The organism is Sinorhizobium sp. NG07B (genome assembly GCF_002532005.1).
Classification (GTDB): domain Bacteria; phylum Pseudomonadota; class Alphaproteobacteria; order Rhizobiales; family Rhizobiaceae; genus Sinorhizobium; species Sinorhizobium fredii_C.
In genome coordinates this window covers 1-55,997 of sequence record NZ_NWTD01000008.1, presented here as the reverse complement: position 1 = coordinate 55,997, position 55,997 = coordinate 1, and the positions used below count along the sequence as shown (strand labels likewise).

Annotated in this window: 49 protein-coding genes, 9 pseudogenes and 1 riboswitch (1 of these 59 running past the window's edge); of the genes and pseudogenes, 34 read left to right on the top strand and 24 right to left on the bottom strand. The window is 63.8% G+C overall.

Features of this window, described 5'->3' with window-relative positions:
- A pseudogene (locus CO664_RS22495) lies at positions 1-126 on the bottom strand (LacI family transcriptional regulator); its annotated part reaches 123 nt to the left of the window's first position; the annotation flags it as partial.
- Here CO664_RS22495 and CO664_RS22490 point away from each other — a divergent pair.
- The 5 genes and pseudogenes from CO664_RS22490 to CO664_RS22470 all read left to right on the top strand — a co-directional run.
- Positions 123-833: pseudogene (locus tag CO664_RS22490) on the top strand (FAD-binding oxidoreductase); the annotation flags it as partial. The pseudogenes CO664_RS22495 and CO664_RS22490 overlap by 4 nt on opposite strands.
- Positions 834-863: 30 nt before the next feature.
- Positions 864-2,339: an aldehyde dehydrogenase family protein gene (locus tag CO664_RS22485; RefSeq protein ID WP_176536647.1), complete on the top strand. Its 1,476-nt coding sequence runs from the start codon at positions 864-866 to the stop codon at positions 2,337-2,339.
- Positions 2,339-3,373 carry a proline racemase family protein gene (locus CO664_RS22480; RefSeq protein ID WP_097540024.1) on the top strand — a complete coding sequence of 345 codons (1,035 nt, stop codon included), beginning with the start codon at positions 2,339-2,341 and terminating at the stop codon, positions 3,371-3,373. The genes CO664_RS22485 and CO664_RS22480 overlap by 1 nt, the downstream gene beginning before the upstream one ends.
- Before the next feature lie 9 nt (positions 3,374-3,382).
- The gene (locus tag CO664_RS22475) at positions 3,383-3,805 is read left to right on the top strand and encodes an SDR family oxidoreductase (protein ID WP_097539960.1); all 423 of its coding nucleotides are present in this window, start codon (positions 3,383-3,385) and stop codon (positions 3,803-3,805) included.
- A gap of 17 nt (positions 3,806-3,822) precedes the next feature.
- Positions 3,823-4,578, top strand: a complete 756-nt coding sequence (locus CO664_RS22470) for an SDR family NAD(P)-dependent oxidoreductase (protein WP_097539959.1) — start codon at positions 3,823-3,825, stop codon at positions 4,576-4,578.
- 115 nt (positions 4,579-4,693) lie between these two features.
- Here the strand turns inward: CO664_RS22470 and CO664_RS22465 are convergent, their stop codons facing one another.
- The 5 genes from CO664_RS22465 to CO664_RS22445 form a co-directional block, all read right to left on the bottom strand.
- Positions 4,694-5,479 (bottom strand): SDR family oxidoreductase, encoded by a 786-nt coding sequence (locus CO664_RS22465; protein ID WP_097539958.1) that lies wholly within the window; start codon positions 5,477-5,479, stop codon positions 4,694-4,696.
- 50 nt (positions 5,480-5,529) lie between these two features.
- Positions 5,530-6,480 (bottom strand): sugar-binding transcriptional regulator, encoded by a 951-nt coding sequence (locus CO664_RS22460; RefSeq protein WP_097539957.1) that lies wholly within the window; start codon positions 6,478-6,480, stop codon positions 5,530-5,532.
- 22 nt (positions 6,481-6,502) lie between these two features.
- Complete coding sequence (locus CO664_RS22455) at positions 6,503-7,972, bottom strand: FGGY-family carbohydrate kinase (protein ID WP_097539956.1); 1,470 nt, start codon at positions 7,970-7,972, stop codon at positions 6,503-6,505.
- Between the two features lie 81 nt (positions 7,973-8,053).
- Positions 8,054-9,022 carry a transketolase family protein gene (locus CO664_RS22450; protein ID WP_097539955.1) on the bottom strand — a complete coding sequence of 323 codons (969 nt, stop codon included), beginning with the start codon at positions 9,020-9,022 and terminating at the stop codon, positions 8,054-8,056.
- Entirely contained in the window at positions 9,022-9,831 is an 810-nt protein-coding gene (locus tag CO664_RS22445; protein WP_097539954.1) for a transketolase, read from the bottom strand. Before CO664_RS22445 ends, CO664_RS22450 begins: the two co-directional genes overlap by 1 nt.
- A gap of 198 nt (positions 9,832-10,029) precedes the next feature.
- Between CO664_RS22445 and CO664_RS22440 the strand changes: the two genes are divergently transcribed.
- The 5 genes from CO664_RS22440 (at position 10,030) to ribB (ending at position 15,340) form a co-directional block, all read left to right on the top strand.
- Positions 10,030-11,004 (top strand): ABC transporter permease, encoded by a 975-nt coding sequence (locus tag CO664_RS22440; RefSeq protein WP_097539953.1) that lies wholly within the window; start codon positions 10,030-10,032, stop codon positions 11,002-11,004.
- A gap of 129 nt (positions 11,005-11,133) precedes the next feature.
- A complete protein-coding gene (locus CO664_RS22435; protein WP_097539952.1) occupies positions 11,134-12,072 on the top strand; it encodes a substrate-binding domain-containing protein in 939 nt (312 codons plus the stop codon).
- 28 nt (positions 12,073-12,100) lie between these two features.
- Entirely contained in the window at positions 12,101-13,588 is a 1,488-nt protein-coding gene (locus CO664_RS22430; protein ID WP_097539951.1) for a sugar ABC transporter ATP-binding protein, read from the top strand.
- A 15-nt stretch (positions 13,589-13,603) separates the two neighbouring features.
- Positions 13,604-14,392 carry an SDR family oxidoreductase gene (locus CO664_RS22425; protein WP_097539950.1) on the top strand — a complete coding sequence of 263 codons (789 nt, stop codon included), beginning with the start codon at positions 13,604-13,606 and terminating at the stop codon, positions 14,390-14,392.
- Positions 14,393-14,452: 60 nt separating this feature from the next.
- Positions 14,453-14,599: riboswitch (FMN riboswitch) on the top strand.
- 111 nt (positions 14,600-14,710) lie between these two features.
- Complete coding sequence (gene ribB, locus CO664_RS22420) at positions 14,711-15,340, top strand: 3,4-dihydroxy-2-butanone-4-phosphate synthase (RefSeq protein ID WP_097539949.1); 630 nt, start codon at positions 14,711-14,713, stop codon at positions 15,338-15,340.
- A 51-nt stretch (positions 15,341-15,391) separates the two neighbouring features.
- Here the strand turns inward: ribB and CO664_RS22415 are convergent, their stop codons facing one another.
- Entirely contained in the window at positions 15,392-16,987 is a 1,596-nt protein-coding gene (locus CO664_RS22415; RefSeq protein WP_097540023.1) for a winged helix-turn-helix domain-containing tetratricopeptide repeat protein, read from the bottom strand.
- Between the two features lie 250 nt (positions 16,988-17,237).
- Between CO664_RS22415 and CO664_RS22410 the strand changes: the two genes are divergently transcribed.
- The 7 genes and pseudogenes from CO664_RS22410 to CO664_RS22380 all read left to right on the top strand — a co-directional run bounded on the left by CO664_RS22410 (position 17,238) and on the right by CO664_RS22380 (position 24,273).
- Entirely contained in the window at positions 17,238-17,990 is a 753-nt protein-coding gene (locus tag CO664_RS22410; protein ID WP_097539948.1) for an SDR family oxidoreductase, read from the top strand.
- 78 nt (positions 17,991-18,068) lie between these two features.
- Positions 18,069-18,481 (top strand): annotated as a pseudogene (locus CO664_RS22405) (cupin domain-containing protein).
- 88 nt (positions 18,482-18,569) lie between these two features.
- A complete protein-coding gene (locus CO664_RS22400; RefSeq protein ID WP_097539947.1) occupies positions 18,570-19,667 on the top strand; it encodes an HlyD family secretion protein in 1,098 nt (365 codons plus the stop codon).
- On the top strand, positions 19,664-21,268 hold the full coding sequence (locus tag CO664_RS22395; protein WP_097539946.1) for a DHA2 family efflux MFS transporter permease subunit: 1,605 nt from the start codon (positions 19,664-19,666) through the stop codon (positions 21,266-21,268). The genes CO664_RS22400 and CO664_RS22395 overlap by 4 nt, the downstream gene beginning before the upstream one ends.
- Positions 21,269-21,465: 197 nt before the next feature.
- On the top strand, positions 21,466-22,491 hold the full coding sequence (locus CO664_RS22390) for a helix-turn-helix domain-containing protein (RefSeq protein ID WP_097539945.1): 1,026 nt from the start codon (positions 21,466-21,468) through the stop codon (positions 22,489-22,491).
- A gap of 191 nt (positions 22,492-22,682) precedes the next feature.
- Positions 22,683-23,657 (top strand): AraC family transcriptional regulator, encoded by a 975-nt coding sequence (locus tag CO664_RS22385; RefSeq protein WP_097539944.1) that lies wholly within the window; start codon positions 22,683-22,685, stop codon positions 23,655-23,657.
- A gap of 112 nt (positions 23,658-23,769) precedes the next feature.
- Positions 23,770-24,273: a cupin gene (locus CO664_RS22380; RefSeq protein ID WP_097539943.1), complete on the top strand. Its 504-nt coding sequence runs from the start codon at positions 23,770-23,772 to the stop codon at positions 24,271-24,273.
- Positions 24,274-24,381: 108 nt separating this feature from the next.
- Here the strand turns inward: CO664_RS22380 and CO664_RS22375 are convergent, their stop codons facing one another.
- Entirely contained in the window at positions 24,382-25,440 is a 1,059-nt protein-coding gene (locus tag CO664_RS22375; protein ID WP_097539942.1) for an adenylate/guanylate cyclase domain-containing protein, read from the bottom strand.
- A gap of 211 nt (positions 25,441-25,651) precedes the next feature.
- On the opposite strand from CO664_RS22375, the gene CO664_RS22370 reads away from it, so the two are divergent.
- Entirely contained in the window at positions 25,652-26,098 is a 447-nt protein-coding gene (locus CO664_RS22370) for an SRPBCC family protein (RefSeq protein WP_037382296.1), read from the top strand.
- 33 nt (positions 26,099-26,131) lie between these two features.
- Here CO664_RS22370 and CO664_RS22365 read toward each other — a convergent pair whose 3' ends face one another.
- Positions 26,132-27,223 carry a PHB depolymerase family esterase gene (locus CO664_RS22365; protein WP_097539941.1) on the bottom strand — a complete coding sequence of 364 codons (1,092 nt, stop codon included), beginning with the start codon at positions 27,221-27,223 and terminating at the stop codon, positions 26,132-26,134.
- A 457-nt stretch (positions 27,224-27,680) separates the two neighbouring features.
- Between CO664_RS22365 and CO664_RS22360 the strand changes: the two genes are divergently transcribed.
- Positions 27,681-27,875 carry a hypothetical protein gene (locus CO664_RS22360; RefSeq protein ID WP_064252847.1) on the top strand — a complete coding sequence of 65 codons (195 nt, stop codon included), beginning with the start codon at positions 27,681-27,683 and terminating at the stop codon, positions 27,873-27,875.
- 453 nt (positions 27,876-28,328) lie between these two features.
- Positions 28,329-28,793 (top strand): hypothetical protein, encoded by a 465-nt coding sequence (locus CO664_RS22355; RefSeq protein ID WP_097527512.1) that lies wholly within the window; start codon positions 28,329-28,331, stop codon positions 28,791-28,793.
- Here CO664_RS22355 and CO664_RS22350 read toward each other — a convergent pair.
- Both CO664_RS22350 and CO664_RS22345 read right to left on the bottom strand, forming a co-directional pair.
- The gene (locus tag CO664_RS22350) at positions 28,783-29,436 is read right to left on the bottom strand and encodes a response regulator transcription factor (protein WP_097539940.1); all 654 of its coding nucleotides are present in this window, start codon (positions 29,434-29,436) and stop codon (positions 28,783-28,785) included. The genes CO664_RS22355 and CO664_RS22350 overlap by 11 nt on opposite strands.
- Positions 29,433-30,875 (bottom strand): sensor histidine kinase, encoded by a 1,443-nt coding sequence (locus CO664_RS22345; protein WP_097527513.1) that lies wholly within the window; start codon positions 30,873-30,875, stop codon positions 29,433-29,435. Before CO664_RS22345 ends, CO664_RS22350 begins: the two co-directional genes overlap by 4 nt.
- Positions 30,876-31,900: 1,025 nt before the next feature.
- On the opposite strand from CO664_RS22345, the pseudogene CO664_RS31730 reads away from it, so the two are divergent.
- Together CO664_RS31730 and CO664_RS22335 are read left to right on the top strand one after the other, a co-directional pair.
- A pseudogene (locus tag CO664_RS31730) lies at positions 31,901-32,212 on the top strand (hypothetical protein); the annotation flags it as partial.
- A gap of 67 nt (positions 32,213-32,279) precedes the next feature.
- Positions 32,280-33,071, top strand: coding sequence for an EAL domain-containing protein (locus CO664_RS22335; protein ID WP_097539939.1), 792 nt, complete (start codon positions 32,280-32,282; stop codon positions 33,069-33,071).
- 27 nt (positions 33,072-33,098) lie between these two features.
- Here the strand turns inward: CO664_RS22335 and CO664_RS22330 are convergent, their stop codons facing one another.
- On the bottom strand, positions 33,099-34,046 hold the full coding sequence (locus CO664_RS22330; RefSeq protein WP_097540022.1) for a LysR family transcriptional regulator: 948 nt from the start codon (positions 34,044-34,046) through the stop codon (positions 33,099-33,101).
- Positions 34,047-34,168: 122 nt separating this feature from the next.
- On the opposite strand from CO664_RS22330, the gene CO664_RS22325 reads away from it, so the two are divergent.
- Positions 34,169-35,599: an MFS transporter gene (locus CO664_RS22325; protein ID WP_097539938.1), complete on the top strand. Its 1,431-nt coding sequence runs from the start codon at positions 34,169-34,171 to the stop codon at positions 35,597-35,599.
- A 34-nt stretch (positions 35,600-35,633) separates the two neighbouring features.
- Here CO664_RS22325 and CO664_RS22320 read toward each other — a convergent pair whose 3' ends face one another.
- The 6 genes from CO664_RS22320 to CO664_RS22295 form a co-directional block, all read right to left on the bottom strand.
- Positions 35,634-36,542 carry a homocysteine S-methyltransferase family protein gene (locus CO664_RS22320; protein WP_097539937.1) on the bottom strand — a complete coding sequence of 303 codons (909 nt, stop codon included), beginning with the start codon at positions 36,540-36,542 and terminating at the stop codon, positions 35,634-35,636.
- 112 nt (positions 36,543-36,654) lie between these two features.
- The gene (locus tag CO664_RS22315) at positions 36,655-37,929 is read right to left on the bottom strand and encodes an aminotransferase class V-fold PLP-dependent enzyme (protein WP_097539936.1); all 1,275 of its coding nucleotides are present in this window, start codon (positions 37,927-37,929) and stop codon (positions 36,655-36,657) included.
- A 139-nt stretch (positions 37,930-38,068) separates the two neighbouring features.
- Positions 38,069-38,758 (bottom strand): ABC transporter permease, encoded by a 690-nt coding sequence (locus tag CO664_RS22310; protein WP_097527518.1) that lies wholly within the window; start codon positions 38,756-38,758, stop codon positions 38,069-38,071.
- A 9-nt stretch (positions 38,759-38,767) separates the two neighbouring features.
- On the bottom strand, positions 38,768-39,490 hold the full coding sequence (locus CO664_RS22305; RefSeq protein ID WP_097539935.1) for an ABC transporter permease: 723 nt from the start codon (positions 39,488-39,490) through the stop codon (positions 38,768-38,770).
- 70 nt (positions 39,491-39,560) lie between these two features.
- A complete protein-coding gene (locus tag CO664_RS22300; protein WP_097539934.1) occupies positions 39,561-40,328 on the bottom strand; it encodes a transporter substrate-binding domain-containing protein in 768 nt (255 codons plus the stop codon).
- 38 nt (positions 40,329-40,366) lie between these two features.
- Positions 40,367-41,143, bottom strand: a complete 777-nt coding sequence (locus tag CO664_RS22295; RefSeq protein ID WP_097539933.1) for an ABC transporter ATP-binding protein — start codon at positions 41,141-41,143, stop codon at positions 40,367-40,369.
- Between the two features lie 260 nt (positions 41,144-41,403).
- On the opposite strand from CO664_RS22295, the gene CO664_RS22290 reads away from it, so the two are divergent.
- The 3 genes from CO664_RS22290 (at position 41,404) to CO664_RS22275 (ending at position 44,103) form a co-directional block, all read left to right on the top strand.
- Complete coding sequence (locus CO664_RS22290; RefSeq protein WP_097539932.1) at positions 41,404-41,877, top strand: Lrp/AsnC family transcriptional regulator; 474 nt, start codon at positions 41,404-41,406, stop codon at positions 41,875-41,877.
- A 278-nt stretch (positions 41,878-42,155) separates the two neighbouring features.
- Entirely contained in the window at positions 42,156-42,659 is a 504-nt protein-coding gene (locus tag CO664_RS22285) for a metallophosphoesterase family protein (RefSeq protein ID WP_097539931.1), read from the top strand.
- Positions 42,660-43,218: 559 nt separating this feature from the next.
- Positions 43,219-44,103 carry a GntR family transcriptional regulator gene (locus CO664_RS22275; RefSeq protein ID WP_097527523.1) on the top strand — a complete coding sequence of 295 codons (885 nt, stop codon included), beginning with the start codon at positions 43,219-43,221 and terminating at the stop codon, positions 44,101-44,103.
- 678 nt (positions 44,104-44,781) lie between these two features.
- On the opposite strand, the pseudogene CO664_RS22270 reads toward CO664_RS22275, so the two are convergent.
- Positions 44,782-45,147, bottom strand: a pseudogene (locus CO664_RS22270) (aconitase family protein); the annotation flags it as partial.
- A gap of 15 nt (positions 45,148-45,162) precedes the next feature.
- Between CO664_RS22270 and CO664_RS22265 the strand changes: the two are divergent.
- The 5 genes and pseudogenes from CO664_RS22265 to CO664_RS22240 all read left to right on the top strand — a co-directional run.
- Positions 45,163-45,707 (top strand): annotated as a pseudogene (locus CO664_RS22265) (aconitase family protein); the annotation flags it as partial.
- Between the two features lie 95 nt (positions 45,708-45,802).
- Entirely contained in the window at positions 45,803-46,051 is a 249-nt protein-coding gene (locus tag CO664_RS22260; protein WP_141471749.1) for a hypothetical protein, read from the top strand.
- Positions 46,052-46,476: 425 nt separating this feature from the next.
- Positions 46,477-46,675: pseudogene (locus CO664_RS31280) on the top strand (DUF4334 domain-containing protein); the annotation flags it as partial.
- 5 nt (positions 46,676-46,680) lie between these two features.
- Positions 46,681-46,920: pseudogene (locus tag CO664_RS22245) on the top strand (cysteine hydrolase); the annotation flags it as partial.
- Positions 46,917-47,120 carry a hypothetical protein gene (locus CO664_RS22240; RefSeq protein ID WP_234820303.1) on the top strand — a complete coding sequence of 68 codons (204 nt, stop codon included), beginning with the start codon at positions 46,917-46,919 and terminating at the stop codon, positions 47,118-47,120. The pseudogene CO664_RS22245 and the gene CO664_RS22240, both read left to right, overlap by 4 nt.
- A 151-nt stretch (positions 47,121-47,271) precedes the next feature.
- Here CO664_RS22240 and CO664_RS22235 read toward each other — a convergent pair whose 3' ends face one another.
- The 5 genes from CO664_RS22235 to CO664_RS22215 all read right to left on the bottom strand — a co-directional run bounded on the left by CO664_RS22235 (position 47,272) and on the right by CO664_RS22215 (position 52,647).
- Positions 47,272-48,183 carry an SMP-30/gluconolactonase/LRE family protein gene (locus tag CO664_RS22235; protein WP_037424685.1) on the bottom strand — a complete coding sequence of 304 codons (912 nt, stop codon included), beginning with the start codon at positions 48,181-48,183 and terminating at the stop codon, positions 47,272-47,274.
- Positions 48,184-48,199: 16 nt separating this feature from the next.
- Positions 48,200-49,150 (bottom strand): ABC transporter permease, encoded by a 951-nt coding sequence (locus CO664_RS22230; protein WP_037424687.1) that lies wholly within the window; start codon positions 49,148-49,150, stop codon positions 48,200-48,202.
- Entirely contained in the window at positions 49,147-50,094 is a 948-nt protein-coding gene (locus tag CO664_RS22225; RefSeq protein WP_037424689.1) for an ABC transporter permease, read from the bottom strand. The genes CO664_RS22230 and CO664_RS22225 overlap by 4 nt, the downstream gene beginning before the upstream one ends.
- Positions 50,091-51,533: a sugar ABC transporter ATP-binding protein gene (locus CO664_RS22220; protein WP_234819597.1), complete on the bottom strand. Its 1,443-nt coding sequence runs from the start codon at positions 51,531-51,533 to the stop codon at positions 50,091-50,093. The genes CO664_RS22225 and CO664_RS22220 overlap by 4 nt, the downstream gene beginning before the upstream one ends.
- A gap of 97 nt (positions 51,534-51,630) precedes the next feature.
- Positions 51,631-52,647: an ABC transporter substrate-binding protein gene (locus CO664_RS22215; RefSeq protein ID WP_037424693.1), complete on the bottom strand. Its 1,017-nt coding sequence runs from the start codon at positions 52,645-52,647 to the stop codon at positions 51,631-51,633.
- A 281-nt stretch (positions 52,648-52,928) separates the two neighbouring features.
- Between CO664_RS22215 and CO664_RS22210 the strand changes: the two genes are divergently transcribed.
- The 3 genes and pseudogenes from CO664_RS22210 to CO664_RS22200 form a co-directional block, all read left to right on the top strand.
- Positions 52,929-54,197 (top strand): sensor histidine kinase, encoded by a 1,269-nt coding sequence (locus CO664_RS22210; RefSeq protein WP_097527535.1) that lies wholly within the window; start codon positions 52,929-52,931, stop codon positions 54,195-54,197.
- The gene (locus CO664_RS22205) at positions 54,194-54,919 is read left to right on the top strand and encodes a response regulator transcription factor (RefSeq protein ID WP_037424695.1); all 726 of its coding nucleotides are present in this window, start codon (positions 54,194-54,196) and stop codon (positions 54,917-54,919) included. Before CO664_RS22210 ends, CO664_RS22205 begins: the two co-directional genes overlap by 4 nt.
- Before the next feature lie 156 nt (positions 54,920-55,075).
- Positions 55,076-55,211: pseudogene (locus CO664_RS22200) on the top strand (hydrolase); the annotation flags it as partial.
- Between the last annotated feature and the right edge of the window lie 786 nt (positions 55,212-55,997).

The following is a 55,997-nucleotide window of genomic DNA, read 5'->3' as shown; positions in this document are numbered from 1 at the left end:
ATGGCAGATGGCGGCGGTGATCAGCCCCTCGGTCAATCCCTTGCGGGTCTCGGGGCCGATGTCGCGGCAGACAATCCTGACCTTGCTTCGCTTTTCCTCCGGGGCTTCGCGCAGCGCGCGCAGAACCAGCATTAACGACAAAGATTGGGAAGGCGGTGCTGTTTCCCGACAACCGCTCGATCCGCAACCCCTACAAGCTCCTCCTGAAACTGCGCGAAAAGTTTCTCGCTCTCGGAGGCAGGATCGAGCAGGGCGAGGTCGCGGGTTTTGATAGTGGCGATCGCGTCAAAGCCGTCCGCCTGAAGGATGGCCGTTCGGTTGCTGCCTCTCGAGTCGTGCTCGCAGCCGGCGCCTATACCGGCAAGCTGGCGCGGCTTCTCGGCGAACCGGTCCCGCTCGAGACCGAGCGTGGCTACCACACCCAGATCATGGCGCCGGGAATCTCGATGCGCCACTCGATCATCTGGCCGGCGCGCGCCTTCATGGTGACGCCGACGGCCGGCGGCATTCGCGTCGGCGGCACGGTTGAGATGGCCGGTCTCGAGGCGGCGCCTGACTACCGGCGGGCGAAAGTGCTGGTCAAGCGGGCGCGCGAGGCGCTGCAGGATCTGCGGGCCGAGAAGGCGACGGAGTGGATGGGCCACCGGCCGGCGCTTCCCGATACGGTGCCGATCATCGGCCCTTCCGCGAAACACCGCGGCATCTTCTACGCCACCGGCCATGGGCATCTGGGCCTTACCTATGCGGCGACGACCGGACGGCTGATCGCCGATCTCGTGACGGGCGCTGAGCCGCCGGTCGATCTCAAACCATACCGCGTCGACCGGTTCTGACGGCGAGCGCGGGAAACAATGGAGCGAACAATGCGCAGCGAACTCCATATCGATGGAAAATGGACGCCGGCCGCGAACGGCAGGACGTTCGACGTCGTCAATCCGGCGACGGAAGAAGTGATTCACCAGATCGCGGCTGCAACGGCGGAAGACGTCGATCTCGCCGTGAAGGCGGCACGCCGCGCCTTCGACAAGGACGGCTGGCCGAAGCTTTCGGGCGCACAGAGAGCAAAATACCTGCGCGCCATTGCCGAGGGCATCCGTGCCCGGCAGGCGGAGATCGCCCGTCTCGAGGTGATCGACAACGGCAAGCCGTTTCCCGAAGCCGATTGGGATATCGCCGACGCGGCCGGCTGCTTCGACTTCTATGCGGGCCTTGCCGAGCAGCTCGACAACAATCCCGGGGAGCCGATCGCGCTTCCCGACGCCCGGTTCACCTCCAAGGCGGTCAAGGAGCCGATCGGCGTCACCGGCGCGATCATTCCCTGGAATTATCCGCTGCTGATGGCCGCCTGGAAGGTCGCGCCAGCGCTTGCCGCCGGCTGCACGGTGGTGCTGAAGCCGGCGGAGGTCACCTCACTGACGGCGCTCGAACTGGCCGCGATCGCCGACGAAGTCGGGCTGCCGCCGGGCGTCCTCAACATCGTCACCGGCTCCGGATCGGTCGCCGGCCAGGCGATCATCGACCACAAGCAAGTCGACAAGCTCGCCTTTACCGGCTCCGGCCCGGTCGGTTCGAAGATCATGGCGGCGGCGGCCCGCGACATCAAGCGCGTCAGCCTCGAACTCGGCGGCAAGTCGCCCTTCGTGGTCTTCGACGATGCTGATATCGACGAGGCGGTCGAATGGATCATGTTCGGCATCTTCTGGAACCAAGGGCAGGTCTGCTCCGCGACGTCGCGCGTCCTCGTGCAGGAGGGCATTTACGATCAGCTGCTGGCGCGGCTTGTCGAGGAAACGCAGAAGATCAGGATCGGCGACGGTCTCGAAGACGGCGTGCTGCTCGGGCCGCTGGTCTCCAAGCGCCAGCACGAGCAGGTCGTCGCGGCGATCGAGGCGGCGAAGGCCGCCGGTGCGATGGTCGCCTGCGGCGGCAAGCGGCCGGAAGGTTGCGACACGGGCTATTATCTCGAGCCGACGGTGCTGACCGACGTGCCGCTGGAGAGCGACGCCTGGCGTGAGGAGATTTTTGGGCCGGTCGTCTGCATTAAGCCGTTCGCGACCGAAGAGGAAGCGATCGAGCTTGCCAATGATTCCCGCTTCGGTCTCGCTGCGGCGGTGATGTCGAAGGATGACGTCCGCGCCGAGCGCGTCGCGAGCGCCTTCAGTGCCGGCATCGTCTGGATCAACTGCTCGCAACCGACCTTCACCGAGGCGCCCTGGGGCGGCTACAAGGAGTCGGGCATCGGTCGCGAACTCGGCCGCTGGGGTCTTGAAAACTATCTTGAGACGAAGCAGATCACCCGCTTTGCCGCCGGCGAGAAGTGGGGCTGGTACATCAAATGATGGCCTGGGATCGCTCGCTTGATTTGCTCGAGGTCCATTGCCAGGGCGAGATCGGCAAGGTGATTGTCGGCGACGCGCCGGAAATTCCCGGCGCGACCCTGCTCGACAAGATGAACCACATCAACCGGGTCGACGAGAGCCTCCGCCGATTCGTCACCTTCGAACCGCGCGCCAGCGTCGCCATGTCGGTCAACCTGCTCGTCACACCGACGCGGCCCGATGCGGATGCGGGCTTCATCGTGCTGCAGGCGGACCGCGCCCATCCGATGTCCGGCAGCAACTGCATCTGCGTCGTCACCGCCCTGCTTGAAAGCGGGCAGGTCGCGATGCGGGAGCCGGAAACGATCGTCCGCCTCGACACGCCCGCCGGGCTGATCGTCGCCCGCGCCACCTGCCGCGAAGGTCGCTGCCTGTCGGTCAGCCTTGATAACGTGCCGAGTTTCGCCGAGGCGCTGGATCGGGAGATCGAGGCGCCGCGCTGGGGCCGCATCAACGTCGATATCGCCTTCGGCGGCGTCTATTACGCGATCGCCGATGTCGATCAGGTCGGAAGCGCGATTGCGCCCGCCAATGCGCGCTATCTCGCCGAAGCGGGGATCGAGCTGAAATCGCTGATCTCCGAGCAGGTGGCGTTGAAGCATCCGACGCTCACCGGCGTCGACGAGATTGCCTATGTGATGTTTCGCGGGCGCGAGCCGGACGGTGCGGTGCGCACCTGCACGACGCTGAAGCCCGGCCGCGTCGATCGCTCCCCCTGCGGCACCGGCAGTTCGGCGAACCTTGCGACACTTTACGCGCGCGGCGAGATCGCGGTGGGGGATCGGCGGACTTCACGGTCCATCATCGGCGGCGAGTTCGTGGCGGAAGCAATCGGTGTCACCGAGGTCGGCGGACGTCCCGCCGTGCTGCCGCGGATCACCGGACGCGGCTGGATCTACGGTCGCGAACAGCTCCGCATTTCGGACGAGGATCCGTTCAGGAGCGGCTTTGCGCTCTCCGACAGCTGGGGTCCGCAGGTCGATCAGCTCGGTTGAGGAGGCTACATGTCCATCCAGTCCCTATCGGGCCAGGCCGTCCTCGTCACCGGCGCTTCCGGCGGCATCGGCGCGGCCATCGTCGAGCGCCTGGCGGAAGAGGGCGCCCGTCCGATCATCCACTACGGCCGCGACAGAGCGGGGTATGGGGCGACCAAGGCAGCGCTCGTCAACCTGACGAAGTCGATCGCCCGCAGCTTCGGCGCCGACGGCGTCGTGACACTGGCGATCGCGCCCGGCTGGGTTCGGACGGAGATGGCCGAGGACTTCATCGCGAAATTCGGCAAAAAGGCCGCCGTTGCCGACATACCGATCGGCGAGATGGCTGAGGCCGCCGAAATCGCCGAACTCGTCGCCTTCGCGCTCAGGCCGTCGCAGCGATCGCTGAACGGCGCGACGCTCGACGTCAACGGCGGCAGTTACATTCGATAGGACGTAAGGAGCAAGAGATGCAAAGATTCGAAGGTCAGGTTGCGGTCGCTACCGGCGGGGGCGGCGGCATCGGTTCGGCCATAGCCCGACGGCTGGCGGATGAGGGAGCGCTGGTCGTCGTCTCCGACGTGAATGGCGAAGCGGCAGACGCCGTTGCTGCCGATATCATCTCAGCCGGAGGTTCTGCCATTGCCGTCGCGGCCGACATTTCTCGAAGGGAGCCCTGTTTCTCTCTGATTGCCGAAGCATTTGACCAGAGGAAGCGCATCGACATGCTCGTCAACAATGCGGGCATCAACCGGCGCGGCAACCTCCTGTCGCTGACCGACGACGACTGGCACGCGAGCTTCGCGGTCAACCTCGATTCAATGTTCTATCTTTGCCGCGCTGCGATCCCGCACATGATCGAGGCGGGCGGCGGCGTCATCGTCAACACCGCCTCGCAATGGGGTCTCCATCCGGCGCCGAACCACATCGCCTACAACACCTCCAAGGCTGCGGTCGCCGCCTTCACCCAGAACCTCGCCCGCGACTACGCCCCGCACAAGATCCGCGTCAACGCCGTCTGCCCCGGTGAAATCCACACGCCGATGCTGGAGGCGGGGGTGAAGCGATCGGGACGCACGATTGCCGATCTCGACAAACTTGTTCCCTTCGGCCGGATCGGAAAGCCGGAGGAGGTCGCCGCCCTCGTCGCCTTCCTTGCCTCCGACGAAGCCGCCTTCATGTGCGGTTCGCTCGTCGAGATCACCGGTGCACAGGCGGTCGCTTAGCATTGTGCATTTAGGTGGAGTCACCCGACACAACATTCGGTAAAACGGACAGGTCGACGCCGAGCGAGATCACGCGGCGGCCGCTGATGCCAAATGGGCTTCTCCAAGCCAACCATCACGACATGATCAATCCGCCGTCGACGTTGATCGTCTGTCCGGTGATGTAAGCCGCATCCTCAGAAGCCAGGAAGGCAACGAGGGCGCCGACTTCGGCAGGCGTTCCCGCCCGGCCCATGGGAATGCCCTCGACCCATTCGGCCATGAGTTCGCCCGGGCCGTATTCGCCGAGCATCTGGCCCCAGACCCTGTCATTGTAGTCCCACATCTCCGTGTGGATGATGCCGGGGCAGATGGCGTTCACGGTAATGCCTTCGCGGGCGAGTTCCTTGGCAAGGCTCTGCGTCAGGCCGACGACGCCGAATTTCGAGGCGGCGTAATGCGGGGTGTAGATGAAGCCCTGCCGCGCCTGGCCGGAGGCTGTGTTGATCAGGCGACCCTTGGTGCCGCTGGCGCGGAAGCGGCGGATCGCCTCCTGGCAGCACAGGAAGACGCCCTTGGTGTTTACGTCGAGGTTCAGGTCCCATTCGCGTTCGGTCAGGTCCTCGACCTTGGCGATGGTGATGACGCCCGCATTCTGCACCGATACGGAAATGGCGCCGAGCTTCGCTTCGGCCGCCGCGTAGGCGTCCTGGACGGCGCGGGCGTCGGTCACGTCCAGTACGATGCCGATCACCTCTGCGCCGGTTTCCTCGGCGAGCGCCTCGGCGGCCACGGCCATGTCCTTCTCGATCGCGGCGATGGCGATTTTGGCGCCCTCATCGGCAAAGCGCTTGGCGATGCCGCGGCCGATCCCCTTGTTGCCTCCGGTGACGAAAACCGTCTGGCCCGCAAAACGTCTCATGGTCTTTCCTCCATAATGCGCGAGCTGCCAAAGGCTGATCTCGGATAGGATCAGGCCGTGAGCCGAGCCGCAGTGAACTTGTCGGTTACAAGCACATCGATGACGCCGAGTTTCAGGGCGCCGGCGATGGCCTGCGTTTTCGATTCTCCGCCTGCCAGCGCCATGACGCGGTCGGCTTTCCTGAGGTCTTCAAGCGAAATGCCGATGACGCGGTCATTGAGCGGCGTTTCGACCGGCTTTCCCTCCCTGTCGTAGAACCGGTAGGAGATCTCGCCGACGGCGCCGGCCTCGTGCAGCATCGCCATTTCCTGGCGGGAGAAGGTGTTACCGGAGCGGGCGAGGAGCTCGGACGGCTCCACCGCACCGATGCCGACGATCGCCAGGCTGAGGCGGCCGAAGAGGTCCATCGTCTCGCGCACGACCGGATCGGCGAGCATGACGAGCTTTGCCTCGCGCGAAGAGGTGATGCCTTGGACGAGAAGCAGCCGCGGCTCGCCGCCGGTGAGCCGCGCGAGACGCGCCGTCAGCTGCGTGGCGTGGGTCTGGACCGAGGCGTCCCCCATGCCGCCGAGGATCTGCACGATATATTTGGCCTTGGCGGTCTTCAGCGGGTGGATGTTGTCCACCATGCGCAGGATTGTTTGGCTCCAGCTCGAGACGCCGATGATCTCGTCCTGCTGCAGGGTGACCTCGAAGAAATGGGCGGCCGCCTCGCCGATTCGCGCCATGATCGCCCCGTCGCGGTCCTCGGAACAGTCGATGACGATCGCCTCCGTCAGACCGTAGCGCTCGCGCAGCGCGGTTTCGAGATCGGCGAAGGTGCCAGGCGGCGGAATGACCGTGGTCCGCACGATATCTTCCTGCTCGGCCCGCTTTAGCATGCGCGACACGGTCGCCTGCGACATGCGCATGACCTCGGCGATCTCTGCCTGCCGCTTGCCTTCGATATGATACATCTGAGCAACTCGGGCGATCAGTCGCAGCTCGTTGAGCCGTCCCATGGAATCCTCAAAGCGTGAATTTTTATTCACTCATAGTGGAAGGACCCGGAACGGTCGAGCGGTAGATTGCGTCCTGCCAAACCCGGAGGCGGTCTGTGGCGTCGGAAACACGCGGCGCGATGGGATTGCCGGTGCGGGGCAGGGCGGCAATGGCGGCTAGATCGGGCCAGACGCCCAGCGAAAGCCCCGCCAGATAGGCGGCGCCAAGGGCGGAGGCCTCCGGCGCGTCGCACTGGGTGACGGCGTGGTTCAGCGTGTCGGCCACGCATTGCATCAGGAAGGTGTTCCTGCTCGGCCCACCATCCGCATAGAGGCGGCCGAGCGGCGTCGGCGATTGCGCCGACATGACCTTGAAGACGTCATGGACCTGGAAGGCCATCGAATCGGTCACCGCGCGAGCCAGCTGGGCGCGGGTGGTGTTGAAGGTGATGCCGGAAAACAGCGCCCGCGCATCGGACTGCCAATAGGGCGCGCCGAGGCCGACGAATGCTGGTACGAAGCCAGGCCCGCCGGGCTCGGCCGTCGCGGCAAGATCGGTCAAGGCCTGCACGTCGGGCAGACCGAGCATCTCGGCCATCCATGGGAGTGCTGCGGCCGAGACGAGGATATTGCCCTCGAAGGCATAGGTCGGCAGGCCGTCGATCGACCAGGCGATCGTCGTCGTGATGCCCTGCTCGGGCGCGATGAAGCGGGGCAGCGTCGTCATCACGGACGAGCCGGTTCCGAAGGTCACCTTGCCGTCGCCTGCTTTGAAGGCGCCATGCCCGAAGAGCGCGGCATGGCTGTCGCCGATGGCCGCGGCGATCGGGATGCCGTCCATGAGGCCCGGCACGTTTCGGGTCACGCCGAAGCGCGACGCACTGTCTCGCACTTCGGGCAAGGCGGATTTCGGCACGCCGAACAGGTCGCAGAGCTCGTCGCTCCAGGCCTGCCGGTTGAGATCGTAAAGCTGGCTGCGGGCGGCATTCGAGCCGTCGCAGGCATGGACCGCGCCATCGGTGAAGCAATGGATCAGCCAGGCGTCGATCGTGCCGAGCCGCACTTCGTGTCCCGGAGGCACGCGATCCAGCAGCCACTTCATCTTGGGGCCGGGGAACATCGGGTCGATGGGCAGGCCGGTAAGCGCCTGGACGCGGGGCGCATGGCCGGCCGCGACCAGTTCGGCGCAGGCCGGTGCGCTGCGGCGGCATTGCCAGCTCACCACCGGCCCGAGCGGCCTGCCCGCTGCGGCATCCCAGATGGTGACGGATTCGCGCTGGTTGGAAATCGCGATGCCGAGGATGTCGACCTCAGGGGCGGCCTGCAGGCACGCAGCAATCGCCTCCTGGACCGATTCCCAGATGCGTGAGGGGCTCTGCTCCACCCAGCCGGGCTGCGGGTGCTCGATGCCGACCGGAGACGAGCCGCGCGACAGGATTTCGCCGGCCGTGGAGACAAGCACGGCCTTGGAATTCGTGGTGCCCTGGTCGATGGCGAGGATGGCGGTCGTCATGGCAACTCCGGCAGGCGTGAATTGGGGGCGCGGCGATAGGGAGGGTTTGCCGCGCCCGGCACGGACTCTAGACGCGCAGTATCAAACGCGGGAAGACTTCCGTGCAATCAGAGCGATGGCCGCCTCAGTGATGGCGGCAGGCGACATGCCGAATTCGTCGAGCAGGAACTCGGCCGAGCCGGTCGGGGCGAAGATGCCCGGAACGCCGAGGATCCTCATCGGCACGGGAGCTTCGGCCACGACGACTTCGGCGATGGCCGAGCCGAGGCCCCCGAAGGTGGAATGCTCTTCCGCGGTCAGGATCGCCCCGGTTTCGCGGGCGGCGGCCACCACGGCCTCGACGTCGATCGGGCGGACCGTCGCCATGTTCAGCACCCGGGCCTCGATCCCCCGTTCGGCGAGGAGGTCGGCCGCCTTCAGCATGCGGTGGGTCAGCGTGCCGTTGGCGATCAGCGTGATGGCGTCGCCGTCACGCAGCAGGTTGGCCTTTCCAAGCTCGAATCTGTGTCCGGCCGGCAGCAGGTCCGGAACCCCGACGCGCGACAGGCGAAGGAACACCGGCCCCTTGTAATGGGCCGCCCATTCCACCGCCGCGGCGGTTTCGAGCGAGTCACAGGGCGCAATCACCGGCAAGTTGGGCAGCACCCGCGTCCAGGCGAAGTCCTCGATCGAATGGTGCGTGGGCCCAAGCTCGCCATAGGCCATGCCGGAGGAAATGCCGATCAGCTTCACATTGGCGTTGGAATAGGCGATGTCGGCCTTGATCTGTTCCAGCGACCGGCCGGTCAGGAAGCAGGAGGCGCCGCAGACGAAGGGCAGCAGACCGCCATTAGCAAGACCGGCGCCCACGCCCACCATGGCCTGCTCGGCAATGCCGACATTGACCAGCCGTTCCGGCCATTTGGACTTGAACCCGTTGAGCTTCGACGAGCCGACGGAGTCGTTGCAGACTGCCACGATCTTGGGATTGTCCGCGCCAAGACGTTCCAGCACTGCGACGAAGGCGTCGCGGCAGTCGTGCAGCTTGGGAGAGGTGATCACGTCTTTCATCACAGGGGCTCCGAAAGCTCGGCCAGGGCGATCTGATACTGTTCGGCATTCGGCACCTTGTGATGCCAGTCGACCTTGTCCTGCATGAAGGAAATGCCGTGGCCCTTGTTGGTATGGGCGACGATTGCGTGCGGCCGGTTGCCGCGGCGCTCCAGTGCCGGAACGATTTCGTCCATGGCGTTGCCGTTGATCTCGGTGACGTCCCAGCCGAAGGCTTCGAGCTTGGCGGGGAAGGGGGCGAGATTGTTGGTCTCCTTCAGCGTGGCGCCCTGCTGGAAGCGGTTGTGGTCGATGATCAGCGTCAGATTGTCGAGGCCGAACTGCGCCGCGGCGGCGATCGCCTCCCAGTTCGATCCCTCCTGCATCTCGCCATCGCCGGTCAGGACATAGGTGTGATACTCGGCGCCGGTCAGCTTGGCGGCCTTGGCCATGCCGACGGCGACCGGCAGGCCGTGGCCGAGCGGTCCGGTATTGGTCTCGACGCCCGGGACCTTGGTGCAGTTCGGGTGCCCGTTCAGCCGTGAATGCGACTTCAGGAAGGTGCCGATCTCTTCTTCGGGCAGGAAGCCGCGCTTGGCGAGCGTCACATAGAGGGCGAGCGCCACATGGCCTTTGGACAGCACGAAACGGTCGCGGCCCGGATGCTTCGGCTGATCGGGCCAGACGCGCAGCACGCGGAAATAGAGCGCCGTCAGAATGTCGATGGCGGACATTTCCCCGCCGATGTGGCCGGCGCCGGCTTCGAAAACCGCCTGCAGATCGCGAAGTCGGATCTGTCGAGCGATGCGGTCGAGATCGTTCGGCTGCATGAATCCCTCTTACTGCATAAATATACAATCCCCTATATAATTGCACGCTGCGGCCGCATGTCAAGATAAAGAAGGGAGAAATGCCCAGGCAGAACGAGGTTGACAGGACGCGGATCAATCATATACGAATTTACACACAGTTATGAATAATTATGCCAAGCTACCGGTGAGGAAGCCGGGGTGCGAGAGGAGGGCGCCATGCTTGCGACAGCGACGGAGCGGCAAGGGTTCGCGGGCGGGATTTTTGCGTCGATGCGAGGGGCCACAGGTCCGCTGATCGGCCTCATCGTCCTGTGCCTGTTTCTCACCTTCGCCAGCGACAAGTTCCTTTCGATCAGGAACTTCCTGAACGTGCTCGATCAGATCACGGTGCTCGGCATCATGGCCGTCGGCATGACGATGGTCATCCTGATCGGCGGCATCGACCTCGCCGTCGGTTCTGTCATGGCGCTGGCAATGATGGTGCTTGGCTATCTGAACGTCGTTGCCGGCGTGCCGATGTGGATCGCCATTCCGCTCGCCCTGCTGGTCGCCTCGCTGAACGGCCTGATCGCCGGGCTTCTCATAACGCGCTTCAACGTGCCGGCATTCATCGCGACGCTTGCCATGATGTCGATCGCCCGCGGCCTCGCCAACATGATCACCGACGGCCAGCAGATCATCGGTTTTCCGGCTTGGTTCAACATCATGGCCATCGTGCGCTTCGGCGGCTTCCTGACATTGACGGTCGCGGTCATGCTGGTGGTCTTCGTCGTCGGCCTCCTTTACCAGCGCTATCGCCATGGCGGGCGCGTCCTCTACGCCATCGGCGGCAACGCAGAGGTGGCGCGGCTTGCCGGCATCAACGTCCAGCGGGCGACCGTGCTTGTCTATGTGGTCTGCAGCTTCCTGGCGGGATTGTCGGGCATGGTGCTGGCGGCGCGGCTCGACTCGGTCCAGCCCTCGTCCGGTGTCTCCTACGAGCTCGACGCCATTGCGGCAGTCGTCATCGGCGGCACGTCGCTCTCCGGCGGAACGGGCGGCATCGGCGGCACCATAATCGGCGTGCTGATCATCGGAATCCTGCGCAACGGCCTCAACCTGCTGAGCGTATCGCCGTTCATGCAGCAGGTGGTCATCGGCGGCGTCATCGTGCTGGCCGTCACCGCCGAGACTTATCGCAAGCGGAAATAGCCACTGTTCACCCCGCTTGCGGAAACGCCTGCGGGGAAGCGAAAACGGTCAGCAATGGTGCGGGCCGGCAAAAGGGAGGTGGAATCCTGTGAAGTCAGGAAATCCACAGAGCAACTCGGAGGAGAACCCATGAAACTGTCCAACCTGCTGCTGGCGGCAACCACCGCTGCGGTCCTGATGTCCCCGCTCGGTGCATCGGCCGCGGAAGTCAAGAAGATCGGCCTCGCCGTGCCGAACCTTCAGGCGGACTTCTTCAACCAGATCAAGCTCGGCGTCGAAAAATACGCGAAGGAAAAGGGTATCGACGTCGTGGTGGTCGACGCGAAGAACGACACCGCCACCCAGGTCAACCAGGTCCAGGACCTTATGACGCAGGACATCAACGCGTTCATCTATATTCCGGCCGGTGCAGCCGCGGCCGCCGTGCCGACCCGCCTTGCCCGTGAAGCCGGCATTCCGGTGATCAATGTCGACCGTGTTCCGGAGGGCGCGCCGGGCGATACCTTCATCGCCGGCGAAAGCGTCGAATCCGCCTATGCCGTGTGCAAGCACATCATCGAAAAGGCCGGCGGCTCGGGCAAGATGGCGATCATCCACGGCCAGAAGGGCACGACGCCGGAAGTCGATCGCTTCACCGGCTGCAAGCGCGCCATCGACGAGGCTCCGGGCGTGGAACTCGTCGCCCAGCAGTGGAGCAACATGTGGTCGGCGGACGAAGGCTTCTCGATCGCCCAGAACATGCTGCAGGCAAACCCCGACATCAAGATCATCTTCGGCCAGGCGGACGGCCTGGCGATGGGCGCGGCCAAAGCCGTGGACGTTGCCAACCTCTCCGACAAGGTGATCATTGGCGGCTATGACGGCGACGTTTCGGCGCTCGAATATCTCGCCAAGTGCAAGGGGCCGTTCGTCGCCACGGCGACGCAGAGCACCCAGAAGATGGGCGTCCTCGCGGTTGAATCGGCACTTGCCGTGGCCGCCGGCCAGAAGGTCGAAGAGCGCCAGACTCCGAATGCCGTGCTGACGACCTGCGAGAATGCTCCGGAGTTCGTGAAGAGCCATCCATAAATTGTCTCGATGCCCGAAAGGCAGCGCCATGACCACCCAGTCTCCCATCCTCTCGCTCCGTGGGATCCAGAAGTCCTACGGACCGATCAGGGTCCTGCACGGTGTCGACCTCGACATCTATCCGGGTGAGGTCGTGGCGCTGCTTGGCGAAAACGGTGCCGGGAAATCGACCCTGTCGAACATCATTTCCGGCACCGTGCAGCCGTCCGCCGGGGAAATGACCTGGCTTGGGGCAGTCTATGCGCCCGCCAATCCCCGTGCCGCGATGGACGAGGGGGTCGGCATGATCCATCAGGAGCTGAAACTGCTCCCGAAGCTCTCGATCGCCGAGAATGTCTTTGTCGGTCGCTATCCGATGAAGGCGGGCCGGGTCGACCGCAGGGCGATGGAGGAACGGGCGCGCAGCGGCCTCAAGCGGCTGGGTCTAGACATATCGCCCGACCGCCTCGTCGAAGGGCTCTCGACCGGCAAGCAGCAGCTCATCGAAATCGCCAAGGCGCTGACGCTCAATGCCCGCCTGCTGATCCTGGACGAGCCGACCGCGGCGCTCGGCGGCGAGGAAACCCAACTCCTCTTCCAGCAGATCGAACGGCTGAAGGCGGACGGGGTGGGCATCATCTACATCTCGCACCGTCTCGAGGAAATCCGCCAGATCGCCGACCGCGTCGTCGTCATGCGCGATGGCGCCAAGGTCAAGGAATTCGACAGCGGCGACGTGCCGATCCGCACCATCGTCGAGGCCATGGTCGGGCGCTCGCTCGAGCGCATGTTCCCGGCCCTGCCAGCGCCTCGGGAAGAGGTGACGCTTGAGGTCCGCGATCTCACCTCGCCGACGAATGCATTCCGCAATATCAGCTTTTCAGTCCGGAAGGGCGAGGTCTTCGGCATCGCCGGCCTGATGGGCGCCGGCCGCACCGAACTCGTGCGCGCCATCACCGGCGCCGATCCGATTTCCGGTGGCGAGATTCTGTTGAATGGCAATGCCGTCACGCCGCGCTCGCCAATCGACGCGATTCGCAGCGGGATGGTTCTCGTGCCGGAGGACCGCAAGCTCCAAGGTGTCGTGCTCGATCATTCGATCGCGGAGAACATCGGCTATGCCAATCTCGGCGCAATTGCCCGCAACGGCTGGGTTTCCTCCCGGCGTCTGCAACAGTTCGCCGACGAGTGCATCAGGAGGTTCGGCGTGAAAGGCCGCGGCCACCAGAACGCCGGCGAGCTTTCCGGCGGCAACCAGCAGAAGGTGGTGCTCGCCAAGTGGCTGGCGCGAAAGCCGCAGGTCGTTGTGCTCGACGAACCGACGCGCGGCATCGACGTCGGCGCCCGCTCGTCGATCTACGACCTCATCATGGATCTCGCCCGCCAGGGGGTCGCGGTGATCGTGGTCAGTTCCGATCTCGAGGAGGTGCTCGGCGTCTCCAACCGGATCATGGTCATGGCCCAGGGCAGACAGACCGGCATCCTTGATCGCGAGGACGCAAACGACGTCTCGGTCATGGAACTCGCGACGATTTGAACAAGGAAGAAATTCATGTCTGAAATCACGCTCAACGCGCCGAAACTGTTCGATCTCTCCGGCAACGTCGCCTTCGTGACGGGGGCGGGCAGCGGCATCGGGCAACGCATCGCCATGGGGCTGGCGCAGTGCGGCGCCGACGTTGCGCTGCTCGATCGCCGCACCGACGATGGACTGGCGAAGACCGCGGAATTCATCGCCGGCACCGGGCGCCGCAGCATCCGCATCGCCGCCGACGTGACCAATGGCGCGACGCTCAACGAGGCGGTCGCCCGCACCGAAGCGGAACTCGGCCCGCTTGCCCTTGCCGTGAACGCGGCCGGCATCGCCAATGCCAATGCGGCCGAGGAGATGGAGGAAAGCCAGTTCCAGACGATGATGGACATCAACCTGAAGGGCGTTTTCCTGTCCTGCCAGGCGGAAGCCCGCGCCATGCTGAAGAACGGCCGCGGCTCGATCGTCAACATCGCCTCGATGTCCGGCGTGATCGTCAACCGCGGCCTCAGCCAGTGCCACTACAATGCCTCGAAGGCCGGCGTTATTCATATGACGAAGTCGATGGCGATGGAATGGGTGGGCCGCGGCGTCCGCGTCAACACGATCAGTCCCGGCTACACGGCCACACCGATGAACACCCGGCCGGAAATGGTGCATCAGACCAAGCTGTTCGAGGAGCAGACCCCGATGCAGCGCATGGCGACGGTGGACGAGATGGTCGGCCCTGCCGTCTTCCTTCTTTCGAATGCGGCAAGCTTCGTGACCGGCGTCGACCTCCTGGTCGATGGCGGCTTCTGCTGCTGGTAAATATCACGGGGCCAGCCTGAGCTGGCCTCTTGCTTTTTGCCGGTGAAATTCCTTATCTACGCTTGTTCTCAGGGCGGGGTGAAAATCCCCACCGGCGGTATTCGGAGCGATCCGGGAGCCCGCGAGCGCTCCCGCCGATGCGGAAGGTCAGCAGACCCGGTGAGAGGCCGGGGCCGACGGTTACAGTCCGGATGGAAGAGGACAATGTCAGCAAACCGCTCGTTGTCGGGCGGCGCGGACTTGTTCGCCCAAGGGATGAATAGCGGCCGAAACGCCGCGGTTTGACGCCAATGCTGGCTACCCTTGAAAGGCAATGGAATGGCAATCTCGAAAATTGAAGACGCAATCGCGGCCCTGGCGCTGGGCGGCATGGTCGTGGTCGTCGACGACGAGGACCGGGAGAATGAAGGCGACATCATCGTCGCCTCGGACGCGGTGACGCCCGAAACGATCGCGTTCATGATGAAGCACGCCCGCGGGCTGATCTGCGTCGCGATGGAAGGAGAGCGTCTCGATGCGCTCGATATCCCGCTCATGGTTCCGCAGAACACCGAGCTCCATAAGACCGCATTCACGGTCTCCGTCGATTACCTGCCCGCGACCACCACCGGCATTTCCGCAGCCGATCGCGCCGCGACCGTCCAGGCGCTGATGGATCCCGACGCGCGTCCGGCGGACTTCGCCCGGCCGGGGCATGTCTTCCCCCTGCGGGCGCATCCGAACGGCGTGCGCGGACGGCCCGGACACACGGAGGCGGCGGTGGAACTGGCACGCCTTGCCGGCAAGTCCGCATCGGGTGTCATTTGCGAAGTTGCCAATGACGACGGAACGATGGCCCGGCTTCCGGAGCTCGTGGTGTTCGCTGAAACGCACCGGCTTCCGCTGATCACCATCAGAGACCTGATCGCATTCGTCGAGCAGCCGGCCGGCGCGGCACGGGCCGCGTAACCTCATCAGGCTGCCTGAAAACAGGCGGCCATTCGCTTCGGCTCGTCGAGCTCACTCGGGCAGACCGGCCAGCCGCAGCCCATCCGCGAACCGCGCCAGATCTTCGGGTCGATGGATCGGGAGCCAGTCCTTGAGGTTGGAGAGGCGCAAGGACGGATCGAGCGTGCGCAGGCGCTGCATCGCATGCCCTGCTTCGTCGATGCGCCCGGCGAGCGCATGGCTTGCCGCCGCCAGGGCGGCTGCCGGAAGCAAGCTGGGCAGGTTCCCGAGCGCCTTTTCTGCCCAGGCCGAGGCGGGATCGAAGCGCCCGGCGAAGAAATTTGCCAGCGCCATGCCGACCTGCATGCGGAACATTTCCGGATCCAGCGGACTGAGGCGAACGGCATGCGTCAAGTGTTCTGTTGCAGCGTCCGTTTCGCCGCGAAGCGCGCGGAGCGCACCGCCGAGATACCAGGCGGGAGCGAGATTGGGATTGAGCAGGACGGCCCGGTCGATGAGCGCGATACCGCCGTCGAGGTCGCCGGTGAGATGGGCGAGCGCATGTCCGCCTCTCGTCAGCGCCACCGCATCGTCGCGGCCGAGTTGGACGGCGAGCCGCGCCAGGCGGGCGCCCTCGGCGATCTCGCCCGGAGGATCGATCATCCAACCGTTCAACTTTCGCCAGAAATGGCACCAGGCGGCCATGCTGTAGGCGGACGCGAATTCCGCATCAAGCTCGGCCGCCTTGTAGAACAAGGGTAGCGCCGCCTCGATGGCCTCCCGGGTTCCGCTGTGCAGCTTCGCCATGCCGCGCAGGTAATAGTCATAGGCGTCCAGGCTTTCCGTCGGCTTGCGCTTGGCGCGCTCGATCTCCGCCCGTTCGAGCTGCGGCGCGATCGCCCCGACGACGCTTTCGGCTATCTGATCCTGCAATTCGAAGATGTCGTCGAGCGTGCCTTCGAAGCGCTCCGCCCAGAGATGCGTCCCGCTCGTGGCGTCGATGAGCTGCCCGGTGATGCGCACCTTGTTGCCGGATTTGCGCACGCTGCCTTCGAGCACGTAGCGCACGCCAAGCTCTTCGCCGACGTCTCTCGTATCCACCGTCCGGCCCTTGTAGGTGAAGCTCGAATTGCGCGCGATGACGAACAGCCAGCGGATGCGCGACAGGGCGGCTATGATGTCCTCCACCACGCCGTCGGCGAAATAGTCCTGCTCCGGGTCGCCGCTGAGATTCTGGAAGGGCAGGACGGTGATCGAGGGCTTGTCCGGAAGGACGAGCGCGGAAGGAGGCTCCCCCGTTTCGCTTGGCGAGTGTCCGACGATGCCCGGTCCGTCGGGGTGGCTCGGTTTTGCGATCTCGCCGGTCTCGATCACCCCTATGAAGCGGAAGCCCTTGCGGGCGACGGTGCGGACCAGGCGCTGCTCTTCACCGTTGTCGCCGATTGCCTTGCGCACCGCGTTGATGTGGCTGGTGATCGTCGATTCCGAGACGATCCGGCCGCTCCATACCGCCTGAAGCAGATCGTCCTTGCTGACGACGCGGTCGCGGTTCCTGACGAGATGCAGCAGCAGGTCGAAGACCTGCGGCCCGACGGTCACCACTTCCGAGCGCAGGGTAAGCTCCCGGCGCTCGGGGTCGAGCACGTAGTCTCCAAACACGAATTGCACGTCGGCATCCCTCGACCGAGCGGCTCGGCTTGCCAGCCGGAGCAGCGGCGACACTTCTGTCCATTGATAGCACGGCTCGCCGTAACGCGCTCGCACCTCTGCCGCAAGATGACCGACAACCCGCTTGGACGAATAACCAAGCTTTCCTCAAGGTCAATTCAAGCCTGCGGCAAGGACTCCCGACAAGCTTGCAGGCACTCTCCACCCCGGATCGACGGCAAAGATGCGGTCGGCAGAAACGGAGAGAGCCATGAAGATCGTCGTCATCGGAGGCACCGGCCTCATCGGATCGAAACTCGTGAAGAACTTGACGGAGCGCGGCCATGAGGTGCTCGCAGCCGCCCCCAACACCGGCGTCAACACCATCACCCGCGAGGGCCTGGCCGAAGCGCTGGACGGGGCGGAGATCGTCGTCGACGTCGCCAACGCGCCGGTTTGGGAAGACAAGGCAGTCCTCGAATTCTTCGAGACGTCAGGCCGCAACCTCCTGGCCGCGGAAGCTGCCGCCGGCGTCCGCCACCATGTGGCCCTCTCGATCGTCGGCAGCGAACGGCTTCCCGACAACGGCTATTTCCGGGCGAAGGTCGCGCAGGAAAACCTCATCAAGGCGTCCGGCATTCCCTACACCATCCTGCGCGCCACGCAGTTCTTCGAGTTCGTCGGCGGCATTGCCCAGGCGGGCACGGTCGGTGACGAGATTCGCCTGTCGCCGGCGCTGTTCCAGCCCATGGCCTCCGACGATGTCGCGGCGGCGCTCACCGATGTCGCGCTTGCGCCGCCGGTCAAGGGCACCGTTGAAGTGGCCGGTCCGGAGGCGATCCCGCTCGACGAGGTGGTCAGGCGCTTCCTCAAGGCAACCAGGGACGCGCGCAAGGTCGTACCGGACGTGCACGCGCGCTACTTCGGCTCCGTCCTCGACGATCAATCGCTGACCCCCGGCAGCAATGCACGCATCGGCGCAATCCGGTTCGAGGATTGGCTCGCCCGGCAAGCCGCCCACTGAACCTCCGGCGGGCCGCCAAGACGAATGCGGCCCGCTCGGCCCTGACCTTTTGACAGTTATCCTCGAAGGAGAAATGCCATGCTTGCACGATTTCTCTCGGCCGCTGCCTTCGCAGCGCTTTCGATCACCGCAGCTTCGGCCGCCGACAGGCCGGCGGGCAAGGTAACCGTCGTCTTCGACCACGCGCTTCCCAACGTCCCCGGCAAGAGCATGAAGGGCGTTCTCGTCGAATACGGGCCGGGCGGCGCGTCGCCGGCCCACACCCATCCGAAATCCGCCTTCATCTATGCAACCGTGCTTGAGGGCGCGATCCGCAGCAGCGTCACGGCTCGCCGGAAAAGGTCTACAGAGCCGGCGAGAACTTCTACGAAGAACCGGGCTCGCATCACCAGGTAAGCGCGAATGCCAGCGATACGGAGCCTGCACGGCTGCTGGCGGTGTTTGTCGTCGATACCGCCGAAACGGAGCTGACCACGCCCATCGGACAATAACCAACGTCGCTCGATGCCCGCAGTCCCGGGAGGCGATCGCCGCCAGGGCTGCTTCCCGGGTCATCGGCATCCAACAGGAACTGAGAAAATGGATACGCTCGAGGACAAGATCGCCATCGTCACCGGCAGGAGCCCTGCGAAAAGTGTCGTCGTGGCGCAATCCAAAAAGAAGAAGATCGCCGGCTTGGCTCTGTGCGTCGGCGCCGTCGCCGTCATGGCCGGCGGTTGGGCCTGGGCCAGTTCGGGCGGCGCAGCGTCGACCGACAATGCCTATGTCCGCGGCGACGTGACGTCGCTCGCGCCGAAGGTTGCGGGTTACGTCACGGCCGTGGCGGTTCAGGACAACCAGACCGTCCGAGCGGGTGACGTCCTGTTCCGGATCGACGATCGGGACTACCGTGCACGGCTTCAACAGGCCGTCGCCAATGTCGAAGCTGCCGAGGCTCGCCTCATCAATGTCGATGCCGAGACAGAGCTTCAGCATGCGCTCATCCGCCAGGCCGAGGCCCAGAGCCGGTCGGCCGCGGCCGAGCTCGATCTGGCGACCAAGGCCTATGATCGCCGCCGCGAACTCATCCGCAGCAACACCGTCAGCCAGGCCCATGTCGATGAAAGCGATGCGGCACGCACCAGAGCCGAAGCGAACGTCTCGGCCGCCGCTGCGACGGTAGAGGCGCAGCAGCACCGCATCGCCGTCCTTGCCGCTCAGCGCGAAGCGGCCGTTGCTGCCGTCGCGCAGGCGGAGGCGGCGCGCGACCTCGCCCAGATCGATCTCGACAGCACCATCGTACGGGCGCCGGTCGCGGGCGTCATCGGCAACCGCCAGGTCCGCGTCGGTCGGCTTGTCGCGCCCGGCGCTTCCCTGCTCGAGATCGTTCCGGTCAACGACGTGTGGGTCGTGGCCAATTTCAAGGAAACCCAGCTCGAACATATCCGGCCCGGCCAGCGCGCCCGCATCACCATCGACGGCTATCCGAACGGGGCGCTTGACGGCGTGGTGGACAGCTTTGCGCCGGGCAGCGGCTCTGCCTTCAGCCTGCTTCCCGCGGACAATGCGACAGGCAACTTCGTTCGCGTCGTCCAGCGCGTTCCGGTGAAGATCCGGCTTGCCAACAATCCCTCGCCCGGCCGCATCGTGCCCGGCCTGTCCGCGCGCGTAGAAATCGCGCCGGGAGGCGGCTCATGACCACGGTATTTACGGCCACGAGCCGCGACAGATCCACGGCCGGAACCATTCTTATTGCCGGCATCGTGCTTGCCACTCTGACCGAAGCGATCGCCAGCACCGTCCTGTCGCTAGGACGCGGCGATATCATTGGCGACACCCATGCGACGCCGGACGAGTTCGCCTGGCTGGACATCGGTTATACCACGCTCAAGCTTATCGGATTCCTGGCCGCCCCCTGGCTGATGAACCGTATTCGTCCGCTGAACCTGGTGATCGGCGCAACCCTGGTCATGGGCATGGCTTGCGGCATTGCCGCCATGACGGATCGCCTTGACCTGATGGTCGCCCTCCGCATCCTCCAGGGCCTTTCCGGTGGCACTCTGCTTGTCGCCGGCCAGGCGATCATCTTTTTCGCCTATCCGCGATCCCGCCAGCCGATCCTGCAGGCCCTATTCGCGATGGGGGCCGTCGTCGCCCCCGCGACAATCGCGCCTGCCCTTCAGGGGTGGTTGATCGATAGCCAATCCTGGACATGGATCTTCTTCAGCGTCGTTCCGGTGGCGCTCGCGGCTGTCGGGCTGCTGTTGATCGCGAACCCGCCGACAACGCCCGAGATCGTGCACCGTCCGTTCGATTGGATCGGCTTCGCGCTGATCTCGGTCGCGCTTTTCTGCTTCACCTACGTCTTCAGCCAGGGCAGCCGATGGGACTGGTTCGAGGAGCCGCGCATCCTGTGGCTGACGGTGATCGGCACAGCCACGCTGCTGGCATTTCTCGGCCAGCAGGTTCTGGCCAAAGGCCGGGGCCTCATCGATTTCACCCTGTTCGGATCGGAGGATTTTACCTTCGCCTTCATCGTCAGTTTCGTCGCCGGCGCCGCCCTGTTCGGCAGCGCGTTCCTGATTCCGTCCTTTGCCGTATCGGTCCTCGCATTCAGGCCTACGGACGCCGGCCTGCTCCTGTTGCCGAGCGGCGGGCTGTTCGTCGCCGCCCTGCTCCTCGCCGCCTTTCTCTTCCAGGTACGCCGCGTTCCGCCCTTCGCCACGGTGCCGTTCGGCATCCTGATGATCATGGTCGCGATGTGGATGCTCTCCGGTTCGACCAGCGAGAGCGGTGCCGACGACATGATGGCGGCGATCCTGCTGCGTGGCCTCGGCCTTGGCTTCCTGTTCCTGTCGATCACGCTGATCGCCTTCGGCAACCTCAACAGCCGAAATCTCGCCTCCGGGATCGGTCTCTTCAATACAGGCCGCCAGCTCGGCGGGCTCGCGGGGGTCGCAGCGCTCCAGACGCTGATCGACCATAACCTCGTCGCCAATCTCGCCGTCCTCGGCGCCAATGTCACTGCCGGCAAGCCCGCGGTGATCGAGCGGCTGGCGACCACGGCGGCTATGCTTTCAGCAAAGGGGATGGACGCAGCCGCCGCCAGCCGAGCGGCAACCAGCCTTCTCGGCCGGACCGTGACAGGTCAGTCCAGCGTGATTGCCTTTGACACGGCCTTCAATGCGGTCGCACTGCTGTTCGTCGTCGCCGCCCCGGTGCTGGTCGGCATCAAGATCGGACTCTCCAGGTACGCGAAAGCGCGCTCTGCCCGGCTGCTGAAGGCGAAGGCGTCGTAGCGCCTGACACTGTTGCGCATCGATTTTGCCGGCCCTATGCTTTGGGCAGTTTCGCGCCACGGCTTCCGACGGTAGGGGAAGCATGCGACACCAGGAGGGAAATCCCCGCTGTCTGCGGGAGGACGCCGGCGAGGACGTGACGGGCACCCTTCCGCTGGGTCTGTCGTGGCGGCTTTGAGGGATGCAACCGGGGTCGCATGTCGGATAACAGCGCTGCACAGGCATCGTTTCAGTTTCGCGGTTCGTCATTCGACAGCATGATCGAAACGCTCGGCGGCGCTTTCGGCACCTTCGCAGCGGAGCCGATCAGCCAGGCCCAGAGTTTCCGTTGGGGGATCGACCTTTCGGCCTGCGACAGTGCAGTATTAATCACCGGCTATCATCAAAGCGATTTCCAGTTCCACATCGAGCCGACCGCCGATACGGCGGAGTATCTGTCGATCGTCCTGCCTCGAAACGGCGGAATGGGCGTGACCTACGGGCCGCGGACGGCGGAGGCGGGGCGAGGAGAGTTGCTCCTCTACAACAATTTCGAACCCAACAGCGTCATCATGCACGGGGAAGACAATGTCGTAGACGAGCTCCTGATCAACTGGTCCGTTGTCCTTCAGACATTGGGTCAGACCTTCGAGGCGCCCTTCGACGGATCCCTGAACCTGCTGCCGCAGGTGAGCTTGTCCACGCCGGCCGGCCAGTTGATCGGCAATCTTGCAGAAACGATCATGGGCGGCATACGCAACGGCGGTCCCTTGCTGCAGTCGCCAATCGCTATGGCGCACTTGACGCAGGCGCTTGCCGACGTGGTGGTGCGCCTGGTCCCCCACCGGCTATCGCACTTGCTGGACAAGAAGCCGTGCCTGATCGCCCCGCGCCATGTCCGCCGGGCGATCGAGTTCATGCAAGCCAATATCAATCAGCCGATCACCATGCCTATGGTTGCCGAAGCTGCCGGCGTTTCCGTCCGAGCTCTGGAAACCGGCTTCCGCGCCTTCCGGGATACGACGCCCGCCGCCTATCTCCTCAGGCTTCGCCTGCGCTCGGCACGCCAGGACCTCCTCGATCCCGAGAACAATCAGACCCTGAGAGCGATCTGCCTGAAATGGGGCTTCTTTCATTTCGGGCGGTTTTCCGCGGTCTACAGGGCGACCTATGGAGAAAACCCCTCCGATACAAGGCGGCGCGTCGGCGGTTCTGTTTTCACGGGCGCGGACGTCCTGCGGTGAATGCGGCGTTCGGCGTGAAAGTATCTGCCGCGGGACACCTGCAACTCGGTGCATCGAATGCAGCCTGTTGCATTACAAGGTCCATTGTATGATGCTGTGCCGCCGCTGCGAATATTATGGCATACCTTTCAGCGTGACGGCGCCACCCGCGGAATTCTGCTCATAGAATGTAAGCAAGGAGAAGAGTATCGATGGCATTGGGGGATTCGGCGACGCGTCCCGACTGGGTGTCGTTCGAAGGGCGCGACCCGGACCGCCTTGCAGCAACGCTGACGAGTTGGGTCTCCAGTGTCGTTGTCCGGCCACTTGGCAGGGAGAGCATCTATTACAAATGCGCCTGGGCGAACGCCGGCGTCGTATCGATCGGCTGCACGCACATTGAGGGACGAGTCCTCTTCGAGAGCGAGGCCGACGGCCAGCTGGTGCTGCTCGTGCCGCTTCGTGGGGGTGTAGACCTTCGCATGGGACGGGAGGCATTTCGCACGTCGCCCGGCCGCGGCGCAGTCATAGAAGGCGATCGCCGCATTGTCGCCCAGTCCTCGAGCGCTCGCGAGCACATGTTCGTCGCTATCGATCGAGCGGCACTTTTGCGCCAGCTCTGCGACATTGTCGAGATGCCGGTCTCCGGTGCCTTAGAGTTCTCGCCGGAACTCGATCTGTTGTCGGGACCCGGAACGGCGATTGCCAGCATGGCCGAGACGCTGAGAGCGGGCCTTACTGGCGATGCACCGTTGCGCAGGTCGCCCCTCGCGCTGACAAACTTAAGTGAGGCCTTGATCCAGCTGCTCCTCGACACGGTGCCTCACCGCTTCTCGGAAAAAATGCGCCGCGCGGTTTCGCCGGTCCCGCGGCATGTGAAGAAGGCGGTCGATTTCATGATGGCCAACCTGTCGAGGCCGATTACCCTGGTAGAGGTCGCCGCCGCCTGCGGGGTCAGTTCGCGTACCCTCCAGCAGGGGTTTCGCCAATTCAAAATGACCACCCCGATGAGCTACCTCCAGGATCTGCGGTTGAAGGCGCTTCGCGAAGAGCTGACCCAGGCCTGGCCGGGGCAAAGCGTCGCCGACATAGCGCTCAAATGGGGCTTTACGCATATGGGGCGTCTGGCGACCGATTACCGCAACCGTTTCGGAGAGCTTCCATCCCAGACACTCCGCTCCTGTTGAGCGGCCGGCCGGGACGGCTGCACCCCTCGCGCCCAATTGCCGGCGATCGCTCGAATTCGTCGAATCAGGTCCTATAAATAATGGGAACGACATCTAATGGGCGGAGCCGGAGATGCGCGAACCCGAATGCATGAAATTCCAGCCGAGCGAATGGGTGCCGAACCACCCCAGGCTGCCGGTGCTTCTTTATCGTCAGGCTCTGTCCGCCGCGGAGAGCGATGCGGCGGCGTTCGAGCGGCGCTTTGCCGCGGCCGGTTGGCAGGGGCTGTGGCGCAACGGCGTCTTTTCCTATCAGCATTATCATATCGGCGCACATGAAGTCCTCGGCATCGCCGGAGGCAATGCGAAGCTGTTGATCGGCGGTCCGGACGGCGTGGTGCTGAAGGTGGGTGCAGGCGACTGTCTCGTCCTACCGGCGGGGACGGGTCACAGCAACCTCGGGTCGAGCGACGCTTTCCTCGTCGTCGGCGGCTATCCGCCCGGGCAGACGGCCGATATCCAGACGCGGGCCGCCAGCACGAGCGCCCTGCAAACGATCGCCAACCTGCCGCTCCCCGCAACCGACCCGCTCCATGGCGCCGACGGGCCCCTGACGCGTCTTTGGAAAGAGGCCTAGGCTGCGGATTGGGGCGACGTCTTCGCTACGAACTGCGCGTTCGACGCTCGCGCTGCCGTGCCTCGGTGCGCCACCGGTGGCGGGGAGGGCGACGGACGACGTCCCCGATCACCCCTCCGCCAGCGTAAACACGGCGCAGGGCGCGGCGATGCCGCGGAGCTCGTGGTCGCCGAGTGGCAGCAGCGGGCTTGAGGTTTCCTCGGCGACGGCGCCGGAGATCAGGACCGAGCGGCCGAGCGGGCGGCAGAGGCCCTCGAGGCGGCTGACGAGGTTGACGGCGGGGCCGATAGCGGTGAAATCCAGCCGGTCGACGGCGCCGATATTGCCCCAGAGGACGTCGCCGAAATGCAGTGCCGTACCGAAGGGGAGCGGCGGCAGCCCCTGGGCCTGGCGCGCGGCGTCAAGATGCGCCATGCCGGCGCGGGCGGCGACGACGGCGCGAAGGGCCGCCTCGCAGGCCTCGGCTGCCGAACCGGTCACAGGGAAGATCGCCAGCAGGCCATCGCCGATGAACTTCAACACCTCGCCACCGAAGGCGTGGATCGCCCCGGCGACGCGGTCGAACCAGGCGTCGAGCGACGCGATCATCTCGGCGGGGGGGGTTGCCTCGGAGAGCGCGGTGAAATTGCGCAGATCCGCATAGAGCAGTACGGCGCGGATGGTCTCGCCGGTGCCGCGGGTCAGTGCGCCGGCCCGGACCCGTGCGGCACTGCGGCGGCCGAGATAGGCCTCGAGCAGCGCCGACAGCGCAGCCCGCTCGGCAAGCGCCGCCAGTGGCGCCGCGGCAAAGCGGGCCGCCTGGCGCAGCCGGCTCGCCTCGGCCGGGTCGAAGCCGCGTATCCCGGCCCAGGCGAGCACCGGTTTGTCGGGCGCCGCTCCGACCGTGTCCTCCAGAACCGGACCGAGTCCGGCCAGCCAGTCGCGCTCGGCATGGCTCGGCGGGCCGCCGGCGAAGCCGAGCGACTCGATCACCGCCCCGTTCTCCGCGCGCCACAGCCAGGTGCGGCGGGCGATGATCGGATGCGGCACCGCAAGCGTCAGGGCACCGCCGGCCAAGGGAAGACGGTCGGCCAAAAGCCGACTGCCGAGCTCGGCGAGGAACCGGTCGGCCCCGGGCGAGGCGCCGGCCTCGTCCAGCAGCCAGGCGAGGGGCGCGGGCAGATCCATGCCGAAAGCATACCGCCAAGGGATGCGGCCTGTCATCCGCGTCAGGCACGATTGCTGGCAGAAAAATCAGTTGCAGGTCAACGGCTTCCGCTTATTGCGTGCGGCCTGCCCGCGCGGCGGTGGCGCATCCGGCGCTGCGAGGCTATCATCGGAGGGGTCCCGATCCACCTGCCGATCGATCGCCACAGGTGGGCAACCATGGGGGAGACCGATGCAAGAGTCCCTCGTCGTCCGCCGTGAGACGCACATTGCCGCGCCGCCCGCCGCCGTCTTTGCGCTGCTGACCGATCCGGAGAAGATCCTGCGCTGGATGGGCACCGAGGCGGAGATCGAGCCGCAGCCCGAGGGGCTTTATCTCGTCAACGTAACCGGGGCCCGCTTCGCCCGCGGATCCTTCCGCGAAGTGGTGCCGGTCCACCGGCTCGCCTACAGCTTCGGCTGGGAGGGCAGCGAGGTCGTGCCGCCGGGATCGAGCCTCGTTGAGATCGACCTGATCGAACAGCCGGACGGAACGCTGCTGCGCCTGACCCATTCGGGCCTCCCCAGTGCCGAGCAATGTGCCGGCCATGCGGAAGGTTGGGCCCACTATCTCGACCGGCTGGCCGAGGCCGCGGCCGGACGCAATCCGGGCCCGGATCCCTGGCACGGCCGCACTTAGAGTTTTGCCGCTGCCGCATGCGCCGGATGCCGGCTATCGCTTCAAGCCGGCCGCGCGAAGCGCATAATCGATGACTTTCCGGATCTTGTCGTCCCGTGGCGACGCGCGATCGGCGGGCATGACGCGCGCGGAGATTGGTTTTGCCGCCGCTTTACGCCGCCGGCCGCTCGCGAGTTTTCGCGTCAGCCCCCAGGATTGGGCGATGTGCACGGTGGAGGAGATGCCGACATCAAGCATGTAGGGGCCGCTTTTTCCGTAGCCGCTCGCCACGTTGAGCGGCAATCCATGCCCCATATCGTGGATGCTGTAGAGCGCGATGCGGTCCCGTCCGTCGGCGTCCCTCCAGACCTTCCGCGTCTGGCCGTCCACGGTTTCGGTGACGGCCGGCGCCGAATCGACGTCGTGCACCCCGCGCCATTGTTCGACGATCGCCCGCGCGTTCGCTTCGGCAACGGTGCTGTCGCCTGTCCCGTGCCATACGGAAAGTGTCGGCCAGGGTCCGGTGTGGGGGGAGGCGGCGCGAAGGCCGGCGCGCAGTTCCCGGGTTTTCGGGATGCTGTGGCCGCGCATCCGCTCGAATGCCCCCGAGACCGTCGACGCGGTTCCATAGGGAAGGCCGGCAATGATCGCCCCGCCGGCAAAGACGTCAGGATAGGTTGCGAGCAGAACATTCGCCATTGCGCCCCCGGCGGAAAGCCCGGTGACGTATATTCTTTCGCTGGCAAGCTTGTGCCTCGAGACCATCGTTCCGATCATTTGCCGGATGGAGAGTGCCTCGCCCTTATCGCGGCCGATGTCGTCGAGGAGGAACCAGTTGAAACAGAGATTGCCGTTGTTGTCGCGCACTTGCTGCGGGTAGAGAAGCGCGAAGCCATGCTCCTCGGCCATTTTCGACCAGCCCGAGCCGGCGTCGTAGTCGGCCGGAATCTGCGTGCAGCCGTGCAGGACGACGACAAGCGCCGGCTTCTTCGCGAGGCTTTTCGGCAGATAGCACTTGGCCTTCAGTGCTCCGGGGTTAGAACCGAAATTCGTAAGCGCGGAAAGCCTGTTGCGGGGTTGAGCAGGCTCGGCTTTGCCTGACTTGAGCCGCGTGATCCTTGCAAGCGTGTCGGGTACTGTTCTCATGAATGGATATCTCCTGCGTCAGCAGCCGGGGCGCCACCAAGCCATAACGTCGCCTAGCGGAATTAGTTGCTGCACTGCACAATGAAATATCCGTGATAGGTCCTTCAAGATCTCCGGAGCGGCAAGGGCACCGATCGGCGGCGGCTCCTTTTCGGAGGAACGACGAGTTGGCTTGTGGCTCTGAGCCGCTGGTCAGTGCTCTCGAAGTAATCGGACGAACGACGATGTCAGTTCCTGACCAGACCTTGGTCGGATATTTCCCCCCGTCTTTCGGACCAGTCTCCAATGACAAAGGTCTAAGGAGGACGTTTCAGTGGAACGAAAGACCATGGAACCGCATAGCTGCCGTTGAGGTAGTGCCGGCTCGGCTGGCACGAGCGTGAAGGCTAGCGGCAATGCCGGCCGGTCTGACGCGGCGGGGATTTTACCTCGCGTCCCACACGAATGGAGATGCGCGATGCGATACAGAATATCGGCCTATCCGGAACGAGAAGCCCGCAGCGGAATACCCGTCGCATTGATGCTTGCGATGATCGCTGTGTTGAGCGCCTATCTGTTCGTCGGGGATTTGCTCACGGAGCCCCGCCAGCAAACCCGTGTCTATCCACCTGATGCCGTCACAATGGTCGAAAGCGCGGACAAGGCGCCATAACGAGCGGGGCCCTGTCGTGACCTGGACTTCCGCCGCACGGCGCATCGGCCCTTGGCCTGATCGGCACGCGCATAGGTCTGAGTGCTGAGGAGAAAAGGAACTTATAGGCGAAAGTGCTGTTCTTGACGCAAATCTTCGCGCAGCGCCGTCCCTTCCTGCGCGGGGGTCGAGCTCGCCGGTTCCATCCGGCGGGCTCTCTTTGTCGCTGCGTCCCGATGGCCAAGCCGATCTCTTTCAGACCTTGGTCCGAAGTGGGCTGGGCGAATGTCCAGACGCGACGTGAGAAAGGTCCAAGAACACTCGTTAAGGCAAGCCGCGGGTTGACGATTGATTTGCGCCGTGGGCAAGGTATTGCGAGAAAGGCGAGCACGAAGATCGCCGGATCGGCTCGACTCCAATAAGCCGGCCTTTGCTCGTCATGCTGATAGCCACTGCCAGGCGAATGGTGCGCCAATGATTTTTCTTAGCAGCAATGCCAAGACCAGCGGACGAAAGTTCGTGGCGGTCCTGTGCACCGTGACGATCGGCTTCGTCTTCGCAGGCCTGCCTTACAAGGCAACCCTGTCCGACTCCGCGCTCGAACTCTCGCTTCAATCCGCCCTCGCCAAGAATGGTGGCAATGGCGGCGGCAATGGCAATGGTGGCGGCAATGGCGGCGGCAACGGCAATGGCGGCGGTAACGGCAATGGAAAGGGCGGTTCGAACAGCAGCAGTTCGAGCAGCAGTTCCAGCGGAGCGAGGGTAAAAGGTGCGGCGGTCGGAACCTTCGGCTCGATCTTGAAAATTCGCCATGTCGAAGGAATAAGCGAAGAAATCAAAAACGGCCGCTACATCATGAAAGACGGCCGCGGGCGCACCATTGTGAACCGGCGCGCGACGTCGGCTGACCAGAAGCGGCTGCTATCCCTTATTGACTGAGCGGGCGGTCGAGGGCGTCGCGCAGCACCATCGCCGCCTCGGTCCGGTTGGCGACGTCTAGCTTTGCCATGATCTGCGTCATGTGGTGCTTGATCGTCTTCTCGTGCAGATTGAGCTTGCGAGCGACCTGCTTGTTGCTCATTCCTGATGCGACGAGATTGAGAACCTCTCGCTCCCGAGTGGTCAGGTCGTGGATCAGGTCGAACTTGCTTGCCGAGGGGGGTGCGCTGTTGGACAGGAGTTTGGCCGACAGTGTCGGAGCCACGTAGCTTTCGCCGGAGGCGACGGCGCGGATGACATCCGCCAGCGCTCTCGATCCGATCCCCTTGAGGATATAGCCCTTGGCGCCGCCCTGCAGGGCGGCCTTGACGTCGTCGCCTGCCTCCGAAACGGTGAGCATGACGATCTTCTGCGCCGGAGCGATCTGAAGAATAAGCGGCACCGCCGCGAGTCCGCTCCCGGGCATCGAGATATCGAGCAGCATCACGTCGGGCGCCAGGTTCTCGGCAATTCTCAGCGCATCGTCGCGCGAGCCGCCTTCGGCTACAATTTCGAAGCCTTCGAGCTCCGATAGACTCCTCGTCACCCCCTCTCTGAACAGAGGGTGATCGTCGATCACCGCAACGCGAATCGCAGTCGTCATAGCTGCCCCACCTCCTCGATGCCGAGCGACATCCGGACAACCGTGCCCGGAGCGGCGCCGTTCAGTTCAAATGTTCCGCCGAGACTTTCTATCCGCTCTCTCAGACCGGCAAGCCCGAGGCTCGTCGGCCTCACTTTGTCGGGATCGAAACCGGGCCCGCCATCGGCTACCTCGATCCGCACCCTGTTGCCGTCCATGCTCTGCACGACACGCTGCCCAACGCCTCCGCCGTGTCGGTAGGCATTGTTCAACGCCTCCTGCACAAAACGGTATATGCATATCTTCGCCGAGGGGGAAAGGTGATCCGGCGGACGGGACAGCGACAAATCCACAGCCGAGCCGGTTCGCTGCCGGTGGGCGTGGACACAGCGCTCGAGTATCTCTCGCAGGCTCGCCGTTTCGATCTGCGGCAGGACCAGCCCGTTGCATATGGTTCGGATCTCACGCATCGCCTCGTCGAGACTTGCCTTGATGGCGGCGACCTCGCGTTCGCGCTTGTCTGTCGGGGTCGCCGTGCTCATCAACGCCTCGCTATCTACCCTCAGCGAGGCATAGGCCAGCAGTTGAGCGGGGCCATCATGCAGGTCCGCACCGATCCGGCGCAGCATCTGTTCGTTGAGAGCCGTGGCCCGCTGCGACGCCTGCTGCAAGCGCCCGCGCAGCATCTCATTCTGCTCAAGCAGTGCGGAAAGTTCCTCGACGCGCTGCTTGAGGGCGAGGCGCTGCTTGTCGATCGTCCTGCTGCCGCGCATCACGATTGCCGAAAGCATGATGAAGAATGCAAGCGTAAAGCCCGCAACGGCCAGCCACGTCTGGATTCTGGCCCGGCCCAGGCTGAGCTCGAAATCATTGGCAATCTCATGAAACTCGGAGACGGCGACCACCTGTCCCGACCAGGGCTGCAGCACGGGATTGTAGATTTCGAGAAGCGGCTTGTTTGCTGCGCGCTCGGTCTCGCCATCGAGATCGTCTACCGGCGTGAACTGAGCCACGACGTCGCCGTCGAATGCCGCCTTCAGTTCAGGACTTAGCTCGAACCGTTTTCCGACCATGCTCTCTTCATTCGCGTAGAGGATGGTGCCGTCCGCCCGCCAAAGTCGAAACGCCAGCAAACGGCCACCGAGCGCGCCCTGACCAAGTGTCTCGTCGAGCGCCCGCGAAACGGTATCGTCGAGAACTTCGGTCGTTTGCATGTCCGGCAAAAGAGGCGCAATCACGCTGTCGACATAGAGCGCTGTCGTCGCCGCCGAGTTTCGGGTGACGGCGTCCTCGATAAGGCTCGTGACGAAGGCGCCGACCACGATCATTGCCGTGGCGGCGACGATCCCGCCGGCCATCAGGAACTGCTTCGCCAGGGGCTGGGCGTTCCATCTTGTGATCAGGTCTTTGGCGCGCACGACAAATCTCGGGCCTGTCCGCTCGATTCGTTGGCGGCACATCGTTCGATTGATGCCGATATAACTACCGTCTCCTATAGGCGGGTCAATGGCACGCCACGTTTGCGCTGGTGGCTCGGACCTTTTGTGGCCCGTTCTGTCAGACCTAGGTCCGAGAAGCCAGCGCAATAGTCCGACAGCCATGGTGGCGCGACCCCGCTCAAGCTACCGTCGCCTTGGTAAGAAATCTGACGCCTCCAAGCATGAGGCAAGTGAAACCAAGGAGGCCGGCTATGGCTATTTCCAAGACAATCGGAAGGAGCGTCCTTGCCCTGGCGATCGCGGTCGCTCCTCTTGCAACCGTGACCTTCGGCGCCTCGGGTGTTGCTTTTGCCAAGGGCGGCAATGGCGGCGGCAATGGCGGCGGAAACGGCGGTGGCAATGGCGGCGGCAACGGAGGCGGCAACGGAGGCGGTCATGGCGGCGGCCAGAGCAAGTCGCATTCCGGCAGTGGCAAGCAGGACAAAGCGCGGTCTGGCAAGAGCCATGGCGACAAGACCCTGAAGTCGCTCTTTTCGCGCGGGACCAAGTCGAAGAAGACGATCAAGGCAGCCAAGCCAGTGAAGTCTGGACACGTCGCGGCGGGCAAGCCGAAGACGGTTGAACCTGAAAAGGTAAAGCTTGGCTCGGGGTTCAGTTCTCTGAACCGGAACTATCACGCCTATCTCAACTCCAACGATCCACGCATGGCAGCGATCTCGGCTTATGCGATTGCCTATGCCGAGTTCGAAGCTGAGAACGGCATCGACGCCATCCCCACCGATCCTGCCCTGAGCGACGAGGCGCTCCGCGAAGCACTCGAAAGCTTCGATAAGGACGGCGTCGTGACCGACGACGACCTTCTCGAGGTCAAGGAGATACTCGGCGTCGGGCCAGCAACCGGCAAGATCGACCAGATACGCGAAACGCTGCCTGACACGTCGGATACATTGGACACGTCGGACGCCTCGGATAGTTCAGACCTTTCGGACACGGATCCGTTGGACCCGGATGAGGAACTTGAGAGCGCCGTGCGCGGTTCGGGGTTCAGTTCGCTGAACCGGAATTATCACGCCTATCTCAACTCCAACGACCCGCGGATGGCCGCGATCTCCGACTATGCGATTGCCTATGCGGAGTTCGAGGCTGAGAACGGTTCCGACGCCATCGCGACCGATCCGGCCTTGAGCGACGAAGCGCTTCGCGAGGCACTCGAGAGTTTCAGCAAGGATGGCGTCGTAACCGACGACGATCTCGCCGAGGCTAAAGAGATACTCGGCGTTGGACCGGAGTTCGGCAAGATCGACGAGATACGTGAAACGCTGCCGGAAACAGCTGACGACCTGGGTGTTGCGGAGTAAACCTGAGTTCGGACGGTGCCGGCAGCAGCCGGCATCCGTCCGCAATCCGTTTGGGGCGGCTTGATCCATGAATTTGCAGACACGCGACGACGCAACTTGCGGTGCTGTGCGGGCGATGCAGCACGGACGGATCGGGTTCTCCCTGCAACAGATAAACGCCGTCGCTGATCCAGGCGAGGTCCTCTATTCGAAATGCCTCGCGAGATTCGTGGAGCCGGACGGTACGGTCAGAACCCGCGGAGAGTTCTCCGCTTTCCCCGGAGCGTCGCAGATCGCTCTGGCTTTCGGGCTCGATCTCCTCGACCTGGCGTTTGAATGGCTCGCTTGCCATCCGTCGGACGTGCTCGGCTGCGACCTCTCGGCCGAGATCATAGCCGATGAGCGAAGCTGCATGGTGTTGCACGACCTCCTCTCGCGGCACAGCGTCTTGGCGACCCGCATGGTTCTTGAGGTAACGCAGCCTCTGAAAACGCCCTTCGCCGCGAACTTGCTCGGCAGCGCCCGCGCGATGGGCTATAGAATTGCGATAGACAGGTTCGGGACCGGCAATGCGCTGTCGACCATCCCGGTCGATCTCGTGAAAATCGACGCATGTTTTGCGCAGCACCGCCTGGGTGATGCCGCGCCGATCCTGCGTGACCTGGTCGCTCTGGCCTCCTTTGCGGCATCGATTGTGGTTGTCGAAGGCATCGAAACATACGATCAGCTTGAGGCCGCCAGGTGCGCCGGAGCGACACATGTGCAGGGGTTTCTCCTTTCGGAGCCGACTCTGCCGCCCGTCTATTCGCGCAGCGCACGAGCATTCAAGCGAAGATTTCGCCCAGCCTCGCTCCAGCCGCATCTGCCGCAGTGCTCGTAGCACCGTAGCGATCGAGAGCACATTCGATCAGCAGGCGGTACCTGCGACATTTGCGATCTTCTTTTCCGACCGCGAGTCCGTCGGCCGCTTCGCGCAAATTGCCCGGACGCACGCCCGCAACCAACGATGCCCCGGGTCTGCCTCGAGGCGTGGATGCCAAAGCATCGACACGGTGATCTCCGGAATGGGGATCGGAATGGGAAAACTGAACAGATCGTCACGAAGGTTGCCGGTGTGGCGCTCGGGGACGGTGGCAATCATGTCGGAGTTTTTCGCCAGCGCCAGCGCGGGAGAAAAACCGCCAACGGTTGCGGTAATCTCCCGTTCGAGACCGAGCGCCTCCAGAGCGGCATCGATCGGCCCGTTATCTCTACGGTGGCGGGCGACGAGCACGTGCTGCCCGGCGGCATAGCGGGCGGGCGTGATCTCGCCCTGGCAGAGCGCGTGCCCGACACGCACGACGCCGACGAAGCGATCCTGGAACAAGGCCTGCGTGCGGATCTCCGGGCTCTGGCTCCCGCCTACGACGCCGGTCTCCAGGTCGACACTGCCATCCCGTAGCGGCGTGCTGTCCTTGTCGAGTTTCGGGACGAAGCGCAGCCGCACGCCCGGTGCCTCGGCGCCGGCCTTGGAGATCAGGGCCGGCCCGAAATTCTCGACGAAGCCGTCGCTCGTGCGAAGCGTGAAGGTCCGCACGAGCCGGCCGAGATCCAAACGGTCGGCAGGCCTCAGCGCCGCCTCCGCCTCCTCGACCAGGTGGCCGACGCGCTCACGCAATTCGAGCGCGCGGGGTGTCAGGACGAGGCCGCGGCCGGCCCGCACTAACAGCGGATCGCCGGTCGTAGCGCGCAAGCGCGCAAGCCGCCGGCTCATGGCGGAGGGGCTCAGCCGCAACCTTCGGGCAGCGCCGGCGACGCTTCCTTCGGCAAGCAGCACATAGAGGGTGACGAGAAGATTGAGGTCCGGATGCGACATGCGGGTGACGATAGCATGAATTGATACTAGCGTCAGATGCATGAATGCAATGCAAATGGTGCGTCTTCCGCCATCTCCGGCAACGGTTTACCTCTCGAGCGACGCCGATGAGAGGAACGACGATGACAAAATACCCGTATGACACGGTTGCTGCTGGCATGGAGCAGCCGATCTCGGCCCGCTGGACACTGACCAGCCTTTCCCTTTCCATGCTGCTGGCCTCCTTGGGCGTGAGCATCGCCAATGTTGGCTTGCCCACCCTGACCCACGCCTTCTCCGCCTCGTTTCAAGAGGTGCAGTGGGTCGTCCTCGCCTATCTGTTGGTCATCACCACGCTGATCATCAGCGTCGGTCGGTTCGGCGACATCGTCGGCCGCCGCAAACTGCTGCTCGCCGGTATCGCCCTGTTCACGATCGCATCCGGCCTGTGCGGCGCCGCGCCGCATCTTTCCTGGCTCGTCGCGGCGAGAGCCCTGCAGGGGTTGGGCGCCGCAGCCATGATGGCGCTTGCCCTGGCCCTGGTCGGCGAGGTCGTCCCGAAGGAAAGGATTGGCAGCGCCATGGGGCTGCTCGGCACGATGTCGGCGATCGGGACGGCGCTCGGCCCCTCCCTGGGCGGCGCGTTGATCGCCGGCTTCGGCTGGCGGGCGATCTTCCTGGTCACGGTGCCGATCGGCCTGTTGGCTTTGCTTCTTGCCTGCCACGCACTGCCGACGGATCGTCCGGCATCAAGGGCGTGCCGGCCCGGCTTCGACCTCGCCGGTACGCTGATCCTCGTCTTCACCCTCGGCGCCTACGCGCTCGCCATGACCATCGGGCGCGGCAGCTTCGGGGCGACCAACCTGGTTCTGCTGCTGGCGGCCGTCTTCGGCATGTGTGTCTTTCTATTGGTGGAATTTCGGACGGGGTCACCCTTGGTCGATTTCGCGATGCTGCATCAGCCGTCGTTTCGCTCGGGACTTGCCACGAGCATGTTGGTCGCTACGGTGATGATGGCGACGCTGGTGGTGGGGCCGTTTTACCTGTCGCGCGGTCTGGGGCTTGATGCGGCGCTCGTCGGCCTGGTGATGTCGGTCGGACCGGTCGTCTCGGCGCTGACGGGCATTCCGGCGGGGCGGCTCGTCGATCGCTTCGGCGTGTGGCGCATGGCCGCCGCCGGTCTTGGCGCCATGACGGCCGGTTGCCTCGCACTCTCGCTCGTTCCGGAAGCGCTCGGCGTCGCCGGCTATGTCATGCCGCTCGTCATTCTCACCGGCGGCTACGCGCTGTTCCAGGCGGCAAACAATACCGCTGTGATGAAGGACGCGCGGCCCGAGCAGCGGGGCACCGTCTCGGGGCTCTTGAACCTCTCGCGCAATTTCGGGCTGATCACCGGCGCATCGATGATGGGAGCGGTCTTCTCCTTCGCCGCGGCGAGGGAGACTGCGGCCGCCACCGCCACCGGCATGCGCGCCACTTTCGCCGTCGCCACGGTGCTGGTGGTCATCGCGATCGCCGTCGCAGCGGCAAGCCGCGCTGTTGTGGTGAGGTCAAAATCCCAAGAGGCGCAGTGAGCCGGGGGCGGGTAGCCGTCCCGGCCCTTGCCGCTTAGCCCCTCAAGCAGCGTGCCAGGTTGTGGATGTGGCGAGCGCCGATGCCGCAGCAGCCGCCGACGATGGAGGCGCCGGCCTCGACCCAATCACAGGCAAAGCGTGAATAGCGGTCGGCGGTCAGGTCGGCGCGGGTGTGGTGAAGCGTCTCATTGGCAGCGCCCTCCGTCTCTTCCGCCTCGAAGGCGTTGGCATAGACGCCAATGCCGATAACCGCCTGCCTTTCCCTAAACGTTTGAGCCGCGACAGTGACGGCGCGCGCCATGACTTCCGGATGGCTGCAGTTGAACAGGAGCGCCTCGGCACCAGAGCCGGCCGCCCAGGCGGCGGCCGCGGCCACGGGTTCCCCGGATCGGAGCCTCGGCTCGTCGCCCTCCGGAGCTCCTGCATCGTCGGCCAGGGTGAACGAGATCCAGAACGGCTTGCCGGTCGCCGCAACTGCGGCGCGCACCGCATCGCCTTCGGCGATCAAGCTCAGCGTTTCGCCGAGCCAGACATCGACATAGGGCGCCAATCCCTCGACGAGGACCTTCAGATAGTCCTGCACGCGCGAGGGGTCGAAGCGCTCGGGCTCGTAGGAGCCGAAGATCGGCGGCAATGAGCCAGCGACGATGACCTTGCGATCGGTCCTCTCGTCGGCCGCATCCCTGGCGAGTTTTCCGGCCAATTCGATCAGCGTGCGTCCTTCGGAGCGGAAACGCTCCTCGCCGATGTGGAACGGCACCAGCGAATAGCTGTTGGTGGTGATCACATCGGCGCCGGCGTCGATGAATTCCCTATGGACACGCCCGACGATCTCCGGCGTTTCCATCAAGGCCAGCGCGGACCATTCCGGCTGCCTGAGTTCGGCGCCGAGCCGGATCAGCTCCCGGCTCATGCCGCCGTCGAGAATACGTATGTGGTTCATTGATGATCGACTCCAACTTTGCTGGTTCAGCGCCGGAGGGCCGCCGACGGCGCAAATGCCGTCAGCCGGTCCCGGGCGCTCGGGTGTTCGGTCGGGATTTTGTTGCGGGTCTTCATCGGAGCGCCTGATCGAGGTCGTCGATGATGTCCTCGACGGACTCCAGGCCGACCGACAGGCGGAACACGCCGTCGCCGGCAAAGGCGCGGTAATCGTCGAGCGGCGCTCCTTTGAGCCCATAGGTCGACTTCATCATCTCGTTGGTATCGAGAAGCACGACGATGCTGCGCTGGTGGCCGACCGAGAAGGCGTAGTGCACCACCCGCAACCGGTCGGCGAGTTGGGCCGCCATTTTCTGCGCGTCGTCCGTCTGGAATGTGAGGATGCCGCCGAAGGCATTCATCTGGCGCCGCGCCAGCGCGTGCTGGGGATGCGTGTCCAATCCGGGATAGGTGACCGATTTGACGCCCGGATGGCCGTCAAGAAAGCGGGCAAGCCGCAGCGCCGAATCCGATACTGCCCGCATCCTCGGAAAGAGCGTGTCGATGCCGCGCATAATGAGCCAGGCACTGTGGGCCGAGAGCGAAGCGCCGAGATAGACGCCGGCGCGCGAGCGGATTTTCTCGACAATCTGCTTGCGGCCGCAGACGATCCCGCCGAGCGCGTCGCCATGGCCGTTGATGAACTTCGTGAGCGAGTGGATCACGAGGTCGACGCCCAAGGCGAGCGGCCTTGTCGCGACCGGCGTGGCCAGCGTGGAATCGACCGAAACGAGTGCATCGCGCTGGTGGGCGAGTGCCGCCACGGCGGAAAGATCGGTCAATCGCAGGATTGGGTTGCAGGGGCTTTCGCAATGCACGAGCCGTGTGTTGGGCCGGAAGGCCGCGGCAACCGCATCCAGCCGCGACATGTTCACCGCGGTCACCTCGATGCCGTAGTCGGGCAGGATCCGGCGGGCCAGCTCGCTGGCGCCTGCGTAGCAGACATCGCTGATGATCAGGTGATCGCCGGCCTTGAGACAGGTCAGGAACATGGCGGCGATCGCTGCGAGACCGGTCGCGGCCGCGAGCGCGTCGTCGGCGCCTTCGAGTGCTGCCATGCGCTGCTCGAGCTGCCGCACGGTGGGATTGGTCCAGCGCGCATAGAGATATGGCAGCGCCGTCAGATCCTCGACGCCGTCGGCCGAAAAGGCGCCGTCGCCCGGGGCAAGCAGATTGTTGACCGACATCGAGATATTGGGGGCGATCGCCTTCGTCGTCGGATCGATGACCAAGCCGCCGTCGAGCGCCAGGGTTTCCCAATGCAGCGGGCGATTGTCGGAATGCGGCCGGGCTCTCGCTTGGCTTCGGCGATCCGTTACGGCCTTGGTGCTCGATCGATTCAGGGACATGGAGGACCTTTCGAGATGCGTTCGACGGCGACTCTAGTGTTCTCCGAGTGTTTTTGGCCGCTCAGCGGCTGCCGATCCGCCGAGAAAAGGCGCGATGAGGACCTCGGGCGCCGCCAAATCGATCAAGCAGCTCATCATGCTAGCGCCGTACCGGCACTTGCGCTTCGACGACCTTGAAGGCGCGGGTGATGATAAGCGTCAGGCAGACATAGAAGACGGTCACGACCATCAGCGGCTCGTAGACCAGCAGCGTGTCCTGCCTCACCTTGTAGGCCACCGCATAGAGGTCCATTACCGTCACGGTGAAAGCGAGAGGCGTTGCCTTCAATTGCAGCACGACTTCGCCGGCGATTGTCGGCAAGGCGATGCGGATGGCGCGCGGCAGCCAGATCCGCCTGAGCAGGGTCGAGGACGACATGCCGAAGGATCGGCCGGCCTCGAGTTCACCCTTGGGAACGGCAAGCAGCGCGCCGCGCAGCACCTCGGCCTCATAGGCCGCATAATTGAGGGTGAAGCTCACCGCCGCAAAGAAGAAACCTTCGCGCAGGATCGGCCAGAGAAGGCTCGCACGCAGGCCGGGGATCATCGGCAGCAGCGAGCCGACGCCGTAATAGAGCAGCCACAGCTGAATCAGCAGCGGCGTGCCGCGCAGGCAGGTGCAGTAGCCGCGAGCGAAGAGCTTGAGCCAGCGCGGGCCGATCACCTGCGCGAGCGCGAGACCGATCGCCAGAATGAAGCCGAAGCCGACCGAAATCACGAGCAGGAGGACGGTCTGGACCGCGCCTGCGGCAAGCAGCGGCCAATAGGAAAAGATCCACGAGAAATCCACGTGCCCCTCCTATGCGGTCGTCGGCTGGCCGCGCCGGAGGCGGCTCTCGAGCGCCGCGAACGCGACGTTAGAGATGAGCGTTATCCCGAGGTAGAGGGCGGCGGAGGCGAGGAAGAACAGGAAGTAGTGCTTGGTGTTGCCGGCGGCGATACGGGTCGCGAGCGCCAGTTCCTGATAGCCGACGACGGCAATCAACGCGCTGTCCTTGGTGACCGACATCCAGAGATTGGCTAGACCCGGCAGCGCATTCGGCATCAGGGCCGGCAGCACGATGCGGCGGAAGCGCAGCCGCGGCCGCATGCCGAAGGCGGCCGCCGCTTCGATCTGCCCGACCGGAATGGCGAGGATCGCCCCGCGAAACACTTCGGTCATATAGGCGCCCTGGACAATGCCCAGCACCGCGACGGCGGCAACGAAGCCGTTGATCTCCACCGCCGGAAGCCCGAGTGCGGAGAGGATGCGGTTCAGCCCGTCGGTTCCCGCATAATAGAGGCCGATGATCAGGATCAGTTCCGGGATGGCGCGGACGGCCGTCGTATAGAGATCGAGGACGAAGCGAACCGGGCGATTGCCCTTCAGCTTGCCGATGGCACCGACGAGGCCGATGGCGATGCCGACGAGATAGGCGCCAAGCGAAATCAGCACGGTGGAGAGCGCGCCGGCAAGCAGCACGCCTCCCCAGCCGGGCGGATAAGGGGAGAGCAATTCCAGGAGCGATTGGCTGGACGACATCCGGGGCCTATCTGATCGAGTTCATAGGCAAAGGGCGATTGGCGCCTTCAGGCGCCGATCGCCCTTCCGGTCATTCGCCATAGGGATCGAAGTCGAAGTACTTCTTGGAGATTTCGGCATATTTGCCGCTCGCCCTGACGGCGGCGATCGCCGCGTTAAGCTTGTCGCGCAGTGCCGTGTCGTCCTTGCGCAGCCCGCCGCCAATACCCGTTCCGAGGATAGCCGGGTCGTCCTTGACGTTGCCCTTGTCCTCGCAGCAGTCCTTGCCGAAGTCCGACTTCAGGAACTCTGCCAGCGGAATGGCATCGCCGAAGACATAGTCGATCCGCCCGGCAGCCAGGTCCTGGAAGGCTTCGTCGAGCGTCGCATAGGTCTGTTCCGCTGCCTTGTCGGCGAGATACTTCTTGTAATATTCGGACTGGATCGTCGAGACCTGGATGCCGATCGTCTTGTCGGCGACGTCGTCAGGCGCTGCTCCTAACTTGCCGTCCTTGGCGCCGATCAGCTTGCTCGGGGTGTTGTAATATTTGTCGGTGAAGTCGATCGTCTTCTTGCGCTCGTGGGTGATCGACATCGACGACCAGATGACGTCGAACTTCTTCGCCTCGAGACCCGGGATCAGGCCGTCCCAGGACATGTCGACGATGGAGCAGGTCTCCTTCATCTCGGCGCAGACCGCGTCCATCAGCTCGATTTCCCAACCGATCCATTTGCCGGACGGGTCCTTCGTGAAGAAGGGTGGGTAGGCTTCGTTCATGATGCCGAAGCGCACTTCCGCATTGGCCGCACCTGCAAGTGCGAAGGCCACGCCGGCCATCAGGATGGACATCAACTTCATTCGACTACCCCTTCTGTTTTCGTCGGAATGGAAACGGATCAATGGCCGAGACTGCCGGTGAATTCGCGGCAGCGGGCGCTGAGCGGCGCACCGAAGACCTGGGCGGGCGGCCCCTGTTCCTCGACGCGCCCCCCATCGAGGAACATCACGTGGCTGGAGACGTCGCGGGCGAATTTCATCTCGTGCGTGACGAGAAGCATGGTCCGCCCTTCTTCCGCCAAGTCGCGGATGACCTTCAGCACCTCGCCGACAAGCTCGGGATCGAGTGCCGAGGTGGGCTCGTCGAACAGCATCACCGCCGGGTCGACGCAGAGCGCGCGGGCGATCGCGGCGCGCTGCTGCTGGCCGCCCGACAGGAACGCCGGATAGGCGTGCCGTTTGTCGTAAAGCCCCACCTTGGACAGAAGAGCCTCGGCCCGTTCGGTCGATTCCCTGCGGCTCTGCCGCAGCACATGAATTGGGGCCTCGATGACATTTTCGAGCACGGTCCTATGGGCCCAAAGGTTGAAGCTCTGGAACACCATGCCGAGGCCGGTGCGGATCCGTTCGATCTGCCGCCAATTGGCGGGATGGGCGCGCCCTTCGCGGCCCGGCTTCATCAGAACCTCTTCGCCGCCGAAGATGAAACGGCCGCGGTCGGGGATCTCGAGAAAGTTGATGCAGCGGAGAAAGGTGCTCTTCCCCGAGCCCGAGGATCCGATCAGCGAAATGACGTCGCCTTTTTGCGCCGATACCGATACGCCCTTCAGCACCTCGTGCTGCCCATAGCTCTTATGGACGTCTTCCACCAGCAAGGCGGCGGCGCTTCGCATCATTCCTGTCGTTCCTGGCGTTTTTATGGTTATTTGGTTCGCGATAATATGGCCACGCGTTGCGGTTTTGCCGCACATTTGCCGCAGTGACGCGGATTTTTCGCAGAACACGCTAAAAGATGCGGACTTACCGCGCTTTCTGTCCTTGATTTTTTGAGAGATAGTGCGTTCGTGCGCAGGTGAAAGCTTCGGAAGCGGAAAGCGTGCTCACGACAAAGCTGCCTGAGATATTAGCTGCGGCAAATCACCAACACGAGGAAACCATGACGGAGCCAGTGGATCAATTCGATCGGAAGATCCTCGAGATCGTGCAGCGCGACTGTCAGCTCAAGGCCGAGGCGATCGGCGACATCATCGGCCTGTCGGCGTCTGCCGTTCAACGCCGCCTCAAAAGGATGCGCAAGGACGGCATCATTTCCGCCGAGATCGCCCTCGTCGACCGCAAGGTCGCCGGAAATCCGATGACCTTCATCGCCGGCATGGAGATCGAGCGTGAGAACTACGATGCGCTCGCGAAATTCCGCACCTGGGTCGACAAGCAGGATCACATCCAGCAGGTCTATTACGTGACCGGGTCGGTGGATCTCGTGGCGATCATCACCGCCCAGGACGTCACCCAATATGACGAGATCACCGCGCAGATCATGTCGCAGAATCCTCAGATTAAGCGAATTCACACGAATGTCGTGCTGAAGGATGTGAAGCTCGGGATGTTCGTTCCCGTGACTTCCGACTAGGGCCGATCAGAGTGGAGCGCCGAAAATCGGGAGAAGGGGTGTGTACCCCCTCTGCCCTGCCGGGCATCTCCCCCACACGGGGGGAGATCGGCAAGAGGCAATGTCCCGCCCATCGAATATCGATGCATGGACTTTGCAGGTGCGTTGACTTCGGCATACGCATGCTGGGGTTGGGGCAGATCGGCGTTTCCAGCCAACCTCCCTCCTTGTGAGATGCCCGGCAGGGCAGAGGGGGGTGCCTCCGATCGCAGCAACGCTTTAACCGGAAAGCTGCCTAGATGATCTATTTCACGAGTGACACGCATTTCGGCGAGCCGCGGGTGCTCAACATCGATCGCCGGCCCTTCTCCAGCCTGGCGGACCACGACGCTGCGCTGATTGCCAACTGGAACGACACCGTCTCGCCGGAGGACGAGATCTGGCACCTCGGCGACTTCGCATCGAAGCAAAAGGGCTTTGCTGAAGATTTGCTTACGCGGCTGAACGGCAGGAAGCACCTGATCGTCGGCAACAACGATTCGCTGGCGACGGTCGAAGCCAGCGGCTGGCAGAGCATCCAGCATTATGCGGAACTCACCGTCGACGGGCACTTGCTCATTCTCTGCCACTATCCGTTTCGGACCTGGAATCAGATGGGAAAGCAATCGGTCAACCTGCACGGCCATTCCCACGGCCGTTTGAAACCGCTGCTGCCGCGGCAGTTCGATGTGGGCGTCGATGCCAGAGACCTGCGCCCGGTCAGCCTGCCCGATCTTCTCCCGCGGCTGCGCGTGAAGGCATAGCGCTTGTGAATGTCGGGCGAGCGCGCCGTGGGCGACGTCGCCCTGCGAGGGCGATAGGCGCGCATCGTTACTCGTAGACACCTTCGACGAGCGTGACGCCGCGCTCGACGCGCAGCATCCGGAAATAGGCGGAGACCCGCCCCGCCACTTATCCGGCTAGGTTTGCCAAAGCTTGCCCGAGGCAATTTCCTCCCTGACTCGTTTTTCTCCACTATTTCATTTTATAATTATTTAATGCAGGTTGTCTCGTAACGGCCAGTAGGCTCGCCGTTCGTTTTCCATCCAGGAGGAGCAATCGCATGCGTCATCTTCTGAAAACTGCCCTTTGCCTGGCTGCCTTGGCGGCACTGCCTTCTATCCGGCCATTTCGGCTGCCAGCGACCTCGAACTGACCATCACGGCGCCGGCCGGCGCGGGCGGCGGGATTCGGCGGCGCGCTCGCTGCAAGAGGCGATGATGGCGACGGGTGAGGCCAAGAGCGTCCAGGTCGTTTGCAAACGCGTTGGCGAGTGCATAAATCGACGTTGAACGCGCTAGCGACCGAACCCTACGACGACCCATGGCAAGACAAAGCGTATCCCCGCAGATCACGGCAAGCATCCTCGAATTCGTGAAGACGAACGAGATGCGCGCCGGCGAGCATCTGCCCTGTCAAATGCTCGCCGATGCGTTTCGCGTCTCCCGCGCGCCGGTCAATGCCGCCTTGAAGAAGCTCGAGACGATGGGAATCGTGCGGGCGGAACCGAACCGCGGCTATTTCCTGACGATCGACGCGGCCAAGGTCGAGACAGGGAAACCCGTGGGCGAGCCTCGGCGCGAGGAGGAGGATCCGCTCTATTTCCGCATCGCCGAGGACCGCCTTGCCGGCAAGCTCGAGGAGCGCGTCAGCGAGAACAAGCTGATGCGCCTCTACGACGTCGCCCGCAGCCGGCTGTTGAAGTCGCTCCACCGGATCGCCGAAGAGGGCTGGATCGAACGCCTGCCGGGCAACGGCTGGGCCTTCCGCGAGACGCTGACATCGCGCAAGAGCTACGAGGAGGGCTACGTCTTCCGCGCGGTCATCGAGCAGCAGGCGATGCTCTTGCCCACGTTCCGCCCGAACGAGGAAGAATTCAGGAAGGCGCGCTCCGTGCAGACCGCCTTGGGAGAAGGCGGCTACGAGACCTGGTCGCGCGCCGAGATCGTCAAGGCGAACAACGAGTTTCACGAAATGCTCGTCGCCTGCTCACAGAACGATTTCTTCCTCGATGCAATCAAGCGCGTCAACCGGCTGCGCCGCCTGATCGAGTACCAGATTAACATCGACCGGAGCCGGCTGCCCCGGCAGACGAGCGAGCACCTGCACATTCTCGACCTCGTCGAGACCGGTCGCCGGACAGAGGCGGCGGCCTTTCTCTACACGCACATCATGGGTGCGATCCGGATCAAGACGCCGCAGGTCTAAGAACGTGTGGCGGAACTGTGCGCGCTTGAAGACGCGCAAAGCCGTAGCGCACTTCAAAAGCGGCTGCATGCTTCCTTAAATCGGCCAGGAATTGAGGAAGCAGGCAGAAGGCTTATTTTCCTCGAAGGCTATTCTGGCTTCCATGATCGGCGGACTGCGCCCGGTGCCGGCAATCGGTTGGCCGATTGGGTGTGAGCCTGCTTATTAGCCCAAGCCAAAGAACGCCAAGATGGCGAGTACGACCACAACCAGTCCGACTAGGTAGATTATCTGATTCATGATTCACTCCTTTCATGAGCAATGAACGGAATTCTTCGCGGGTATGTTCCGAACCGCCTGCCAACATGTCGGCGCCGCTGCAAGAGGTGGACGTTCGTGCTTCTTTCGATGCGCGTGCATATTGCATTTTATAATCGCAATATGTAATTTTGGGCCAAGACCTTAAGAGGCCCCACGTTCTCGAAGCGGTAGACAATCAATGTCCGAGACAAAGCTAACATCTCGGCGTTGACCGGGTTGACTATGCGATCGTGGACCTCCCTGCGGAGGCAGGCGAGGCGTTGCAGCGCCTGCCCTATACACATCGAATTCTTCTGGAGAACGTGCTGCGCACCGGAGGTGACAACGCCGCGAGGGCGAAGGAGGCGATTCCAAGAGCGCGCCTTCGATGCGCTTGCCGGTCGCGGTGCTGGCGAGCCTCTCGAGATTGAGCGTGTGCATGATCCCGGTACCGGGCGGGTACACGCTAAAGCCGCTCAGCGTGTTTGTCGCCCATATCATGAAGCGATAGCGCTCGGCGTTGCGCTCGAACTCGCGCGCCATGTTCCTTTCGAGCGAGCCTGCCTGTGCGAAGAAATCGACGCCCACCGAATGATCCGTCGAGACGTCCACCGGTACGACGGGATTGAGAAGAGCGGGATCGCCGCCGGCTTCCGCCAGCGCCGAGCGCATGCCGGCAATGTCGACCAGCGCCGGGCCACAGGTGGTGTCGTGCATGAGGACTCGATTGGGGAGAAACGGGATTTCCTGCTCGCTCGTTCCGGTATGGAGCTAGGCCATGCGATGCCCGACACGCTGATCGGCACCGACAGCCATAGCCGATGATCAACGACATCGGCGTGCTTGCCTGGGGCGTCTGCGGGCTCGAGGCGGAGAGCGTATTCTTCGGCATACCGGTGACGCTCCGCGTCCCGGAGGTCGTCGGGGTGAAACTCACCGGAGCATTGCAGAGCGGCGTGATGGCGACCGATCTGGCGCTCACCGTCACCGAAATGCTGCGCAAGCTCGACCTGCAGGACCGCTATGTCGAATTCTTCGGTCCCGGTGTGTCGACGCTGACCGCCGGAGACCGTGCCGTCGTTGCCAATATGACGCCGGAGTTCGGCGGCAACAGCGGTTACTTCCCGATCGACGCCGAGACGCTCAAATACCTCGAAATGACGGGACGCTCGCGCGACCACGTCGCCTTCGTCAAGGCCCACGCGAAGCGCACCGGCCTGTGGTTCGATCCGCATATCGACCCGCGCTACACCGCCACCGTCGAACTCGAACTATCCACGGTCGAGGTCAGCCTTGCCGGACCGGCGCGGCCGCAGGGCCGTATCCCCGCCGGCGCGACGCTCCGGGCGATGAAGTTGATTTCTCTGCCGTGCGAAGGCCGCAGAATGCCCACGAGGTCCGATTCGCGATGAAGGCAGGGGTGCGCCAGGTCTACATTTCTTCCCTCGATGAGCTGCGCCGGCGATTGGATCTCCATGAAAGGCGAGTTGCTGGCGTGAGCGAGGATGATTTGCAGCAGATCGCGCGTGTTGCGCCTTCTCCAATCGATGAGGATGAACAGCTGTTTGCCGGCCGTGAAGACGCAGGCGCCGCTGTCGACGATGACGATCTGGAAGTCGACCAAGAGAAGCTGGATAGGAACAAATATGCCGGCATTCTCAAGCGCTAAGATCCTGTGCGCGAGAGAATGATTGCGCGCGAGGACGCCCCTCACACGCAAGTCATTCGATCACCCATACTTCGGAGGCAGGAGGTCCGCGAGACGTTTGGCAGTGACATTTCCGCGTTGAATAAGGTGATTTTCGACAGTGTGAATGCGGAGAATGAGATCAACGCGCCCGATCTAAACCAGCGACTTCAGGGAAGATGGCCGACGAGATTTCACGCGTTTGCCTAAGAGAATGGGTGGTTCCCTTATCCGAAGACGGGCGGCGGCTGAATGGTAGGTGGGAAATGCCTGGGGAAGGGCTGCCAGTGGCAATCAAAAGAAGGACGCCGACCCACTTCTCAGTGCAAATCAACACCCACGACGGTCCGATTCGGCATGAAGGCCGGCGTTCGCCAGATCTACATTACTTCGCTGGATGAGCTAGCGGCATCGAGAGCACGGCCATAGTCTATAACCACCAGCCGATCGTCGACCATTTTCCGGCGGATCAATGCGGAAAGAATCATTGGAGCGATGACCATCAGGAATGTCGACCGGATCTACTTCTTCGAATTCCAGCGCGTCGACGGACCTCGAAATGCGGGCAGCCGGTCATCATTTATCGCTCACCACCCGTATCGATGATCGCCTTGCCGAGCAGCTTGCGCACCGAGCAGTGCTGCTAGACCACCACGCGAGATGCCTCCGATCTCGGCTGGGATGTCGATTTTGTCTCTGAAGCGACGCTGACATTCCCGATGACGCATGCCTCGGGTGAGACCTTCGATGCCGCGGCAATTCGTAAACGCACGGAACTGGTGCTCGCCGGCCGCTTCGCCCGTATCGCGACCGTTGAGGAAGCGCTGGGTAGCAGGGCGCTAGCTGCATGAGCAGGTCTGGCCCGGCAGAGGAACCGCAGGTCATTCCGGTATTCACGCTGGTGCCGCTGGAGGCGCTGCTGATCGATATCGCCGGGCCGCTCGAAGTGCTGCGCTACACCAATCTCGAACAGCAAAGGCTCCGGTTCGACCGTCACTACATCGCCTCGACAGCCAGGCAGACGACCTCGATCGGGCTCAGATCAAAATAAGTTGTTGGTCACGTCGCCGGCAGTATCCGAATTGCTGGCGAGGAACGGGAGGACTTGCGCGGCTTATCAACCCGCCATGGCCAGCCCCTCTGTGCCGGCGTCGTTGCCGCCGTTCTGGTTGAAATCATCCGCTACCATGAACTTCCCCTTCTCACGGTACCTGCGCGCCCGTCGCGGTCACATAGATTGCGTAGAGCGACGTCGTCGCAGCGATGAAGAGGCGGTTCCGGCGGGGACCGCCGAAGGTGAGGTTGGCAACAGTTTGCGGCACGAGAATCTTGCCGATGCGCACGCCGTCCGGTGCGAAGCAATGCACACCGTCGCCGGCGCTCGACCAGAGATTTCCTCCCGTGTCCGTGCGGATGCCGTCGGGGATGCCCTTGTCGATCGTTGCGAAGACTCGGCCGTTGGCGAGCTGTCCGTCCAAAACATCGAAGGCGCGAATATGCCGCGGCAGGGCGTCGTCATGGCTTGCGCCGGAGTCGGCGACATAGAGGATGCTCTCGTCGGGCGAGAAGGCGAGGCCGTTCGGCTGGTTGAAGTCGGTGGCGACCGCGGCAAGCTCGCCGTTTTCCGGGTCCAGCCGGTAGACATTGCGGCTCTCCTGTTCCGGCTCCGCCCGATAGCCCTCATAGTCGGAAAGGATGCCGTAGGTCGGGTCGGTGAACCAGATTGTGCCGTCCGATCGCACCACCACGTCGTTCGGCGAATTGAGCCGCCGACCGCCAAAGCTTTCGGCGAGCGTCGTGATCGAGCCGTCGATCTCGGTCCGGGTGACGCGGCGCGTTCCGTGCTCGCAGGAAATCAGGCGTCCCTGCCGGTCTCGGGTGTGGCCATTTGCGAAATTCGACGGCTGCCGAAAGACAGAGACTCCGCCTTCCGGCGTCCAGCGCAGCATCCGCTGGTTCGGGATGTCGCTCCAGACGAGCTGGTTGGCATCGCTGAACCAGACCGGCCCCTCCGACCAGCGGCAGCCGGAATAAAGGTCATCGAGACGGGCGCTGCCGACGATCAGATGGGCGAAGCGCGGATCGTCGATCTCGTAGATTTGTTCCCTTCCCATGTGGTCCGTCCCCGAACTAACGCATGCCCGGCTGTCGGCCGCCTGCGAGCATGATGACGCTGATGATGATAAGCCCGGTCATGATCAGGCGGATGCCGGCGCCGAGGCCGTAGGTGTTGAGCATGGAGACCACCAGAAACATGAAGAGCGAGGCACCCCAGATTCCCGGCACGTTGGAATCGCCGCCGGCGACCGCGGTGCCGCCGAGAACGACGACGGCGATCGACATCAGAAGATATTCCGTGCCCATGTTGAGAGCCGCGCCCCCCGAGAAGCAGGCGAGGAGGTAGCCCGCGAGCGAGGCAAGAACGGCCGAGAGCACGTAGGTGACGAAGCGTGTGCCGTCGACCGGAACGCCCGCCATGCGTGCCGCCGGCATGCTCTGGCCGATCGCGGAGATCCAGCGCCCGTAAACGGTCTTTTCGAGCAGGAACCACGCGGCGAGGGAAATCACCAGCGCCACGAGGGAAACGTTGGGCACGCCGAGCGTGGCCGATGTCGTGAATTCGGCCAGGAAGCTCGGCGGTTTGATGCGCAGGCCGCGATTGGTCCAGATGGCCGCTGACTGGATGATGAAGCTCATCGACAGCGTCGCGATGATCGGCGGGATGCGCAACGCCTTGATGAGCGCGTAGTTCGCGAGGCCGACACCGATGCCGATCAGGGTTGCGGTTATCAGCCCCGGCAGGATCATGGCGTTGTCCACTTCCATAAGCTTCAGCGCCACGGTGCCCGCGAGCGTCATGGTGGCGGGAATCGACAGGTCGATGTTGCCGGGACCGAGCGTGATGACGAACATCTGGCCGATGCCGACGATGATCGAGAAGGCGGCGAAGGTCAGCGCCGCCTGGGAGAGGTCGAGCATGCTTGCGCCGCCCGTCACCATGATCGTCGCGAACCAGACCAGGAAGGCGGCGAACCACGACCAGATCCAAGGCGCCCGCGAAAGACGGTCGACGACCCTCATCGCCGCTTCTCCTGATATTCGAGACGGTTGAGCAGCAGGCGCAAGGCGAGCACGATGATCAGGATCGCGCCCTGCGCGCCGATCTGCCAGTCGGGCGAGATGCGCAGAAAAGACAGGAACGAACCGGCAAGCGTCAGCGTCAGAGCGCCGATCACCGCGCCGATGGGCGAGACGCGCCCGCCAATGAATTCGCCGCCGCCGAGGATCACGCCGGCGATCGAGAGCAGCGTGTATCTGAGCGCTATGTTTGCGTCGGCCGATGTGGTGAGCCCGACGAGCGCGATGCCGGCGAGCACCGCGAACATGCCGGCAAGCCCGTAGGCCGCAGCGCGGGCGGCCAGAACTGACCAGCCCGCCCGCTCCACCGAGCGCTGGTTGCCGCCGATGCCGCGGATGAGCACGCCGAGCGAGGAGCGCGTCACGATCAGATGCGCGACGACGGCAATGACGATGCTGGCGACGATCGCCATCGGAGCGATCGGAGGCTTCATCGTCATCAGGCTTCGGACCCATTCCGGCGCTTGTCCGCCGGGCGCCGGCAGGAGAAGCACGGCAAGCCCCGCCCAGACGAAGCTCATGCCGAGCGAAACCACGATCGACGGCAGGCCACGGAGGTGAATGACGACGCCGAGCATGGCATAGACGGCAACGCCGCCGGCAAGGATCAGAATCCCGACAAGCGGCTCGTCACGCAGGAAGGTCGCCGTCACGCAGCCGACAAAGCTGACGAAGGTGCCCATCGCGAGGTCGAGGTCGTTCACCGACATGATGATCATCTGGGCGATCGTCGCGAGCGCGATCGGAACCGCGAGATTGAAGAGCAGGTTGAGGCCGATATAGCTCATCGCCCGAGGCTGCAGCCAGAAGACGGCTGCAAGAAGCACGGTGAGCGAAAGGGCGGGAATGGCGAGCCGGATCGCATCGGTCGAAAGCCTCAGCCTCATGCTGCCTCCCGCTTGAAGGACGTGGCAAGGATGTTCTCCTCGCTCACGGCGTCGCCGGCGAGTTCCGCAACGATCTCTCCTTCGCGGAAGACATAGACACGATCGCAGAGGCAGACCTCCTCCATCTCGGTCGAATACCAGACGAAGGTGCGGCCGCGCTGAGCCTCCTGCCGGATGATCTCGTATACCTCCTGCTTCGTGCCGACGTCGACGCCGCGCATTGGATCATCCATCAGCACCACCGGCGCCCTGGTCGCGAGCGACCTGGCGAATAGCACCTTCTGCTGGTTACCGCCCGAAAGCGACAGCATGGGGTTGGCCAAGTCCGGCGTGCGGATATCGATGCGGCGCTTCCACTCTCCGGCACGCTCGGCCTCCGCCTCGGCGTTGACGACGCCGCGCAGGGCCAGATCGTGAAGCGTGGCGATGGAGAAGTTTTTCAGGATGCTCCAGAGTTCGAAGACGCCATTCAGGCGGCGATCCCCCGCGACGAAGGTCACCGCAGGCTCGCGGCGCGGCAGCCAGTCGGCGGTGCTCGCTGCATGAAGTTTCATCAGCATTCCCGTCTGGCCGTGTCCGGCGAGACCGGCGAGCCCGACGATCTCGCCGCGTCTGGCCTCAAGGCGCAGGCCGCGACCGGTCCGCGCGATTACCACGGGCTCATGGGCAAGGTCTCGCAGCGTGCGGCGATGCGCTTCGCCCTTGACGACGCTTCCCATGGCCTCGACGAGGCCGTGCTCGGTCCAGGCATCGCCAGGCCGTTCGGCGACGATGCGCCCGTCCTTCATGACCGCGATCCGGTTCGCCGTGGCGAGGATCTCGTGGAGGATATGGGAAATCAGAATGACCGAACCGCCGCTCGCGACGAACCGCCGGACATGGGCGAGCATCTGCTCCGCGAGGCTCGCGTCGAGCGAGGACGTCGGCTCGTCCAGGATGATGAGCCGGGGCGCAATGCCGGTATCGGAGAAAGCCATGGCGATCTCGACCATCTGCCGTTCGGCGATGGAGAGATCCCCGACCATCCTGTCGCGTTCGATGCCGTGTCCGGGAAATATGGCATCGAGGCTTCGCTCAATCACGAGCCTTGCCCGCCTGCGCCAGCCGAGGCCTCCAAGATGGCGGTGCAGGACGCGGGTATTTTCGACCACGGTGAGGTTCGGGCAGAGCGAAAGCTCCTGGAAGACGCAGCGTATGCCGCGCGCTCTGGCCGCGTTGATGCCGTAGCGCTGAAGAAGCTCGCCGTCGCCTGAAATGTTGCCCTGCTGCGGCGTCAGACCGCCATTGATGACGCTGACGATCGTCGATTTGCCGGCGCCGTTATGGCCGACGAGACCCACGCATTCCCCCGGCCGGATGGCGAGCGTCACGCCGTCGAGCGCCCTGACCGCTCCGAAACTCACCTTGGCGTCGGCAACCTCGATTATCGCCTTCGACATTCTGCCCGTCATTTGCCGCTATCTGTTGTACTGGGGATCGTTTGGCACGGGGTCTGCCGCGCGGTCCCGAGAGAACCGCGCGACATATGGAAGAACATCATTCCGCGGATTCGATCACCTTGATCGCATCAGCCTGCGAATATTCGACATTGGCAACACCGCCTGCCTGGGTATTGGCGAGGTTCTCTTCCAGATTGTCCTGGTCGATGCGCAGGAAGGGCACGACGAGGTCCTTCTTGACTTCCTTGCCGTCGAGGATCTGCTGGGCGACCCAGAATGCGAGCGTCGAGACGCCGGGCGCGATCGAGACAGACATGGTCTCATAGCCGCTGGCATCCTTCTGTTCCTTCCACCACTTCAGCTCGTCCTCGCGGTTTCCCATGATGATGATCGGCGTCGGCCGGTTGGCAGCCGCGAACGCCTGGGCGGCGCCGTAGCCGTCGCCGCCCTGGGTCACGACGCCGGCGATCTCGGGAAGGCTCGGCAGGATACCCGCCACGGCCTTCTGGGCGACATCCTGCGCCCAGTCGCCATGGACGGACCCGACGATCTTGAACTGCGGGAACTGCTTGACGCCCTCGTGGATGCCCGCCGAGATCTCATCGTCGACGAAAACGCCGGCAAGGCCGCGGATCTCCAGGAGGTTCCCGCCCTCGGGCAGCTTCTTCGACAGATATTCGACTTCGCTGCGACCCATTTCCTTGAAATTGACGGCGATCCGCCAGGCGCAAGGCTCGCTCACCACGCCGTCGAACGAGACGACGATGATGCCTGCATCGCATGCTTCCTTGACCGCGCCGTTGAGCGCCGTCGGCGAGGCGGCGTTGAGGACGATCGCGTCATAGCCCTGCAGGATCATGTTCTGAATCTGCGCGGCCTGCTCGGTCGCCTGGTTTTCCGCCGTTGTGAAGGCATCGGCAGCAGCAACCACGCCAGCCTTGACGGCCTCTCCCGTCACCTTGTCCCAGCTCGTGAGCATCGCCTGCCGCCAGGAGTTGCCGGCATAATTGTTGGAAAGCGCAATCTTCTTGCCGGAAGTGTCGGCCAACGCGGAATTCGGCATTGCGGCGCACAGGACGACCGCTGATGCCAGAAGCATCTTGCGAAATGTCATGTTTTCCTCCCTCTGGACCCGGCTTCGACCGGATCGCCTCATCGGCCGCTCTCTATGCGGTCGTCTGCAAATAGGACTTGCACTGAGCTTCCTCCTCTCAGTAATGGCAGGATGAGGGAGAATTTGCCGCCTGTATAGATCGTATGCGGCAATGCGTTTGCGGACTTTTGCATTACAGGCTGCGTGTTCGTGCAAGACGAGGACGCCCTGTCGAGCGCTTAATGGAGCTGGCGGTCGCAGCGCCCGAAGGGACGGGCGCGATCGCGGGAGGAACTGCGGACATGCCGCTTCTGGCGCCGGCCGCATTGGTCGATCACTATCTTGGCATATCCCGGCTGCTTGCCGGCCAGCTCGACTTCCGCTCGGCGATCCGCGCCGTCGCTGCGGAAGTGGCGCATATCATCCCCCACGATCATCTCGACGTCTGCATCCTGATGGTCGACGGTAACTATCACACCGCCTACGAGACCGGCATGGACACCGCCTGGGGTGATGCCGCCTCGGCGCCGGTCGTCAACAGCCCGATCCGTTCCCTTCTCTGGGGCGAGGTCGACTACCTGCTGACGGATGATGCTATCAACGATGCGCGTTTCCACTTCGAGGGCGCCTTCAAGCGGCCGATCATCGAACAATCGCTGCGCAGTCGTCTGCACGTACCGATGAAGGTGCAGGGCAAGATCATAGCCGCGCTCAGCTGCTCCTCTCAGAACCCCGGCCTATACACGATGGAGGACGTCGGCCGGGCGAGGATCATCGCCGACCTGCTGGCACCCTATTTCTTCGCGCTGAGGGCCGCCGAACAGGCCCAGCAATCCGCCATCGTCGAGGCGGAGGCGCGTGCGCGCGAGGAGGGTTTGCGGCAGGGCGCGTTGAAGCTGACCGAGGCGCTCGAACAGGAGCGCCAGCGCATCGGCATGGACCTTCACGACCAGACGCTTGCCGACCTTACGCGGCTGTCGCGCCGCATCGACCGCCTGGCCCGCGGCTCGGAGCTGAGCAGCGAGGCACTGGAACCCGTTTCCCGCAGTCTCCATCATTGCATGCAGGATCTGCGGCAGATCATCGAGCAGGCAAAGCCGTCCGTTTTGCAGCTCTTCGGTCTTGCCCAGGCGATCGAAAACCACCTCGACCAGTCAGTACGCGACAGTGGGATGCCGATCGAGTGGGCTCTCGTCGACGAGAGCGGGGGCGCTCTAGACGGCCTCGAGCAGACGGTCAGCGTCGCGCTTTTCAGAATTGCGCAGGAGGCGATCAACAATGCCGTCCGCCACGCCCAGCCCACGGCAATCATCGTCGGGCTTCGGCTCGAGGCCGGCGAGCTCGCCATTGAGATTTCGGACGACGGGCGTGGTTTGGCCAGAGCCCGCGGACGCATCGGTGGCGGTATCGACAATATGAAGACGCGGGCACGGCTCATTTCCGCGAAATTCGCGATTGGACTGGGAGACAAGAACCGCGGCACGACGGTCACAGTCCTGCTGCCGCGCGGAGAGCGCCGTGCGGACCTCGAGCCCCAGCCGCAAATAGCCATCAAGGAGGATCAGCGATGAAGGTACTGATCGTGGAGGACGATCCGCTTCACCGTTCGTACCTGCATGAGGCGGTCTGTGCCGCCCTGCCCGAATGCGACACCGTCATCGAGGCGGAGAACGGCGTCGCCGGCGAGCAGCTCGCGCGCGATCACAAGTCGGCGCACATCGTCATGGACCTGCAGATGCAGACCCGCAACGGTATCGAGGCGGCACGCACCATCTGGAAAGAGCGCCCGGAGACGCGCATCCTCTTCTGGTCGAACTACTCCGACGAGGCCTATGTCCGTGGCGTGTCGCGTATCGTTCCGGACGGGGCGGCCTATGGCTATGTGCTGAAATCCGCCTCCGACGAGCGGCTGAAGCTGGCGCTTCGCTCAATTTTCGTGGAGAGCCAGTGCGTGATCGACCGCGAGGTGCGCGGTTTGCAGCAAAGAAGCATCGGCCACGCGAACAGCTTCAGCGATTCGGAATACGAGATCCTCGTCGACATCGCACTCGGTCTGACGGACCGGACGATTGCCAAGCGCCGCAACCTGTCTCTGCGCAGCGTCCAGAACCGTTTGCAGCAGCTCTACGACAAGCTCGACGTCTACCAGGCCGTTGCCGAGGAACATTCTGACAGCCAATTTAACCTGCGCGCCCGCGCCGTGACAGTCGCTTTCCTTCGGAAACTGCTGAACTACAGCGCCCTGGAAAAAGCCGAAGCCGAGCTTCAGGAATGGCTGCAGGAACAGAAGTGAACCGAAGACGAGAAGGGATCCAACTCACCGCCAATTCCGAATCTGGGCAAGACCATCGAAGCAAGACGTAGTGCAGTGCCGCTAGACGTTATGACCGTGGTGTGAGCGGCGGCCGTCTGAAAGCAAACGGGGATTGGCGTACCGAGCCGAGCCCCAAGCATCGCTGGCGAATGGACGCGATTGTGCGCGCACCGAGCATGTCGAGGAGCTGACCGAGATTCTCATCCAGCACTTTGGCGGCAGCGGGGAGCAGCAACTGCTCAACACGCGCGTGCCGAGCAACGCAGGCTGATCTGAGAGGGGATGACGAGACCTTGACGAGGCGATGCGAACTGTGCATCGCCTCTCCATACTCGTCACCCCCATTCGCTGGTTGCGAGGCTCGATGTCTCGTTTGGGCCGAACCGAGCCATTCCTGTGCCGGATGTCGATGTCCGGATCGGGTGGAGAGCCGAAGTTCAATGCGATGGCGACGAACGATGAGCGCGGCGGATAGGAGGCAGACCCACACGATCCCTGGCAATTACCGACCTCGATCTAAACAGCACTAAGCTCACCCGGATGGATGCTGGTCCAACTACAATAGCAGGCAGTTTAGTGGGGTGCGAGTTTGCCAACCGACATCGCATGCACGAGCGCTCCACTCGATCACCTCAGCTGCTGACTCACAGTCCGAATGAAAGGCAGGTCATTTGTGGGCCTGAATTCGACGTGCAGACCGTTGGGCCGTTGGGAGTGGTGGGTTCCACCGCCTATGGCGTCTAGTCAGCAGAGTACTCCTCTCCTCCAGGCGGCTGCTGTCGGTCGATTTCCCGTTCCCCATAGTCGCAGGAGGGTCGAGGGGAGCCGTTCGTCATGAGCCCTGTGCACGGCTTGATTGCGAGGATGTACACTGTGGACGCAGCGCTACCTCCGTGAAAGTTCGACGCCGTTGCTGAATCACAATCGCCCCTGCGTGATGAGCAGGGGCTTTGCGAGGCGAGTGCCTGCTGAGGCAGGTGCCTACGGCATCATACTGCGATAGCGTTCGCGCTCGCGCCGAACCTGCTCCAAAGTATACGGGTCGGCACTGTCGTCA

Bases quoted from the DNA above. Each gene is read 5' to 3' on its own strand.
- CO664_RS22365 (WP_097539941.1), bottom strand. From the start codon at position 27,223: ATGAGAACAGTACCCGACACGCTTGCAAGGATCACGCGGCTCAAGTCA.
- CO664_RS22305 (WP_097539935.1), bottom strand. From the start codon at position 39,490: ATGTCGTCCAGCCAATCGCTCCTGGAATTGCTCTCCCCTTATCCGCCC.
- CO664_RS22240 (WP_234820303.1), top strand. From the start codon at position 46,917: ATGAGCAGGTCTGGCCCGGCAGAGGAACCGCAGGTCATTCCGGTATTC.
- CO664_RS22375 (WP_097539942.1), bottom strand. From the start codon at position 25,440: ATGGATCTGCCCGCGCCCCTCGCCTGGCTGCTGGACGAGGCCGGCGCC.
- CO664_RS22400 (WP_097539947.1), top strand. From the start codon at position 18,570: ATGGATACGCTCGAGGACAAGATCGCCATCGTCACCGGCAGGAGCCCT.
- CO664_RS22220 (WP_234819597.1), bottom strand. From the start codon at position 51,533: ATGTCGAAGGCGATAATCGAGGTTGCCGACGCCAAGGTGAGTTTCGGA.
- CO664_RS22395 (WP_097539946.1), top strand. From the start codon at position 19,664: ATGACCACGGTATTTACGGCCACGAGCCGCGACAGATCCACGGCCGGA.
- CO664_RS22445 (WP_097539954.1), bottom strand. From the start codon at position 9,831: ATGCAGCCGAACGATCTCGACCGCATCGCTCGACAGATCCGACTTCGC.
- CO664_RS22275 (WP_097527523.1), top strand. From the start codon at position 43,219: ATGGCAAGACAAAGCGTATCCCCGCAGATCACGGCAAGCATCCTCGAA.
- CO664_RS22435 (WP_097539952.1), top strand. From the start codon at position 11,134: ATGAAACTGTCCAACCTGCTGCTGGCGGCAACCACCGCTGCGGTCCTG.
- CO664_RS22320 (WP_097539937.1), bottom strand. From the start codon at position 36,542: ATGAACCACATACGTATTCTCGACGGCGGCATGAGCCGGGAGCTGATC.
- CO664_RS22325 (WP_097539938.1), top strand. From the start codon at position 34,169: ATGACAAAATACCCGTATGACACGGTTGCTGCTGGCATGGAGCAGCCG.
- CO664_RS22480 (WP_097540024.1), top strand. From the start codon at position 2,339: ATGGCCTGGGATCGCTCGCTTGATTTGCTCGAGGTCCATTGCCAGGGC.
- CO664_RS22470 (WP_097539959.1), top strand. From the start codon at position 3,823: ATGCAAAGATTCGAAGGTCAGGTTGCGGTCGCTACCGGCGGGGGCGGC.
- CO664_RS22300 (WP_097539934.1), bottom strand. From the start codon at position 40,328: ATGAAGTTGATGTCCATCCTGATGGCCGGCGTGGCCTTCGCACTTGCA.
- CO664_RS22225 (WP_037424689.1), bottom strand. From the start codon at position 50,094: ATGAGGCTGAGGCTTTCGACCGATGCGATCCGGCTCGCCATTCCCGCC.
- CO664_RS22290 (WP_097539932.1), top strand. From the start codon at position 41,404: ATGACGGAGCCAGTGGATCAATTCGATCGGAAGATCCTCGAGATCGTG.
- CO664_RS22475 (WP_097539960.1), top strand. From the start codon at position 3,383: ATGTCCATCCAGTCCCTATCGGGCCAGGCCGTCCTCGTCACCGGCGCT.
- CO664_RS22460 (WP_097539957.1), bottom strand. From the start codon at position 6,480: ATGGGACGGCTCAACGAGCTGCGACTGATCGCCCGAGTTGCTCAGATG.
- CO664_RS22385 (WP_097539944.1), top strand. From the start codon at position 22,683: ATGGCATTGGGGGATTCGGCGACGCGTCCCGACTGGGTGTCGTTCGAA.
- CO664_RS22485 (WP_176536647.1), top strand. From the start codon at position 864: ATGCGCAGCGAACTCCATATCGATGGAAAATGGACGCCGGCCGCGAAC.
- CO664_RS22465 (WP_097539958.1), bottom strand. From the start codon at position 5,479: ATGAGACGTTTTGCGGGCCAGACGGTTTTCGTCACCGGAGGCAACAAG.
- CO664_RS22380 (WP_097539943.1), top strand. From the start codon at position 23,770: ATGCGCGAACCCGAATGCATGAAATTCCAGCCGAGCGAATGGGTGCCG.
- CO664_RS22440 (WP_097539953.1), top strand. From the start codon at position 10,030: ATGCTTGCGACAGCGACGGAGCGGCAAGGGTTCGCGGGCGGGATTTTT.
- CO664_RS22425 (WP_097539950.1), top strand. From the start codon at position 13,604: ATGTCTGAAATCACGCTCAACGCGCCGAAACTGTTCGATCTCTCCGGC.
- CO664_RS22230 (WP_037424687.1), bottom strand. From the start codon at position 49,150: ATGAGGGTCGTCGACCGTCTTTCGCGGGCGCCTTGGATCTGGTCGTGG.
- ribB (WP_097539949.1), top strand. From the start codon at position 14,711: ATGGCAATCTCGAAAATTGAAGACGCAATCGCGGCCCTGGCGCTGGGC.
- CO664_RS22285 (WP_097539931.1), top strand. From the start codon at position 42,156: ATGATCTATTTCACGAGTGACACGCATTTCGGCGAGCCGCGGGTGCTC.
- CO664_RS22335 (WP_097539939.1), top strand. From the start codon at position 32,280: ATGAATTTGCAGACACGCGACGACGCAACTTGCGGTGCTGTGCGGGCG.
- CO664_RS22355 (WP_097527512.1), top strand. From the start codon at position 28,329: ATGATTTTTCTTAGCAGCAATGCCAAGACCAGCGGACGAAAGTTCGTG.
- CO664_RS22210 (WP_097527535.1), top strand. From the start codon at position 52,929: ATGCCGCTTCTGGCGCCGGCCGCATTGGTCGATCACTATCTTGGCATA.
- CO664_RS22215 (WP_037424693.1), bottom strand. From the start codon at position 52,647: ATGACATTTCGCAAGATGCTTCTGGCATCAGCGGTCGTCCTGTGCGCC.
- CO664_RS22455 (WP_097539956.1), bottom strand. From the start codon at position 7,972: ATGACGACCGCCATCCTCGCCATCGACCAGGGCACCACGAATTCCAAG.
- CO664_RS22450 (WP_097539955.1), bottom strand. From the start codon at position 9,022: ATGAAAGACGTGATCACCTCTCCCAAGCTGCACGACTGCCGCGACGCC.
- CO664_RS22350 (WP_097539940.1), bottom strand. From the start codon at position 29,436: ATGACGACTGCGATTCGCGTTGCGGTGATCGACGATCACCCTCTGTTC.
- CO664_RS22430 (WP_097539951.1), top strand. From the start codon at position 12,101: ATGACCACCCAGTCTCCCATCCTCTCGCTCCGTGGGATCCAGAAGTCC.
- CO664_RS22345 (WP_097527513.1), bottom strand. From the start codon at position 30,875: ATGTGCCGCCAACGAATCGAGCGGACAGGCCCGAGATTTGTCGTGCGC.
- CO664_RS22315 (WP_097539936.1), bottom strand. From the start codon at position 37,929: ATGTCCCTGAATCGATCGAGCACCAAGGCCGTAACGGATCGCCGAAGC.
- CO664_RS22295 (WP_097539933.1), bottom strand. From the start codon at position 41,143: ATGATGCGAAGCGCCGCCGCCTTGCTGGTGGAAGACGTCCATAAGAGC.
- CO664_RS22360 (WP_064252847.1), top strand. From the start codon at position 27,681: ATGCGATACAGAATATCGGCCTATCCGGAACGAGAAGCCCGCAGCGGA.
- CO664_RS22205 (WP_037424695.1), top strand. From the start codon at position 54,194: ATGAAGGTACTGATCGTGGAGGACGATCCGCTTCACCGTTCGTACCTG.
- CO664_RS22330 (WP_097540022.1), bottom strand. From the start codon at position 34,046: ATGTCGCATCCGGACCTCAATCTTCTCGTCACCCTCTATGTGCTGCTT.
- CO664_RS22410 (WP_097539948.1), top strand. From the start codon at position 17,238: ATGAAGATCGTCGTCATCGGAGGCACCGGCCTCATCGGATCGAAACTC.
- CO664_RS22235 (WP_037424685.1), bottom strand. From the start codon at position 48,183: ATGGGAAGGGAACAAATCTACGAGATCGACGATCCGCGCTTCGCCCAT.
- CO664_RS22370 (WP_037382296.1), top strand. From the start codon at position 25,652: ATGCAAGAGTCCCTCGTCGTCCGCCGTGAGACGCACATTGCCGCGCCG.
- CO664_RS22390 (WP_097539945.1), top strand. From the start codon at position 21,466: ATGTCGGATAACAGCGCTGCACAGGCATCGTTTCAGTTTCGCGGTTCG.